The sequence below is a fragment of the Mycobacterium sp. 1245805.9 genome (assembly GCF_001672915.1).
Classification (GTDB): Bacteria; Actinomycetota; Actinomycetes; order Mycobacteriales; family Mycobacteriaceae; genus Mycobacterium.
Genome location: NZ_LZKR01000212.1, coordinates 1 through 57,671, shown reverse-complemented (window position 1 = coordinate 57,671; position 57,671 = coordinate 1). Strand labels below are relative to the sequence as shown.

Here is a 57,671-nt window from a genome sequence, read left to right as displayed (position 1 = left end):
GGCCAAAAACGTCGCGGCGGGAAGGGCGTTGACGATCTTGTCCCGCGCCCGGATGTGCGCGCCGACGGCCAGGGTGAAATACAGCGTCAGCATCGCCGTCGTCAGCCTCGCCAGGCCGGGGAACCGGAAGACCGAGAGCAGGCCGATCGCCGCGGCCGCCTTGACGACCGGCAACACGGGTCGAATCTCGTCCGGCACGCCGACGTCGTCGAGAACCTTCTTGATCGGGGCCACCTGGACCCCGCAGGCCACCGCGTCGACTGCATGGAACACGGCAAGCGCCGCATAGGTTTTCGGCGAAGTCAGCGCACTCATACGCCCAAGCCTATTGGGTCAGCCGCGGCGGCGCCCCGGGCTCGCCGTCCACCGGCGCGCGGGCGATCGCCTCGGCCTTGGCCACCGCCTGGGCGATCGCCGGGTCGGTCTCGGTGGAGAACCAATCGGCGACCTCGGCGTCGTCGTCGGCGCTGTGCCTGGGCGCGTCCTCGACCGGGGACGGCTGGAAGCGGAACACGCCGTCCTCGCCGGGGGCGCCCAGGAGTTTGGTGAAGCCCTGCAACGCCGAGCTGAAATCGCTGGGCACCACCCACACCTTGTTGGCGTCACCGCGCGCCATCTCCGGCAGCGTCTGCAGGTACTGGTAGGCCAGCATCTCCGGGGTGGGCCTGCCGGCCTTGATCGCGGCGAACGTCTTCTCGATGGCCTTGGCCTGCCCCTGCGCCTGCAGGTAGGCGGCGGCGCGCTCACCCTGGGCGCGCAGCATCCGCGACTGCCGGTCGGCCTCGGCGGCCAGGATCGCGGCCTGCTTGGCGCCCTCGGCGGCCAGAATCTGCGCCTGCTTTTGGCCCTCGGCCTCCTTGATCGCCGACTCGCGCATGCCCTCGGCGGTGAGGATCATCGCCCGCTTCTCCCGGTCGGCCTTCATCTGCTTTTCCATCGAGGCCTGGATGGACGGCGGCGGGGCGATGCTGCGCAGCTCGACCCGGGCGACCCGCAGGCCCCAGCGGCCGGTGGCCTCGTCGAGCACGCCGCGCAGCTGGCCGTTGATCATGTCGCGGGAGGTCAGCGTCTGCTCGAGGGTCATGCCGCCGACCACATTGCGCAGGGTGGTCGTGGTGAGCTGCTCGACGCCGACGATGTAGTTGCTGATCTCGTAGACCGCGGCCTGAGGCACCGTGACCTGGAAGTAGACCACGGTGTCGATGTTCAGCGTCAGGTTGTCCTCGGTGATCACCGGCTGCGGCGGGAACGACACCACCCGCTCGCGCAGGTCCACCCGGGCGCGCACGCGGTCGATGAACGGCACCAGCAACGTCAGCTGCCCGCTGACCGTGCGGCTGTATCGGCCCAGGCGTTCGATCACCGCGGCCTCGGCCTGCGGAATCAGCGCAACGGACTTCGCCACCACAATGATCCCGAAGGCGATGATCGCGAGGGCCACCACCAACAAAGCGATCCCAGCCATCGTGCTTCCTCCTAGTTGTCCGCCAGCGACTACATGTCCTTGAACACCACCGCGGTGGCGCCGTTGATCTGCATGACCGTCACCCGTTCGCCGGGTTCGTAGACATCGTTGTCGTTCAGTGGCCGCGCCGTCCATACCTGGCCGTCCAGCTTCACCTGGCCCTCGTCGCGGGCGACGCGGTCGAGGACCAGCGCGCTCTTGCCCTCCAGCGCCTTGATGCCGGTCGGCAGCCCCTTGGTGGGTGTGATCCGGCGCCGCAGCGCCGGCCGCACCACAACCAGCAGCAGCACGGAGACGACCACGAATACCGCCGCGTTGGCCCAGAGCGGCAGGCCCAGTAGCCAGGTGCTGCCCCCGGCCGCCAACGCACCCCCGGAAAGCATCAGCAGGGACATGTCGCCGGTCAGCGCCTCCGCACCGGCAAGCACCAGCGCGAATATGAGCCAAATCACCGCGGCGGGCATGCGGTCAGAATACGCGTAATCCGCCTTTGCCGGACCAAACAACTACACTCCGAGATCATGTGGTGTCCCAGTGTCTCGCTGTCCCTGTGGGCCAACGCCTGGCTCGCAGGCAAGGCCGCGCCCGACGATGTGTTGGACGCGTTATCCCTTTGGGCGCCAAAGCAATCGGTCACCGCGTATGATGCCGTCGCCGCGGGTCACACCGGACTGCCGTGGCCCGATGTCCACGACGCCGGAACGGTCACGCTGCTGCAGACGCTGCGCGCGGCGGTTGGCCGGCCGTCCGTGCCGGCGTCCGCAGGGTTGCCGGCTCGGTTGCGCGGGACCATCACCGTGGTTCTGCCGGTGCCGGGCGACGTGCGTGGGCTGGCCCCGGGGACGCAGTTCGAGAGCGATGCGCTGGCCGCCGGCGAGGCCGTGATCATCGCCAACCCCGACGACCCGACCACCGCCGTCGGGCTGGTCCCCGAGTTCAGCTACGGCGATCTGGACGCGGCCGACGACGACGCGGACCTGCCCGAATTGTGCGCGCTGTCGTGGACGGTGTACTCGCTGCCCGGCGCGCCCCCACTGCACCACTATGAGCTCGGCGACGCGGAATACGCGCTGCGATCCGCGGTGCGCTCGGCCGCGGATGCGCTCGGCGCCATCGGATTGGGCGCCGCATCCGACGTCGACGATCCGCGCGGGCTCGTCGAGCAGCTGCTGGAATCGGCACGGCAGCACCGCATTCCCGACCATGCGCCGTCGCGAGCGCTGCGGGTGCTGGAGAACGCCGCGCACGTCGACGCCATCATCGCCGTCAGCGCCGGCTTGAGCCGGTCCGATTCCCCCGCCGACCGCATCGCCGCGGGGATCACGCAGTCGTCGTCGCAGGCGCAGATCGCCACCGACGCGCTGCGCCCGCTGACCACCGTGGTGCGTTCGGCGCGGATGGCCGCCGTCGACGCGATCCTGCATTCGGCCTGGGGCGACGCCGTCTGATGGCGGCGACCCGCTTCGCCCAGCTACGCTGCGCTCGCGATCGCCGCTAATCCTGTTGGCGCGCCACACAATGTGGCGGGCGGCACGCCGCGCCGTTGACGCTGGCGAGGCAGCCGGGCACCGGATCCGTTCCGGTCACCCGGGTCGGCGCCCGACCGTTGCGGAGCTCGTCGACCAGGTCGGCGGCCAGGCGGGCGAATCGCCTGTCGGCGTTGGGAGTTGCGGCGCGGGCGAAGGCCATCCCCGCGGCCTCGGCCTGCGCCCGCAACTCGTGGTCGAGGTCCCACACCACCTCGATGTGGTCGGCGACGAATCCGATGGGGCAGACGATGACGGCTTTGGTGCCACGTAACGTCGTCAGATGGTCCTCGACGCTGGGCTCCAACCACGGGACCTGGGGCGGGCCCGAGCGCGACTGCCAGGCCAGGTCGTAGTCGGAGTAGCCGGCGGCGGCCGTGACGAGCCTTGTGGCATAGTCGACTTGGCGGCTGTACAGCCGCGGGCCGAAGCGCTGGTCGGCGGCCACCGGGACCGAATGAGCGGTGAACACCAGCCGGGCGCCCTGCGGCACCGTCCGGGCCGCGGCGATGACGGCGTCGGCGAACATCTCGACGAAAAGCGGATGGTCGAAATACGGCCGCAGCTTTACCAATTCGGGCGAGCCCGGTCCGGCCACCCGGCGGGCCCGGGCGATGTCCTCGACATACTGCGTGCAGCTGGAATATCCGCTCCACGCCGACGTGGTGAACACCGCGGCACGACGAACACCGTTGTCCCGCATGGTCGCGACGGTGTCCTCGACGTAGGGCTCCCAGTTGCGGTTGCCGAAATACACCGGCAGGTCCAGTTCGGCGCGCAGCTCGGCGATCAGGGCGCGGTTGATGCCGTTGATCGGCGACACCCCGCCGAAATGCAGGTAGTGCTCGGCGACGTCGTCGAGGCGCTCGGGTGGCACGTTGTGGCCCCGGGTGACGTTCTCCAGGAACGGCCGCACCTGCTCTGGCCCTTCGGGCCCGCCGAAGGACAGCAGCAGGACCGCGTCGAACTCCATTGCGCCCTAAAGCAACTGGGTGCTGGCGCCGCCGTCGGCGTAGATGATGGTCCCGGTCGTGGCGGGCAGCCACTCCGAGAGCAGCGCGCACACCGTCTTGGCGACGGGTGTGGGGTCCTTCATGTTCCAGCCGATCGGCGCGCGCTGATCCCAGCCCTCCTCGAGCAGCTGCATCTGGGCGCCGGCCTCCTCACCGAGCGCGCCGCCGACGATCGCGCTCATCGCCAGCGTCCGGATCGGCCCGGCCGCAACGAGATTCGACCGCACACCGTAAGGCCCGGCCTCACGCGCCACGAACCGGTTCACCGATTCCAGCGCGCTCTTGGCCACCGTCATCCAGTTGTAGGCCGGCATCGCGCGCGAGGGGTCGAAGTCCATGCCGACGATCGAGCCGCCGGGGTTCATGATCGGCAGCAGCGCCTTGGCCAGCGAGGCGTACGAAAAGGCGGAAATGTGAATGCCTTTCGACACGTCCTCGTACGGAGCGTCGAAGAACGGGTTGACGCCCATCCCGGTCTGCGGCATGAAGCCGATCGAGTGCACCACGCCGTCGAGCTTGTTGCCCTCGCCGATCTCGGCAGTCACCCGCTCGGCCAGGCTGTCCAGGTGCTCCTGGTTCTGCACGTCGAGTTCGATCAGCGGCGCCTTCTCCGGCAGCCGGTCGGCGATGCGCTGGATCAGGCGCAACCGGTCGAATCCGGTCAGCACCAACTGCGCCCCCGCTTCCTGGGCCACCTTGGCGATGTGAAACGCGATCGACGAGTCGGTGATGATCCCCGTGACCAGAATCCGTTTGCCTTCGAGCAGTCCTGCCATTTTCCGTCCTAGTGTCGGGGCCTCAGTGGCCCATGCCCATGCCGCCGTCGACCGGGATGACCGCGCCGGCGATGTAGCTTGCGTCCTCCGACGCCAGGAAGCTGACCGCCCCGGCGACCTCGGCGGCCGTGCCGACCCGCTTGGCCGGGATGAAGTCCAGTGCCCCCGCCTGAATCCGCTCGTCCAGCGAGCGGGTCATCTCGGTGTCGATGTAGCCGGGGGCGACCACGTTGGCGGTCACCCCGGCCTTGGACAGCTCGCGCGAGATCGAGCGCGCCATGCCGATGAGGCCGGCCTTGGCGGCCGCATAGTTGGACTGGTTACCGATGCCCCACATGCCGGACACCGACCCGATGTAGATGATCCGGCCGAACCGCTTTTTCTGCATGCTGCGCGCCGCGCGCTGGGTCACCCGGAACGCCCCGGTGAGGTTGGCGTTGATGACCTCTTCGAAGCGCTCCTCGGTCATCCGGATCAGGAAGGCGTCTTTGGAGATGCCGGCATTGGACACCAGCACCTCGACCGGGCCCTGGTGCTCCTCGACCTCTTTGAACGCGCGGTCGACGGCCCCGTTGTCGGTGACGTCGCACACCACGCCGAACAGCCCGTCAGGCGCCCCGGATCCGCGGTGCGTGACGGCGACCTTATGCCCGTCGGCCGCGAGCCGCTGCGCGATCGCCAGGCCGATGCCCCGGTTTCCGCCCGTCACCAGGACAGAGCGGGCCACGAATGCGGGTCTGCCGTAGTCGGTGGCACTTTCGGTGTTCTCGGTGGCTGTGTCAGTCACCCCGTCAACCTATCGTCTCACCGTATTGGGCCCGAAATCGGCTGGCCGGGCTTCCCGAACGTGAAGCCACTGCGAATTTCGGCGCGATTTTTCGCAGTGGCTTCACGTTCGGCGAAAATCGAGGCGAGGCTTGCGCGTAAGAAAGGTCAGCTAGTTCGGCAGGCGCCGGTTGATCAGCAGCGCGGCCAGCCCCGCGAGCGCCAGCACCAGCGCACCCAGCCGCAGCCAGCCGGCGCTGGCGTCGCCCTTGATCGTCTCGTAGCCGATCTGCTGTTGCAGCGACGCGTAGACGGCTTTCAGTTCGGCCAGGCTCGCGGCGTTGTACCAATTCCCACCGGAGAGCTCGGCGACCTTCTTCATGGTGGAGTCGTCGACGGGGACGGGCTGGCGCTGGTCGTTGATCTCGACGAAGCCGTAGGGCGTGCCGAACGAGATCGTCGAGATCGGCACACCCTGGTCCTTGGCGGTGCGCGCGGCGGTGAAGGCGCCCTTGGGGTTGTCCGGGTTGGTCGGCATCGTCTCCTTGCCGTCGGAGAACAACACGATGCGCGCGGGCGGGGGCGTGTCGCCGCCGCCGATCACCGCGCCGACCGTGGCGATCGCCTGCAACGCGGTGAAGATGCCCTCCCCGGTGGCGGTGCGGTCGGCGAACTGCAACTTGTCCAGCGCGTTCTTGGTCGCCTCGCGGTTGGTCGTCGGGGACACCAGCACGGTCGCCGTACCGGCGTACTCGATCAGGCCCAGGTTGATGCCCGGGGTCAGCTCGTCGGCGAACGCCTTGGCGGCCTCCTGCGCGGCCGCCATGCGATTGGGCGGGACGTCGGTGGCGCGCATCGACTGCGACACGTCGATCACCAGCATCACCACGGCGCGGTTGCGCGGGATCCGGACGTCGTTGGTCGGCCCCGCCATCGCGATCGTGAACAGCACCAGCGACAACACCAACAGGATCGCCGGCACGTGCCGCCACCGCGAAGGGCGTTGGGGTGCAACGCTTTCCAGCAGCTCCATGTTGGCGAACCGCAGCATCCGCCGCTGCCGCGCCAGCTGCAGCACGATGTACAGCGCGGCCAGCCCGACGGCGGCGAACAGGAACAGGAGAAACCATGCGTGTGCGAAGCCCGACAGCGTCATCGGGCCCAGCAGCGGCAATGTCACTGCCGGCCCGCCAGTGCCCCGCGGCGGCGGGACTCGACGAAGCGGACGATGTCGGCGATCCAGTCCCGGTCGGTGCGCAGCGTCAGCACCGGGGCCCCGCAGCTGCGGATGGTGCGGGACACCTCCGCGCGGTGCGCCGCGGCCGCCTTCGAGAAGTCGTCACGCAGCTGGGCGTCGATGGTGAATTCCCGGGTGACACCGGTTTCCGCGTCCTGCAACACGACGTCGCCGATGTCGGGCAGCTCGACGTCACGCGGGTCGAGCACCTCGATCGCCAGCACCTCGTGGCGGGCCGCGATCGCCCGCAGCGGGCGCATCCAGTTGATGGGGCCCAGGAAGTCGCTGATGATGACGGCCATCCCGCGCCGGCGTTCGGGGCGGCGCAACGCGTCGATCGCGGTCGCCAGGTCGCCGCGCACGCCGACCGGCGCCTTGGGCGTGGTGGCGATGGTGCGCAACAGCGTCTGCTCGTGCTGGCGCCCGGATCGGGCCGGGACCCGGGTGATGGTCGCGCCGGTGGCGATGATCGCGCCGAGCCGGTTGCCGCCGCCACTGTTGAGGAACGTGATCGCCGCCGCGGCGGCCACCGCCAGGTCGCGCTTCTCGCACACCGTGGTGCCGAAGTCCAGGCTGGCCGACATGTCGACGACCATCCAGGTCTCCAGCTCGCGGTCGGCGATCATCTGCCGGACATGCGGGTGCATGGTCCGCGCGGTGACGGCCCAGTCCATGCGCCGGACGTCGTCGCCGGGCTGGTACTCGCGCGACTCGCCCGGCTCGGTGCCCGGCCCCGGGATCAGGCCGAGGTGGTCGCCGTGCAGGACGCCGTCGAGCTTGCGCTTGACCGTGAGCTCGAGCTGGCGCAGCGCCGCCGACAGCTTCGGGTCGTCGATCTGCCCGCGCTCAAATGATGGCGGATGGCGCACCGCCGGCTTCTGGGCGTCGGTCACCGACCGCTGGCCGCCACGGTCTGCATCACCGGCGGAACCGAATGACCTTGCTGCGGAACGGCATTCACCTGCGGCAGGGCCACCGTCTGCAGGATACGGTTGATGACGATCTCCGGCGAGATCTCGTCGGCGAGCGCGTCATAGGTGAGGATCAACCGGTGCCGCAGCACGTCGGGGATGACCTCGACGACGTCCTGCGGGATCACGTAGTCGCGGCCCCGCACCAGCGCCAGCGAGCGGGCGCCGGCGATGATGCCCAGCGAGGCGCGCGGTGACGCGCCGAACGAGACCCACGTCTTGACGTCGTTCATGCCGAGTTGCTCGGGGTTGCGGGTGGCGGTGACGACGCGCACCACGTAGTCGACCAGCGCGTGGTGGACGAAGACGTTGGACGCGATGTCCTGCAGCCGCAGCAGGTCGCCGGTGTTGAGGATCTGCTTGGGCACCGGCGGCTTGACGCCCATCCGGTAGATGATCTCCCGCTCCTCCTCCGGCGACGGGTAGCCGACGTTGATCTTGAACAGGAAGCGGTCCCGCTGGGCCTCGGGCAGTGGGTAGACACCCTCGTGCTCGATCGGGTTCTGGGTGGCCATCACCAGGAACGGGTTGGGCAGCGGGAAGGTCTTGCCGCCGATCGACACGTGGCGTTCCTGCATGACCTCCAGCAGCGCCGACTGCACCTTCGCCGGCGCGCGGTTGATCTCGTCGGCGAGCAGGAAGTTGACCACCACCGGGCCGAGCTCGGTGTCGAACTCCTCCTTGCCCTGCCGGTAGATGCGGGTACCGATGATGTCGGTGGGCACCAGGTCGGGCGTGAACTGGATGCGCGCGAACGTGCCGCCGACCACCCGCGCGAAGGTCTCCACGGCCAGCGTCTTGGCCACGCCGGGGACACCCTCGAGCAGGACGTGCCCCTTGGACAACAGGCCGACCAGCATCCGCTCCACCAGCTGGTCCTGGCCGACGATGATGCGTTTGACCTCGAAGATGGCCCGCTCCAGCGTGTGGACCTCCGCGGCCAGCCCATTGCCGCCGCCCGGGGGCGCCTCGTGGGCCGGAGGGCCGGACGGACCACCCTGGCCCGGGTAATTGCTGGCGCCGGGGGGCGGCCCACCTGCTGATGTCATCAAGAACCCTCCACGTTCAAACGGACACGACTGCCGGGCAGCGACGTGCCCTGGACCAACTATTCCAGGCCAGCCGGTTTCCGTCGACGCCGCGCCAGGCCGGCCCCGCGATCAGTACTCGATGATCCTAGTCAGGAACGGCGTCATGCCGGGCTTGCGCACCGGGCTGACGGTGACCTTGCCGGCGAGGCTCGACGCCTCGAGCATCTGCCCGTTGCCCAGGTACATGGTGACGTGCTGGCCGCCGTTCGGGCCGTAGAAGATGAGGTCGCCGCGCCTGGCCTGGTCCGGGGGAATGTGGCGGCCGGCGTTGTACTGGTCACCGGAAAACCGCGGAATCAGCACCCCGACGCCGGCGAAGCCGTAGCGCATCAGCCCCGAACAGTCGAAGCCGTTGATGTTGGCCCCGTCGCCGACGCCCTTGCTGGGCCCGTCCAGTGAGCCACCGCCCCACGAATACGGAACGCCCATCTGCGAGCCCATCCGCTTGATCACGTACTCGACGGCCTGCCGGCCGTAGACGCGCGGGATCTTGCCGCCGGGGTTGGTGGGGGTGGCCGCGGTGGGCGCCGGGTCGCCGCCGAGGTTGATCCCGAGCCCGCCGAGGAATTGCTTGCCCAGGTCCATCGTGGTCTGCGCGGCCTGGGCGGTGGCCTGCAGCGAGGCATTGGCGACGGCGAGCGGGTCGCCCGGCGCACCGGCGCTGATGGTGGCCGGCAGGGTGGGGTCCCATTGTCCGGGATCGGCGGTGGCAGGCGCGGCCACAGACAACATCAGCCCGGCCACCACCGTGGTGATCCAGGCGAAGTTGATCAGGCGAAACCTATTGCGGCGCATAGCTCCCCGTTCAGTCACCATTCGATGTAGCGGACCACATAGGGCGTCATCCCGCTGGTGCGCACGGGCGCGACGCGAACCTTCAATCCGATGTCGGGAGCCTCGAGCATCTGGCCGTCGCCGAGGTAGATCGTCACGTGCTGGCTGCCGCCGGGTCCGTAGAAGATGACGTCACCGCGGCGCATCTGCGCCGACGGGATCTTGCGGCCCAGGTTGTACTGCGAACCCGAGTAGTGCGGCAGCTTGATGCCCACGCCGGCGAACGAGTACAGGACCAGGCCCGAACAGTCGAAGCCGGTGATCCCGGCGCCGGAGTCGATGCCCTTGCTGGGCCCGGCCGCGTTGCCGCCTCCCCACGAATAGGGCACGCCGATCTGAGACATGCCGCGGCGGATCACGTACTCGGTGGCCTGCCGCCCGTACACCCGGGGGATGCGGCCCGCGGTGCCGCCGGGTGACGCGTTGGTGATGCCGGTGTCGTCGGGCTTGAGGATGCCCAGCTGCTGCAGGAAGCTGCGGCCCATGCCGGCGGTGACCTGCGTCGACGTGGCCGAGATGCCCAGCACCTGGTTGATGACGGCGATCGGGTCGCCGGGGACGTTCGCGCTGGGCACCATGGGCAGCGTCGGGTCCCACAGGCCATCCCACCGGCGGCCGCCGGAATGCGGGGCACCGGCCGGCGCACCGGGGTCCCACCGGTCGCCCGAGGCCGCGACGCCGGATGAGCCATGCCCCGCCGCCCACTCGCGCTGGGCCGCTTCGAGTTTCGCCTGTGCCTGATCGCGCTCGGCGGCCAGGCGGGTGGCCAGCTCACGTTGGTCGTTGAACTTGCGCTTGGAATCGGTCAGCGCGGCCACCGCGGCGTCCTGGCTGGCCTTCGCGTCGGCGGCGGCCTTGTCGGCCTTCTGCTTGGCCAGCCGCGCGGCCGACTCCTTGTTCACCTGCTCGGTCCGGGCCCGCTGCAGCTTGTCCATCACCGCCTGCGAGCTCGCAGTCAGCGTCTCGGCGGCGCTTTGCGTCGCGATCATGTCCTCGGGGCTGGTCGCCGTCAGGTAGCTGCCCGACGGTCCGTTCATGTAGGTGGCCGCCGCGAAGGTGTTGAACCGATGCTGGGCCGCGGCGATCGCCGCGTTGGCGTCCTTGACCGCTTGCTGGCTGGCCTCCACGTCGTGCCCGGCGGCGGTCGCGTTGTCCCGCGCGGTCTCCACGTCGACCAGTGCCTTGTTGACGCTTTCCTGCTCGGTCTGGATTTCGGCCGTCAGGTCTTGCATCCGCTGGTTGGCCTTGGCGACGTTCGCGATCAACGCGGCCATGCTGTCCGCGGCGGGGTCGGCGTCGGCCAGGCCCGGGGTGGACATCAGCATGGCCACGCTCAGCACCGACGGAACGACCGGCCGGAGCAGCCTGGTAGCCGGTCGCGCAGAGGGCCCCCAGCGCGTACGTCTCATTCGACAGGTCTCCTACGGCTCAACGCGGACGGGCGGCGCCAGGCACGGCCTTCTTCGAAAACGCCACAAACAACACGAGCACCATTTGCACCGTACGTCACATATGACGCCGTGGAAACGCTAGTCACAAACTGCACTCTGGACGTGCGTTTAATGTGACCGAACGGTGACCTGCGGTGTTTGCCGCGCAGCGCCGGGGGCGACGGCCCGAGCAGGCGGCCGGCGCCGGATGCGCGGGTCAGGCGCCGTGACTAGGCGATGCCGGGCGCTTCCGCCGTCGTGTCCGGCGCGCCGGCCGGCGTTGCTGCGCGCTTGGCGCGCAACTGCAGAAATCGGGTGCCCACGGCCGCCGTGAGCACCGCGATCAGCAGGAAGATGGTCAGGCCCGTCCAGGGGAACTCGGGCGTGTTCAGCTCGTGCAGGAAGTGCTGCGCCGAGACGACCGGGTTGCCGGTCTTGGCGTTGTCCTCGCCGGCCTCGAGCGTGACGCGCGGGAATTGCGTGCTGTAGGTGCCGACGTAGCTGGGGCTGAGCGTCAGCACGGTCGCGTCGTGATAGTCGGCGCCGACGACGGTGGAGATGTCGCGCAGCGGGGTGTCGTTCGGCGGGTTGTGGTCGAGCAGCACGATCTTGAGGTTGATGCCGTCGGCGTGGGCCTGGTTGACGATGTCGAGCAGGCCGGGCATGGCCGCGGGTGATGCGCTGACGCCGGTGGCGGCGACCTGAGCCTTGATCGCGGTCATGTCGACGTCCACCGGAATGTACAGCGGCAGAAACGGGTGCCCGGTCATGCCGACACTGTAATGGGGCTTTAAACCCGCGCCGCGCGCGACAAGACTGGGTCTAGGGAACCCGCCGTAATACAGGACAAGCGTACTGTTAAAGTGGTACCGCACCGCCGACACGGCCCGTCGTCGGAAGAACTTAATCATTGGGAGTTGAAGTGACTGATTCTGTGAACTCGTTCGGAGCCCGCGACACCCTCAAGGTCGGCGACAAGAGTTACCAGATCTACCGCCTAGACGCCGTCCCCAATACCGAGAAACTCCCCTACAGCCTCAAGGTCCTGGCCGAGAACCTGCTGCGCAACGAGGACGGCAGCAACATCACCAAGGACCACATCGAGGCCATCGCGAACTGGGATCCCAAGGCGGAACCCAGCATTGAGATCCAGTACACGCCGGCCCGCGTGGTGATGCAGGACTTCACCGGCGTGCCGTGCATCGTCGACCTGGCCACCATGCGCGAGGCCGTCGGCGACCTCGGCGGCGACCCGGCCAAGGTCAACCCGCTCGCCCCCGCCGACCTGGTGATCGATCACTCGGTGATCGCCGACCTGTTCGGCACCGCCGACGCGTTCGAGCGCAACGTCGAGATCGAGTACGAGCGCAACGGCGAGCGCTACCAGTTCCTGCGTTGGGGGCAAGGGGCTTTCGACGACTTCAAGGTGGTCCCGCCGGGCACCGGCATCGTGCACCAGGTCAACATCGAATACCTGGCCAGCGTGGTGATGGACCGCGACGGGGTGGCGTACCCCGACACCTGCGTGGGCACCGACTCGCACACCACCATGGTCAACGGGCTCGGCGTGCTCGGCTGGGGCGTGGGCGGCATCGAGGCCGAGGCCGCGATGCTGGGCCAGCCGGTGTCGATGCTCATCCCCCGCGTCGTCGGCTTCAAGCTGACCGGCGAGATCCAGGCCGGAGTGACGGCCACCGACGTCGTGCTGACGGTGACCGAGATGCTGCGCAAGCACGGCGTGGTGGGCAAGTTCGTCGAGTTCTACGGCGAAGGCGTGGCCGAGGTGCCGCTGGCCAATCGCGCCACCCTGGGCAACATGAGCCCCGAATTCGGTTCCACCGCAGCCATTTTCCCGATCGACGAGGAGACCATCTCCTACCTGCGCTTCACCGGCCGCACCGACGAGCAGCTGGCGCTGGTCGAGGCCTATGCCAAGGAACAGGGCATGTGGCACGACCCCAAGCACGAGCCGGCGTTCTCCGAATACCTCGAACTGGACCTGTCCGACGTGGTGCCCTCGATCGCCGGGCCCAAGCGCCCGCAGGACCGGATCGCGTTGTCGGACGCGAAATCCACGTTCCGCGAACAGATTCCCAACTACGTCGGCGACGACCCCGAGAAGACGGACTACTCGAAGCTGGACGAGGTGGTCGACGAGACGTTCCCGGCCAGCGACCCCGGCGCTCTGGACAACGGTCACGCCGACGACCACAAGCCGGTGGAGTCGGCCGCGAAGCACGCCAAGGGCCGGGTGAGCAACCCGGTCACGGTCAAGTCCGACGAATTGGGCGAGTTCGTGCTCGACCACGGCGCGGTGGTGATCGCCGCCGTCACGTCGTGCACCAACACCTCCAACCCGGAGGTGATGCTGGGCGCGGCGCTCTTGGCGCGCAACGCCGTCGAGAAGGGACTGGCCGCCAAGCCTTGGGTGAAGACCACGATGGCGCCCGGCTCGCAGGTGGTCCACGACTACTACGACAAGGCCGGCCTGTGGCCGTACCTGGAGAAGCTCGGCTTCTACCTGGTCGGCTACGGCTGCACCACCTGCATCGGCAACTCCGGCCCGCTGCCCGACGAGATCTCGAAGGCCATCAACGACAACGACCTTTCGGTGGCGGCGGTGCTGTCGGGCAACCGGAACTTCGAGGGGCGCATCAACCCAGACGTGAAGATGAACTACCTGGCGTCGCCGCCGCTGGTCGTCGCCTACGCACTGGCCGGGACCATGGACTTCGATTTCGATAGCGAGCCCCTCGGCAAGGACAAAGACGGCAACGACGTCTACCTGAAGGACATCTGGCCGTCGCAGAAGGACGTCTCGGACACCATCGCCTCGGCGATCAGCCAGGAGATGTTCACCAAGAACTACGCCGACGTGTTCAAGGGCGACGAGCGCTGGCGCAACCTGCCGACCCCCAGCGGCAATACCTTTGAGTGGGACCCGGATTCGACGTACGTGCGCAAGCCCCCGTACTTCGAGGGCATGTCGGCCGAACCGGAGCCGGTCTCCGACATCTCCGGGGCCCGGGTGCTGGCCCTGCTGGGCGATTCGGTGACCACCGACCACATCTCCCCCGCCGGCAGCATCAAGCCGGGCACCCCCGCCGCCCAGTACCTCGACGAGCACGGCGTGGATCGCAAGGACTACAACTCCTTCGGCTCGCGGCGCGGCAACCACGAGGTGATGATTCGCGGCACCTTCGCGAACATCCGGCTGCGCAACCAGTTGCTCGACGATGTGGCCGGCGGCTACACCCGCGACTTCACCCAGGACGGCGGCCCGCAGGCGTTCATCTACGACGCGGCGCAAAACTATGCGGCACAAGACATTCCGCTGGTGGTGTTGGGCGGCAAGGAATACGGGTCGGGCTCGTCGCGCGACTGGGCGGCCAAGGGCACGCTGCTGCTGGGCGTGCGGGCGGTGATCGCCGAGTCGTTCGAGCGCATCCACCGGTCCAACCTGATCGGCATGGGCGTCATCCCGCTGCAGTTCCCGGAGGGCAAGACCGCCGGAGACTTGGGGCTGGACGGCACCGAGGTCTTCGACATCACCGGCATCGAGGCGCTCAACGACGGCAAGACCCCGAAGACGGTGAAGGTCAAGGCCACCAAAGACGGTGGCGTCCCGATCGAGTTCGACGCGGTGGTGCGCATCGACACCCCCGGCGAGGCCGACTACTACCGCAACGGCGGCATCCTGCAGTACGTGCTGCGCAACATGCTCAAGTCGTAGCCGTCGCCGCCTGTGCCAAAAGTCAGCGAGGACCATCTGGCGGCCCGCCGCCGCCAGATCCTCGACGGTGCCCGCCACTGCTTCGCCGAATACGGCTACGACAAGGCCACGGTGCGCCGGCTGGAGCAGGCGATCGGGATGTCGCGCGGCGCGATCTTCCATCACTTCCGGGACAAGGACGCGTTGTTCTTCGCGCTGGCGCACGAGGACGCCGAGCGGATGGCCGACGTGGCCTCCCGCGAGGGCCTGATCCAGGTGATGCGCGACATGCTCGCCGCGCCCGACCAATTCGACTGGCTCGCGACCCGGCTGGAGATCGCGCGCAAGTTGCGCAACGATCCGGTGTTCAGCCAGGGCTGGGCGGATCGCTCCGCGGAACTGGCGGCGGCGACCACCGATCGGCTGCGCCGCCAGAAGGCGGCGCACCGGGTGCGTGACGACGTTCCCGGCGACGTGCTGCAGTGCTACCTAGAGCTGGTGCTCGACGGCCTGGTGGCCCGACTGGCGTCCGGCGAGGATCCGCGCCGGCTGTCCGCGGTCCTCGATCTGGTGGAAAACTCGGTGCGGCGCAAGGACTCTGGGGCGCGAGCGTAACGCCACTGCGAATGAGGGGACGTAACTTCGCAGTGACGCTACGCCCGCGGGGACTGGCTCCGGGCCGAAGTGTGGTTGGGGCCGCCGCGTCCGCGCAGGGTGGTGCCGGACTCCAGCAGCATGCTGTGAACCGACCCGTACGACCTGCCGGTGGTGGCCACCAGGTTGCGGATGCTGGCGCCGCGCTCGTACGCGTTGCGGAGTTCGTGCAACATCTGCTCGCGCGTCTTCTTCGGCTTCCGCACTGCGGTCTTCAAGGTCCCCTCCATGCTCTGGGTTCGATCCCCAAGCACATAGAGTAGAAAGCCATCGTCGGCCGCGGGCCGATTTGGCGAAATCACGCCAGTTCGATGAGATCCCGGTAGTCGTCGGACCAGTAGTCCTCGGTGCCGTCGGGCAACAGCACGACGCGTTGCGGGTCGAGGGCCTCGGCCGCGCCCGGGTCGTGGGTCACCAGCACCACCGCACCCAGGTAGCTGCGCAGCGCGTCGAGCACCTGTTCGCGCGATGCGGGATCGAGGTTGTTGGTGGGTTCGTCGAGCAGCAGCACGTTGGCCGTGGACGCCACCAAGCCGGCCAGCGCGAGCCGCGTCTTCTCGCCGCCCGAGAGCGTCCCCGCCGGCTGGTCGAGCTGCGGACCGCTGAACATGAACGCGCCCAGCAGACCGCGCAGCTCCTGCTCGCCCGACTCGGGCGCGGCGTGCCGGATGTTCTCCCAGACGGTCGCGTCGTTGTCGAGCGTGTCGTGCTCCTGCGCGAAATAGCCGATCCGCAAACCGTGTCCGGGCTCGAGGGCCCCGCTGTCGGGGGTCTCGACGCCGGCCAGCAGGCGCAGCAGCGTGGTCTTGCCCGCGCCGTTGAGGCCGAGCACGACCACCCGCGAGCCGCGGTCGATCGCCAGGTCGACACCGCTGAACACCTCGAGCGACCCGTACGACTTGGACAGCCCCTTGGCGACCAGCGGGGTGCGCCCGCACGCGGCCGGGGTGGGGAATTTGATCCGGGCCACCTTGTCGGCGACCCGTTCCTCGTCGAGCGCGGCCATCATCCGGTCGGCACGGCGCAACATGTTCTGCGCCGCAACGGCTTTGGTGGCCTTGGCGCCCAGCTTGGCGGCCTGGGTGCGCAGCGCCGCGGCCTTGCGCTCGGCGTTGGCGCGCTCCCGGCGCCGACGCTGCTCGTCCGTCGCGCGGGCGTCCAGGTACTTCTGCCAGCCCATGTTGTAGACGTCGACCTCGCCGCGCACCGCGTCAAGGAACCACACCCGGTTGACGACGTCGGCGAGCAGCTCGACGTTGTGGCTGATGAGCACGAGCCCGCCGGTGTGGGCCCGCAGGAAATCGCGCAGCCAGCCAAGCGAATCCGCGTCGAGGTGGTTGGTCGGCTCGTCGAGCAGCAGGGTTGTGGACGAGCCCGCCCCGCTGTCGGAGGCGGCGAACAGGATGCGCGCCAGCTCCACGCGGCGGCGCTGCCCGCCGGACAGCGTGCGCAACTTTTGCGTCAGCACCCGTTCCGGCAGGCCGAGACTCGCGCAGATGCGGCCGGCTTCGCTCTCGGCACCGTAGCCGCCCAACGCCACGAACCGCTCCTCCAGCTGCCCGTAGCGTCGGATCGCGCGGTCCCGCGCGTCGTCGTCGGCGACCTCGGCCATCAGCGCCTGCTGCTTCTCGAGGTCGGTGAGCAGGACGTCCAACCCGCGCGCCGACAGCACTCGGTCACGGGCCAGCACATCGAGGTCGCCCTCTTTGGGATCCTGTGGGAGATAACCGATTTCGCCGATCTGGGCCACCGATCCCGCATAGGGCTGGCTCTCCCCCGCCAGGATGCGCAGGGTCGTCGTCTTGCCCGCCCCGTTGCGGCCCACCAACCCGATGCGGTCGCCGGGCTGCACGCGCAGGTCCGGGCCGTCGGGTGAGAGCAAGATGCGCGCACCAGCGCGGACCTCGAGGTCCGTGGCCGTGATCACATCAGCTCCCTTGTGTGATGGTTATTTTTCGTCGGTGAAAACCGGCGGCCGCTTCTCCGCGCGCGCGGCAACCGCTTCCTCGAAGTTGGCGGTGAGCAGGCGGACGAAGAGCTGTCCTAGGCCTTCGGCTTGCATGTGTCCCTCCAGGCTACCGGCGTCGAGTCCACTCCACAGCGTGCGCTTGGTCAACTCGATTCCCGGGCGCGAGAACGCCGCTATCCGCGCGGCGATCGCGTAGCAGGTGTCCAGCAGCTGGGCGTCGGGCACCTGACAGGACACCAGGCCGATGCGCTCGGCCTCCTCGGCGCTGACGTCGCGGCCGGTCAGCATGATCTCGAACGCGCGCGACGCCCCGATGGCCCTGGGCAACAGGTAGGACAGGCCCAGTTCGCTGGCGGTCAGGCCGTTGTTGATGCCCGCGGCCCGGAAGTAGGCACTGGTGGAGGCCACCCGGATGTCGGCCGCCAGGGCCAGGCACAGCCCGCCGCCGATGGCGGGGCCGTTGACCGCCGCGATCACCGGCTGGTGTAGCCGGCGCAACCCCAGGATCACGTCGTCGAGCAGCTCCATCGAGCGCAGCGCGTACGTCGGGCGGGTCAGCCCGGCGACGTGCGGCACGGTGCCCGCGGACTTGTGGTCGGCGCCCGAGGAGAACCCTCGGCCCGCCCCCGTCAACACCACGACGCGCACGGAATTGTCGTAGGTGACCTTCTCGAGGGCCTCTTTGAGCGGCACCATGACGTCGAACGCCATGGAGTTCATCCGTTCGGGCCGATTGAGGGTTATCAGCGCGACTCCGGGCCGCGGTTGCTCTACCAGTACCAGGCTCACCCGTGAAAGGTAACGGACGCGCTCTGGCTCAGACGTGGCCCATACCGCTGGTCATCAGGAAAACACCCAGCACCGCCACGACCACTCCGAGGACCGCCCGTCTGCGGGCCTGCACCCAGTCGTGCACGCGCGACATCATCGCGCCGGTCCGGGCGGGCGCCGCCAAATGGCAGATCAGCGGTACCTCGGCGAACGCCAGGCCCACCAGCGTGTACGCCGCGGCGGCGCTGACCTGGGTGCCCAGGGCGGCCCCGGAGGCCAGGATGACGGTGAGCGCGGCCAGGTAGCGGAAATCGGTCGTCAGCCCCACCCCGACGAGGAAGGTGATCCACGGCGGGCCGGCCTGCAGCGCCTGCACGGCGCGCGCCGACAAACGCGAGAACGCCGTCGGTTCGGCCTGATCAAGGGGGGCGCCGACGGGCACCGCCACCGGTCGACGCACCGAAACACCGACCGCGATGGCCGCCGCGATCACCAGCGCGAGCACGCCCATCGCGACCTGAATCTGCCCCGCGGTGGAGCTCGAGGTGGCGACCTCCAGCCGATCCATGACCCCGAGCACGACGTCGTGCAGCCCGACGAGCGCGCCCAGGGCCAGGGCCACGCCGACCGCCACCCCACCCAGCCACAGGGCAAAAAGATGAAGCACCGGCCGTCGCCGCGAAAACAGCAGCAGGGCGACGCCGATTCGTCCCGGGTCCACCCCCGCGACCAGCGCCAACGCCAGCACCGTGCCCCACATGGGCGCGACTCTACCGCGCAGGGGCGGGGTCGCGTTCGTACTTCCGGGCTATTGAGCTGCGGCCGCGCGGGTCACGATTCGGCACGCGACCGTACGTTAAATGTCGTTGAAACGCCGCACGGCGCTTGGTTTGGTCTGCTATCTTTACCCACCATTGGGCGCGTGTCAGCTACGGCCCGTGAGGCGTCTTGCGCGGGCAACCACAGCAGGGGCACTGGCGCGCAAATGTGCTGTCCCGCAACAGGATCCGACCAATGGAGGCAGGAACGCCGTTCGGCAAAGCAATGGTAGAGCTATGAATCCGCTGTGTCCAGGCGATGAAGCAGACTAGGGAGGGAATGTGTTCATCCCAGGGGAAGATGCGTTCGGGGCCGTCCACGATTGGTTGCCGGACCCGGGGGCGGTCGTGTGCTGGCATCCTTCGCCGGCCTCGCTAGCCAAGGTCCGGCAAGCTCCGATAAGCGCCGTCCCGGCCAGCCACCAACAAGCTCGCCACCTGCGCAATTTCGTTGACCACGCGGGCCGCGGGGTGGACATGTCGCGGTTGTGCATCGGCAGCTGGGACATGCAAGGCCGCTGCGACATCCGGGTCCTGACGTACGTCATCAACGCGCATCTTCGGCGGCACGACACCTATCACAGCTGGTTCGAATTTGCCGACGGCGACCGCATTCTGCGCCACACCGTTCGCAATCCCGCCGATATTCAATGTGTTCCGGTCAAACACGGCGAGATGACGCCGGAGGAGTTTCGCGACCACATCGTGGCGACGCCGAGCCCGCTGGATTGGGATTGCTTCCGCTTTGCCGTAATCCAGCGCGAGGATCATTTCACCTTCTGCTTCAGCATCGACCATCTCTACATCGACGCCCAGTTCCTCGGTGCGATACGCATGGAGCTGTACCTGATGTACACGTCGCTGCTGGCCGGCGGGGCGCCGCCGGCGCTGCCGGCCCCGGGCAGCTACGAAAACTATTGTGTCCAGCAGCACGAGTACACCTCGGCCCTGACGCTGGACTCCCCGCAGGTGCAGGCCTGGGTGGACTTCTTCGAACAGAACGACGGCACCCTGCCGGAATGCCCGGTGTCACTCGGCGACGGATCGGGGGCCTGCGACCTGATGTTCGTCCAGCTGATGGACGAACGACAGACGGCCGATTTCGAAGCCGCCTGCATAGCCGCGGGCGGCCGTTTCAGCGGCGGCGTCTTCGCCTCCGCCGCCCTGGCGCAATACGAATTGACCGGCGCCGAAACGTATTACGGGCTGGTGGCGTGCGATACCCGCAGCTCGCGGGAGGAGTTCCTGACGGTCGGTTGGTTCACCGGCTTTGTGCCGATCACCATTCCCGTCGGCTCCTCATCGTTCGGTGCCGCCGTGCGGGCCGCCCAGCAGTCGTTCGATTCGGGCAAGGCCCTGGCGAACGTGCCGTTTTCTCGCGTGCTGGAACTGGCGCCGTGGCTGCGGATGCCGCAAGGGCGCGTTCCGTTGCTGTTCCACCTCGACGCCAGCAGCCCTCCCCTGTCCACCATCGTGAAGTCCGAGTGGGGCGGTTCCAACATCAAGATCCATCACGACGGCGGGGTCCCGGCCCGATTCGACTTGCGCATCAACCGGTATGAAAAGGAAACGCACGCGATGGTGTTTTTCCCCGACAACCCGGTCGCCCGCGAGTCGGTTACTCGTTACCTCGAGACGCTGAAGTCGATTTACCTGCGCGTCGCCGAAGGCCGCGCCGGGGCGCCGATGTGGGAAGTCGCCGCGCTGCAGCGGCAACTGGTTTAGGCCTGGTCTGCCTGGGCGGCCTCGGCCGCCTCGATGTCGAAGGCCTTGATTTGCTGGACGAGGTCCTCGAGGGCGCCCGCCGGCAGCGCGCCAGCCTGGTTGAACAGCAGCTTGCCCTTCTTGAAGGCCATCAGCGTCGGGATGGACCGGATCTGGGCGGCCGCCGCGAGCTGCTGCTCGGCCTCGGTGTCGACCTTGGCATAGACGATGTCGGGATGCTTCTCCGAGGATGCCTGGAACGTCGGGGCGAACTGGCGGCATGGGCCGCACCAGGAGGCCCAGAAGTCGACCAGCACGATGTCGTTGCCCTCGATGGTCTCGTTGAACTGCTCAGCAGTGAGATCGCGTGTTGTCACAGTCCACTTAACGTCGGTAACTGACGCAATGTTCCCGCGGCTCTCCCCGATTGGCTTTCTGCCGCCCGCAATACGACCCGAATCGTGCGCGTCAGCAATCAAATTCACCGCGGCGACAGCCGACAATTTCGTACTCCACAGCCGCCGAAATCACGATAAGATTCTGCCGTCGCTGACGCTTCACCGGGAGGTGCGGGATGTCATTTCTGGTCGCGGATACGGAATTGGTGTCGGGAGCAGCCGGCAATCTCGCGCGCATCGGATCGGCAATCAACGAGGTCAATTCCGCGGCGGCGGCCCAGACGACCTCGGTGACCGCCGCGGCGGCCGATGAGGTGTCCGCCGCGATCGCAGCGGTGTTCGAAGCGCACGGCCAGGGCTATCAGGCGCTGAGCGCCCAGGTCGCGGCGTTTCACGACCAATTCGTGCAAAACCTGCTTGGCGGCGCGCAGGCGTACGCCGCCGCGGAAGCCGCCAACACCAACCCCCTGAAGCCGCTGTTCGACGCGATCAACGCGCCCAGCCGGGCGCTACTGGGCCGCCCCCTGATCGGCAACGGCAACAACGGCGCCACACCCGGCGCGAACGGCGAGGCCGGCGGAATCTTGTTCGGCAACGGCGGGCGGGGCGCGAATGGCAACGCCGGCCAGGCCGGCGGCCGCGGCGGCGACGCGGGCCTGTTCGGTTTCGGCGGGGCCGGCGGTGTGGGCGGGCTGGGAGCGAACGGCGGCGCCGGTGGCACCGGCGGGCTGTTCTTCGGCGGCGGCGGCGCCGGGGGCGCCAGCGGCGGCGGCGGTGGCTCCGGCGGCCTCGGCGGCTCCGCGTTGCTGCTAGGGGCCGGCGGCGCCGGCGGTACCAGCCCCGACGGCATGGGGAACGGCGGCGCCGGCGGCAACGGCGGCCTGCTCTTCGGCAACGGCGGCGGTGGCGGCGGCACCTCCCTCGGCGTCGCCGGCAACGGCGGGCGGGCCTTCCTGCTCGGCGACGGCGGCACCGGCGGATTCGCATCCAATGCCGGCCAGGCCGGAGCCGGCGGCAGCGGCGGGTTTTTCGTCGGCAACGGCGGTGACGGTGGCGCCGCCCCGATGGGCGGCATCGCCGGGACCGGTGGCCAGGCCGGGCTGATCGGCAACGGCGGGGCCGGGGGCAACGCCAATATCAACGGCGGCAACGGCGGCAACGCCATTTTGATCGGCAACGGCGGGGCCGGCGGTCACCCCAACGGCACCGGCGGCCAGCGCGGGCTGCTGTTCGGCGTAAACGGCGCGCACGGGTAGCGGCCCTACTTACGGTTGCGTACGTTTTCCCACGTCCGACAGACTTAGCGCTGACCGATCGGGCGGGAGGGAATCGCGTTGGGGCACTACATCGCTAACGTCCGCGATCTCGAGTTCAACCTGTTCGAGGTCCTCGAAATCGGCGGAGTCCTCGGCGCCGGGGGCTACAGCGACCTCGACGAGGACACCGTCCGCACCATCCTGGCCGAGGCCGCCCGCCTGGCGGAGGGTCCCGTCGCGGAATCCTTCGCCGCCGCCGACCGCAACCCGCCGGTGTTCGACCCGGCCACGCACTCGATCAGCGTGCCGGACGAGTTGGCCAAGACGGTGCGGGCGCTCAAGGAGGCCGGCTGGTGGCGGCTGGGCCTGGCGGAGGAGATCGGCGGCATGCCGGCACCACGCGCGCTGGCCTGGGCGGTCAACGAAATGATCCTCTGCGCCAACCCGTCGGCGAACTTCTTCAACTTCGGCCCGTTCATGGCCCAGGCGCTCTACGAGGAGGGCAACGAGCAGCAACGGCAGTGGGCGGCCGTCGGCGTGGAGCGCGGTTGGCAGGCCACCATGGTGCTCACCGAGCCCGACGCCGGATCCGACGTCGGGGCGGGCCGCGCCAAGGCCATCCAGCAGCCCGACGGCACCTGGCACATCGAGGGCGTCAAGCGGTTCATTTCCGGCGGCGATGTGGGCGAGACGGCCGAGAACATCTTCCACCTCGTGCTGGCCCGGCCGGAGGGCGCCGGCCCGGGCACCAAGGGGTTGAGCCTGTTCTATGTGCCCAAGTTTCTGTTCGACCCCGAAACATTCGAACTCGGTTCCCGCAACGGCGTTTTCGCCACCGGGCTGGAACACAAGATGGGTATCAAGTCCTCACCCACCTGCGAATTGACCTTCGGCGACGGCGACGTGCCCGCCGTCGGCTACCTGGTCGGCGACGTGCACAACGGGATCGCGCAGATGTTCACCGTGATCGAGCAGGCCCGCATGACGATCGGGGTGAAGGCCGCCGGCACCCTGTCCACGGGCTACCTGAACGCGCTGGCGTTCGCCAAGGAGCGCGTACAGGGCGCCGACCTCACCCAGATGACCGACAAGACCGCGCCGCGGGTCACGATCATGCACCACCCCGACGTGCGGCGCAGCCTGATGACCCAGAAGGCGTACGCCGAGGGGCTGCGGGCGCTCTACATGTATGCCGCCGCGCATCAGGATCCCGATGTGGCGCAACGAGTTTCGGGTGCCGACGCCGACATGGCGCACCGCATCGACGACCTGCTGCTGCCGATCGTCAAGGGGGTGAGCTCCGAGCGGGCCTACGAGATCCTGACCGAGTCGCTGCAGACGCTGGGGGGCTCGGGCTTCCTGGTCGACTACCCGCTCGAGCAGTACATCCGCGACTCCAAGATCGATTCGCTCTACGAGGGCACCACCGCCATCCAGGCGCTCGATTTCTTCTTCCGCAAGATCGTTCGCGACCACGGCCAAGCCCTGCAGTTTGTGGTGGCGCAGATCAGCCGCACCATCGATGCCTGCGACGGCGAACTGAAGCCGCTGGCCGACCTGTTGCAGACCGCGCTGGACGAGGTCACCGCGATGACTGGCGCGCTGACCGGCTACCTGATGTCGGCCACGCAGCACCCGACCGAGATCTACAAGGTGGGGCTGGGGTCGGTGCGCTACCTGCTCGCGGTCGGCGACCTGCTCATCGGCTGGCGATTGTTGGTGCAGGCCGGCATCGCCCACGCCGCGCTGGCTGCGGCGCCCTCCGCAAGCGACCAGAGCTTCTATCGGGGCAAGGTCGCGACGGCGAAGTTCTTCGCCAAGAACATGTTGCCGAGGCTGACCGCGCAGCGCAGGGTCCTCGAGTCCATCGACGACGACATCATGCGGGTCTCCGAAGACGCGTTCTGAAAACGCCTCGTTACACAGCTACGGCACAGCTCGAGCGGGTACATCTTTTCGTGGTCCAACTCACGAACGGGGGAAACGTTGATATCCGCAAGCCGTCCCACTCCTCGACTCGCCCGCCTCGCCGTCCTCGCCGTCACGGGGGCCGCCGCGCTGTCCGTCGCCGCCTGCGGCTCGTCGAACCAATCGGCTCCGACGTCGACGTCCACCTCCACGTCGACCGTGACTTCGACCGCCACCTCGCAGGCACCGCCGCAAGCCGAGGCCAAGGTGAGCGGCCTGATCGCGTCGGTGGCGGGCAACTCGATCCGGGTCACGAAAGACGACAACAGCAGCGCCGCCGTCAACTTCACGTCGACGACCAAGATCACTGAGGTCGCGCCGGCCACGCTGAGCGATGTCACCCAGGGCAGCTGCGTCACGGTGCGGCCCACCCAGGAGATCCAAACCGGGCAGCCGGCCACCGCGGCGTCGGTCCGGGTCAGCCCCTCCGTCAACGGCACCTGTCCCCCAGCCAAGGGGTCCGGTCAGGCTTCGACCACCACGCCACCGCCCGGGTCACCGTCGCCCGCGCCGCCCAAGCCAAAGCCGTTGCTGGGCTCGGTCGCGTCGGTGACCGGTAACACCATCACCGTCGCGGGCACCGACGCCAGCGGGAACAGCACCCAGACGCCCGTGACCGTCGACGACCAGACCAAGTACTCCAAGCTGGCGACCGCCACTCCCGACGCCGTTGCGCAGGGCAAGTGCGTCACCGCCCGCGGCAGCCTGGACAACGGCGGCACGCTGCAGGCGACGAGCATCAACGTGCGGGCCGCCGTCGACGGGAAGTGCCCGGGCAAGCCGCGCGGGTGATTCCGGTTACTTGACGCGGAGTCCCTTTCGCGCTTCGAGCTCCGCTTCGCTGACCCATTCGCGCAACGGTTGCCCGGGCGCGCACAGCATTGTGAGGACAAAGGTGCAAGGAATGTCGGTGCGGTTGTTGGCGTCCCGATAGTGGATCACGTCGCCGCCGGGACCCCAGAATGCGTCTCCGGCCCGGAGGACGCGTGGCGCTTCGCCCTCGAGCTCGAACAACATCTCACCGCTGATCATGTAGCCGAACCCGGGGCCCCCCGGGAGGCGATGTGGCGGGTATCCAGGGGCACCCGGTGGATGGTTGATGAGAACGGTCAGCACATCGGCATCGTCAGGAATCGACGGTGACCGTACCTCCTGGAGCACGTCTATCGTCGACTCGAGTTCGGAGTCGCTCGCATCGACCACGATTCGCGCTCCCGGTCAATTTCCCTGTGGGCGGCGGCCGGAGCGTGCGTCGATCCAGTCGGAGTATCGGGTAGTGAAGATGGTGGCGTTCTCGTTGGGTGCGAGGGTGTGATCGTCGATCACCGCACCGAAGTATGGCGCCTGGGCGTCGGTTACGACCCGACGTTGATCACCGTTGACGGCGAGGCCCACGCGGACAAAGTCGTCCATTCCCATTGCTTCGGGCCCGGCGATCTCCGTTATTCCATTGGTTGGAAGTCCGACTGCCGCGTGGGCCACGGCAGTGGCGACGTCGTCGGCCGCGATAGGACGGAACATCGCGTGTGGCAATCGGACAATATCTCCGTCTGTCGCGGAATCGGCCAAGACAACAGCAAATTCGTAGAATGGGGTTGCGCGCACAATCGAGTATTGCTGGCCCGACTCCTGAATCAGCTTCTCCTGAGCTGCTTTCGCGGTGTTGTAGCCGCTATCCGGCATGCTCTGGGAACCCACTACGGACAACGCGACATGGTGTTTGACTCCCGCTTCCCGTTCAGCCGACAGAAGATTCGCCGTCGTCGTCGTGAAGAAGTGCATCACAGGTTCGTCGTCGAACAATGGTGAATCGGCGACGTCGACCACGACATCCGCACCCGCGACGGCGTTGGCGAGGCCTTCGCCGGTGAGGGAGTCGACACCCGATCGGCGTGAGGCAGTGATCACGTCGTGTCCCTGCGCGCTGAGCTTGGCCGCTACTTTCGAGCCGATCAGCCCACGACCGCCAATGACTACGATCTTCATGATGAACCTTTCAGAGTTGCAGCCCTGTGAGTACCGTTCCCCATCAAAGAGGTTCACCGGGAAACTTCAGGCCGAAGCGATTGCATAGCTCGGGGACGCTGTCGACGTCCATCTCCAGTTCGTATCGCGCACAGAGCGAATCGAGGACCTCTGGCGATATCGTGTCGATACCTCCGAGATCAGCAAGCTCGTCGAAGAACTGCTCAAATCCTGCGGGGGAAATGATCTCGAGGATGCGGGCGGGCTCATCGCCCGCGTTCCAGAACGTGTGCCATTGGCCTCGTGGCTTGAAGATGAAGTCACCAGGTCCCCCCTCGAGCACCTCATCGCCAAGCAAAGCGCCCACGCGTCCCTCGATGATCCAGCTGTACTCATCTTCGTTGTGGTGGCGATGAAGCGGTGCGGCCAACGCTCGGGGGGACATCGGGTGTTCGAGGACGGAGAAGCGGCCCTCCGCCTGAGCCTTGTCGAGGATGTGGCGGACGCCGACCGTCCCGTTGAACACAGACTTGCCTTCGGTGCGTCCGACAGACTTCGCTGGCGGGCCGCCCGGCCTGAAGATCTCGATTGTCACTGCATCTCCCCTTTCGGGTTTCTCTCGTTTAGAAGTTCCACGTCCACCGCACCGGGTTAATTGCGGCCTGCCATGACGCCGCCGTCGACGTTCAGAATTGCGCCGGTGACCCAACTGGCCTGATCGGACAGCAGATAAGTCACGGCGTTCGCCACGTCGGCGGGTGTGCCAACTCGTCCCAAGGGGTGAAACGGCGCGAAAGTGTCTAGGGTGGCGTCGATCTCGTCCTTCGGCACCCACCGCTCGAGAGCCGGAGTCTTCACGGCCGCCGGCGCCACCGCGTTGACGCGGATCTTGTGCCCGGCAAGCTCGATCGCCAGGTTGTGGGTCAGCGCATGCAGTCCCGCCTTTTGCATCGAATGCCCGCATGATGGGGTCACACCGATCGCCTGGTGTGCCCACATGCTGCCGATGTTGACGATGGACCCGCCCTCACCGCGGGCGATCATGCCCTCAACGACGGTCTGCGTCAGGAAAAACAGGGCATAGTTGAGCTCCATGTACGAGTCGTAATCCTGCGCGTCGTACGCGAGAAACGCCTTCGGGATGAAGAATCCGGCCGCATTCACCAACAGTGTGGCATCGCTGTGATCCTCGGAAAGCACGCGCCGCACATCGGCGACCGCACCGCGATCCGTCAACTCGGCGGCGATCCCCCAGGCGTGGCCACGCCGGCTCAGCTCGGAGACGGTCTCGTCGACGCGGTCTTTCGACAGGCCGACGATCACCGCGCTCCCGCCGTGATCGACGATGTCGATCGCGACCTGCCGACCCATGCCGGCACTGCCGCCGATAACAATGACCTTCTTGCCCTCAAAATGCATGTGCGGGTTGCCTTCCTGGTCTGCGCTGACGGCTCCGGCTGGACACCCGGATCTGCTCGTACCGAGACTGCGCCCCCGCGGGGTGAGCTGTCATCACCCCAATGACCTACTCACCCGGGTGACTACCGGGGGTCAGAGCGAGGCCGCGAGGGCCCACAGATCTTCGGCCACCGCGGCCTCCGACCAGGCCAACGCGGTCAGCACCACATCGGTCGCACCCGCGTTCAGGTAGCTCTGAAGCTGCCGCCTGACCGATTCCGCCGAACCCACCGCGGCAAGGTCTGCAGCGCCGGCGACACCTTCCCGCGCGATCACCTTCCGATACGACGGAATGGACTCGTAGAAGCGCAACTTCTCGGCCGCGAAATTCTTTGCGGCATCAACGTCGTCGGACACGAGTGCCGGGACCTGGGCGATGATCCTGGGCTTCGGACGTCCAGCGTCGGCCGCCGATCTCGTGATGGCCGGTTCGATGAATTGTGCGATCGTCCGCGGACCGGCAAGGTACGGCATGGTGCCGTCGGCCAGCTCGCCGGTGACCTGCAACGCCTTTGGGCCCATCGCGGCCACGTACACCGGGACGGGCGTGCCGCCGGCGACCCGCACCGGCCATCCGGGGTGTGCGCTGATCTCGTTGCCGCTGAAGCACACCGCCCCGGTATCGAAGATGGATCTCAGCACCGTCAGGTGCTCGCGAAGCCGCGTGACCGTGTTCGGCCACGACGTTCCGAAGGCCTGGCGCTCCGGCTCGTGCGCGCCCAGTCCGAGCCCGAGACTGAAGTTGCCGTGCGACGCGGCCTGCGCCGTCTGCGCTAGAGGCGCGACGATCAGCGGGTGACGCGGGTTGATCGGCACCACCGCCGTGCCGACGCCGAGCCCGGGTACGGCCGCGCCGATCAAAGCAGCGAGCGCGATCGCATCGTAATCGAATTGCTGGCCCAGCCAGACCTGGCAAACGCCGAGTGAAAACGCTGTGCGCGCCTGCGTCACCATGCCATCGACGACGTTGGTTGCCTTCGGGTTGGCAAATAATACGATTCCGGTCGGCATGCAGGTTAAGCGCCCGGAGCGATCGCACAGGCCGCGACACAGACCCAGCCGCCATCACGCTTCTGATACGTGTCGGTGTACAGAGCTTCTTGCTCCGCTCCGTCAGCGAGCATGGTGTACGTCGCGCGGGCGTGGATCAGCGCAACGTCACTGAGGATTCGGATATTGACGTCGTGCACAGCGAGATCCTTGAAGGGACGCGGCTTAGCGATGTATTCGAGGAACTCTTCGCGGTTCCGGGTGACTCCCGGGGTCTGCACGATGAAGTCCTCAGCGAGGAACTCGCTGAAGCGCTTGACATCGTTGAACTGGTCGGAGTGGACGTAGTCATTGTTGAGCCGCTCGAGGATCACCAGATCTTCCGCGGACTGCTTGGTGTCGTTCATCTAACTTGTCCCTTCTGAAAGCCGTTCGTACCGCCCGGATCTTGTCGCCTCGAGATTGCAGCCACGTGGCATGAGCTGTCATCACCCAAACCGCACATTCACCCGGGTGAGTAACTCCCCCGACAATCAGTGCCACGACGGGTCATCGGCTGGGCGATACAGGGCGTTCTGTCGCGCGGCGGGGCGAGGGTGAACAATTACTGCGGAGCGGACGGTTCGGTCGCGGTCGACGGGCTGCTGGCCAGGCAGGGTTGCGCACCGGGCCGGTCGCGGCACAACGCCGCGATCTCGCAGGGCACACGCTGGCGCCCTGCAGGCGGATTGGTTATCAACAGTGCGGCGCATAACGCACCCAGGGCGAACAGGGTGGCGCTCACTTCCAAGGCGTGGGCGAATCCGGGGGCGCTCGCCGCGCCAACGCTGAGCAGGCCGATGGATCCGGTAGAGATCAGCGCGGCCAGTCGCGAAACGGCGTTGTTGATAGCCGACGCCAGGCCGCTGTGTTCGGTCGGCACCGAGGCCAGTGTCACCGTCGTCAACGGTGTGATAGTCGCCACCAGCCCAAGCGCCAACACGGTCATCCCCGGGACCAGGTCCGTGAGCGCGTGGAATCCGTTGGCTTTCGGGTGGATCAGCAGCAGCCCAACTGCCGCCAAGGCGGGGCCGACGATCAGGAATGTACGTGACCCCACCCGCGCCGCAACGCGGCCGACGTGACGGGCCAACACAAACGACGTTGCCGGGATCGGCAGTGTGGCCAGTCCGGCCTCGGTGGCTGAGTACCCTCCGATTTCTTGGGTGTAGAGGGCGACGGCCAGCGATCCTAGCGTCAACCCGCCGTAGACCAATGCAGTGACGACGTTGCCGGCCGCGAAGCTGTGAAAGCTGAACAGCGGCAACGGAAGCATCGGGTGCCTGCTGCGCTGCTGCCAGGACACGAAGCCAACCAGCGCGGCGATCCCGATCACCGCCGGTGTGATGACCATTGGGTCGGTCCAGCCGTCGCGTTGCGCTTCGATTAATACATACACACTCGCCGCCAGCCCTACCGTCGATAGGCCCACCCCGACGATATCCACACGCGTGCCTTCGACCCGCCCCGACATGGGGCACAGCCAGAACGTCAGCGCATACCCGACCGCCATGGGGATCGCCGACAACACGAAAATCCAGCGCCAGCCGAGGAAGTCGACGCACATTCCGCCCAATAGCGGACCCAACGCGAAGGCGGTTCCCGTCCACCCGGTCCACACGCCGATCGCCGCGGACCGGTGTGCTTTGTCGAACACCGTGTTGATCAGCGCCAGGGACCCCGGTACCAGGAATGCCGCACCCAGGCCCTGGATCAGGCGCGCCGTGATCAGCATCGCCGGTGAGGTGGCGACCGCCGCCAGCACCGAGCCCGAACCAAAAGCCAACAGCCCGAATCGCATCACGGGAACGCGGCCGAACAGATCCGAGATGGACCCGCCGGGCAGAATCACTGCCACCATCGCCAGCAGGTAGCCGTCGATGATCCATTGCTGCAGCGCCAGGCCGCCGCCGAGGTCGCGCTCGGTGGCCGGCAAAGCCAGGTTGATCACCGTGGAGTCGAGGAACGCGACCATCGACACCATGACCGCGACCACCATCGCACGTCTGGTCGGTGCCGCGTCGCGCAGCCTCACCGCTGGGTGCGTTCGGTGCGGGACGACGACGGAACACCAAATCCGTTGCGTGCCCTTGTCATCGGCGTTTTCTGAGAGCCTTCAACTGCACCAACACGTCGATGTCGCGGCTGGTGATCGCTTTGTGCCCGTCATCGGGATCCAGCGATTCGGTTCGCCTTGAACTATTGTCGGGGCAGGGGTTTTCGTACTCGCCGTCCATGGCTGTCCTCCTTAAAAATCACGCCGACATGGGTGACCGGCTGGCAGGGCGGCTCACCACCGGTCGAAGTGCAGCACGTCGTCCAGCGGGATCCGTTTGGCACGGCGGAACGTCGCGCCGGTGTAGTAGGCGGTGGGGACGGTCGTGGCGTGATAGACGTTGTCGGGCAGGCCCAGGATGGTCCGCATCTCGTCGTCGGCCATTATGGTCACCCCGGTCCAGGTGGTCCCCAAGCCCCGAGAACGCGCGGCGAGCATGTAGTTCCACGTGGCGGGCATGATCGAACTCCAATACTGGTTGGCGTTTTCGGCCGTCAACCTGCCGTCGCCGTCGATGACCTCCACGCACGGGATCACCAAGACCGGGACCTCGCCGAAGTGCTCGGCGAGATAGGCCGCACTGTCAGACACCTTGCGCTGCTCACGATTGCGCACGGGATCGTCCTTGAACCGATCGGCGACCGCGAAAGGGGACGCGACGATCGAGTCCCAAGTGCGGCGGTACACATCGGCGATCGCGCGACGCTGCTCGGCGTCGGTGACCACGACGAAGCTCCAATTCTGCACGTTGGCCGACGTCGGTGCCTGCACCGCGATCTCCAGGCATTCCCGAATCAGGCCGATAGGAACAGGTTTGGTCAAATCGAGACGTTTGCGCACCGAGCGGGTCGTGGTCAGCAGTTCGTCCGTGGACAACTCGACGACGGGGTAAGGGCTCACTATCTCGGGATCCTTTCGTCCGCGCTCATCGGAAGCTCAAATCGCTCAAGGGAGCAGGATGGCGGTGACTTCAACTTCCACGCGGATGCTGGGCCACACCAGTCCGTCGATGATGCTGAACATGGCGGCGGGTTGGTGGCCGATGACGTCTCTGCTCACCGCCAAGTAGGCGGACGCATTGTCACGGCTGGTGATCCATTGCCGCATGTAGACAATGTCCGTGAGCTTGGCGCCGGCCTTGGCGAGTGCCTTTTCGACGTTGGCCCAGCACTGCCGGGCCTCGTCGGTGAAGTCCTCAGGCACGCTGCCGTCTTCGCGCAGGCCAGGCGTGCCGGAGACGAAAATCTGTGTGCCGCCGCCACCGGATACGGCAATGGCGTCAGCGTATTTGCCGATGTGAGCGGCCACTCCGGTGTAAATCGGGGTAATCGTGGTCATCTCAAGGCTCCTCGGTCGGTGTTCGTTTTCTGGTGTGTGATGACAACTCCGCTGGGCTCGTGGCCTGCGACGACGTGTGCGAGGGCGGCTGCGGCCTGATCCAGACCACAGGACCGCGGCATCGGCATGCTCAATCGACGGGAGGCGAGTAGCGCGGTGAGGCGCTCGAGTTGAGCCCCGTCGGAACGGACGTAAACCGCGGTCACGCTGATGCCGCGGGTGGACGCAGGTAGATCGGGGGTGATGGTGGCCAGCCGGCCGCCGTCGGCAACCGCGGTAATCGCCGCAGCGGCACCCCCGGGGGCCGCGTTGGCGACGGCGTCGATGGAGTCCTTCGCCAGCTCCCTCGCGTGTTGTGGCCACAGCGGATCGCGATAATCGATCACCGCGCGGGCGCCATGCTCGCGGACTCTCTCGGTGCTGCGCGGGCCGGCAGTGGCGAGCACGTCGACCCCGCGCATGGCGGCCAGCTGGACAATGAGCCCGCCGGTGATCCCGCCCGCGCCATGAACCAGCAATACTTCTCCACCGCGCAGGGCCAACGCCTCGCCGACCACCTGCTCGGCGGTCAACGCCGGCACCGGGAAAATCGCTGCGGTCTCCCAGGCAATCTCGCGCGGTTTGTGAGCGAGCGATTCGACGGGCGCGATCAGAAGCGGCGCCCACGTGCCTTGGCCGCGCAGCGGAACAGGGTGGCACAGCACCTCGTCGCCAACACCGAATCCGCTCGGGCGGCTACCAATGGCCTTGATTACTCCGGCAGCCTCGACGCCGAGGGCAAGCGGTGGCCTCCTGCCAACGTCCCACCCTCCATAACGAATAATGTTGTCCCAGTTGCCAATCCCGGCACCACGAACATCAATCAGGACCTCGTCGTCCACCAACGGGCGCGGGTCCAATACTTCGAACGTCTCTACTTGGCCACCAAGCGTGCGGACCCCCGCCACAAGCATGGTCACAGTGAGACAACCGGCCGTTCGTAGGTCATCGGGGTTCCTCTCAAGATCAAGGTTCAAACGGGTTGATCCGCTTAAGCGCTCTTCTGTGCTGATTGCGCCCGGTCTTTCAGCAACGCGGCAAGTTCGGACTCCTGGGCGAGTAGCGGATCCCAGACCTGATTGACCGTCGGATGTGGCGCGACGGCATGGCGTAGCAGACTGACTGGGACCTTCGCGACGATGGCCAGGGTGGCTGCTTGAACCAGTTCCGAGAACTGCGGGCCGACGAATGTCGCTCCGAGCAGTGTGTTGGTCTCGTCGTTGATGACCAGTTTCGCCCATCCATCGAACCCATCCCGGTAGAGGGCGAGGAATGACACCGCGCCGGGGTAATGGGCAGTTCGCGTCCGCACCGCGAACCCTTCTGCTTTGGCCTGACTTTCGGTGCGGCCCACCCAGGCCACTTGAGGATCAGTGTGGATAACCTGCGCGAGGCTGCCGGTATCTCGGGCAACCAGCTCGTTCTCGGAGAGTTCTCGCCCCGCCGCCCGGGCCGTGATGATGTCAGCCACGACACGGCCGTGGTAGGTGGATATATGAGACAGCCGAGCGCGCCCGGTGGTATCTCCCAGAGCGTAGAGCCAGTCGCCTGTGACGCCGACCGCCTGGAGATGGTCGTCCACAGAAACGATCCCGCCGGCCGGCAGGCCAATGGTTTCCAGGCCGATGTTGTCGGTGTTGTTGCGCCGTCCGGTGGCCAGGACGACCTCGTCCACCTCGATGGTCTGGCGCCGAAAAGTTGCGGTCACCGGCCCGCCCGACCTGGGGCGGGCTACCGCCGACAACTCTGCCTCAAAGTGAATCTTGACGCCTTTGCTTCGCAGTGACTGCGTGACTACTTCGCGAGCTTCGGGTTCACAGTTGGAGAGCAGGGTGTTCTCCCGCACCAAAAGTGTTACCGCTGAGCCCAAACCGCTCAGGATGGTCGCAAACTCGACAGCGACGGGGCCGCCGCCCACCACCAGCGCGCTGGGTGGCACTTGCGTCATGCTCGTCAAGTCCCGATTGGTCCACGGGCGTGCTTGCGCCAGCCCAGGTATCTCCGGCACGTTCGGACGGGTTCCGGTGGCCAGCACGACCGCGTGGCGTGCGGTCAAGACGGTTTCGGTGGTATCCCCCAGGGCATAGGCCACGCGCACTGTTCGTTGGCCGGTCAACCGGCCGAAGCCATGAAACACCGCTACCCCGGCTTGCTGCAACGATGCCGTGCGGTCTTGGTCCGAAAGGTGTTCGATGAGCTCGTCGCGCTTCGCGAAGACGGCCGAAACGTCTAATTTCTGCCCCGAAACGGCCTCCCGCACACCAGGAACTGCCCTCGCGAGGTTGAGTACCTCGATGGGGCGTAGCAGCGTTTTGCTCGGGTTGCAGCCCCAGTAATGACACTCCCCGCCGACCAGACGATCCTCCACGAGCGCCACCGAAAGGCCCACCGCCGCAAGCTTCCGCACGGCGGCCACACCACCCACCCCGCCACCTAAAACGATGACGTCGAAGTCTTTGCTTGCTTTCATTTACCTCTCACCAACGTCTTTCGCTGTCGACGCGACGGTCACCGGCTGGCATCGTCATCCGTGGTAAGCGGCTCGTCTCCGGTATCGAGCAGGAAGACCGCCAGTAGTTCGGCGGGTTCGGTGGCGCTCGCATTTTCACTGATCGTGTGGTGCGCTCCGGGGACCTCCTTCCACGTCTCACCGGCGTGATAGACGCGCGCAGGCTCACCTTCGACTTGACTGCGGATCGCTCCGGATATCACGTACGCCATGATGAACGCCGATTTGGCGTGGTGGTGAGCTCCGCTTCTAGCTCCCGGCGGATAACTCACCGTCACTGCCTCAAGCGATTTGCCCGGAACATTGGTGGGCTGATTGAACACTGGGCGGACTACCGGCTTTTGACCGGAATCCTCTTGCGTCGGCTCGGCGTGGGCCCCGGGCGTGAGCATCACCGCGGCTGTCAGTGCGGCGAGTGGTATTTTCAGAACCATTTTCGGCTGCCTTTCCCTTTTCAGTCTTTGGCTACGCGCAGGATCGTCTTGCCGGGGATGCGCTTGCCGGGAGCGAACGCGGTGGCAGCTTCCGCGAGTGGCAGCACAGCGCCGATCACCGGTTTGATGCGCCCATCGCGTACCCGCGCTGCGAGGCCGGCGAGCTGGGTCCGGTCGGCTTCGACCAGGAAGAAAATGGCCCGTCCGTCGCGCGGCTGGGTCTTTGGCGGCTCGGCAACGGTGACCAGCGTTCCACCGGCCCGGACCAGAGCGGCGGATCGGGCGAGGATGTCGCCGCCGATCACATCGAACACCACGTCGACTTCGCCTGCATCCTCGAGCTTTTCAGTCTCCAAGTCGAGGAAGCTGTCGGCGCCGAGTTGCAACGCCCGGTCTCGGTCCGACGTCCGGCCGGTACCGATGACCCGGGCACCAACCTCCCGAGCGAGCTGTACCGCGATCGACCCGACCCCACCTGCGGCGCCGTGGATCAGCACCGTTTGCCCGGCGGCGAGGCGGCCGTGGTCGAACAGGCCTTGCCAGGCAGCCAATCCCGAGATCGGCAGCGCCGCCGCGGTGGTGTGGTCGATGTCCATCGGCAGCGGTGCGAGATTGCGGGCTTCCATGGCGGTGTACTCCGCCAGCGAGCCGTTGCGGGCCCAGTCGGCGAGCCCGAACACGCGCTGGCCGACGGTCAAAAGCGTGGTGCCATAACCCAACTCAACCACGACGCCCGACAGCTCGTGGCCGGGCACGCTCGGTGTCCGGTCATGACCCGCCCGGTCGATCCAAGTGTGCGGCCAGTCAAGCTCCCCGGGTGTGAAACCCGCGGCGTGTACTCGCACGATAACGTCGTTGTCGGCAGCCTGCGGGTAGGGCAGGTCCGTCAGCGACAGGCCAGCGACGCCGGCGTCGCGATCCGAAACGGTGATGGCTTGCATTACAGGTCCTTTCTGATGCGGATATTTGCTGTCGGGTCGGCCGCGGATTGCGGTTGTACGCTGACGAGCTCAAGTCCTAGGTCACGGACCCGGTCGAGGAGACCGTAAAGCTGTGACTGGTCACAGATTTCACCCGTGAACACGCTTTCGGTCGAACCGGCCTCGAGGCGCATCCCTTCTAATGCGGACCCGAGGCGCTCCGTCAGGCGGCCTCGAATGCAGATCTGGTAAATCGTCGACTGCATTTCAGCCTCCGCTCGCCAACTTCCGAACAGCATTTACCGACGCGGGGTGAATCGTCATCACCCGGCGAACCAATTCACCCGGGTGAGCGCGAAGGCATCATCGATTCGTCATCCGGTCGCGTCGCGGATGTAGCGGCCGATCTGGCGCAGTGAGCGGGTCGCTTCGGGAATCACCGGCGCGCCGAGTTGGAACACGTGGATTTGGCCCGGCCATATCTGCACTTCGACCGGCACACCGGCCGCGGCCAGCCGCTGGGCCGCCAGCTGGGCGTCGTGAAGTAACACCTCGCCGCCGGACACATGGATCAGAGTGGGTGGTAGGCCGGGTCGGATGTTATCGAGTGGCTCGTAGAACGCGTCAGGGCGCCGGTTGGCGCCGCGGGGAGCCCCGGCACGGGCGATCAATTCGTGCAAGGCGTCGAACGCTCTGGGCGGAAACATCGCATCCGAGCCGAGATTGGGATTGGTCGTTTTGGGGCGGGTCGACAGTTGCAGGAGCGGTGACATCGCCACCAACGCGGCGGGCTGCTCGCCGCAGTCGACCAGGCGTTGGGCCAGCGCTAGCGCCAGATAGCCGCCGGCGGAATCGCCGGCCAGCACGATCTGGTCGGGCTGATAGCCCTGTCGGCGCAACCACGAGTACCCGTCGTAGCAGTCGTCGATCGCGTCGCTGACCGAATGCTTGGGAATCTTGCGGTAGTTGGGCACGAGTACGGGGCTGTCGGCGAAACGCGACAGCATGGTCACCAGTCGGCCGTGCGAGTGAGCGCCGCAGGTGAGGAACGCTCCGCCGTGCAGATACAGCACAACCCGGCGGGTACCGTCGGCTGGTAGCACCCCTGCGGCACGGACGAGCTGCGCGGTGCAATGCGCCAGGTCGATACCTGCGCGCACCGTACCCGGTGCCGGCGGGATGGCCCGTGCGGCGAATTCCACTGCGCCCCACGGCCAGGGCACCGATGGCAGGTAGCAGCCCACCCTCAACGCAGGCCTGATCGTCAGCCGGGCACCGATCGAGGCGATGCGCCCGGCGATGCTCGGACCGTCCGGAGTAACGTCAACGACCGCGCCCGCGCGGACCGGATATCGCGGTGGACCCGATATGGTGGCGAATGAACTCATATCATCACTTCCATGCCGCCGTCCTTAATTGCCCCGCGCTCCAACCACATTCACGCCGCGTCGGCGTGCGAAGCGCCCCACGAAAGAACGTGAGGACGGTGTAATCACCGGAAACCACTGCCACAAATAGCGGGCCACACGCTGTCGGTTCATGATGCCGGGCCCGCGGGCACAATCATGCGCACGGAGAAGACGCTGCGCAGGTATCCAGTGGGACGCCCGCAGGTGGAGCACAGCGGGCGGGTGCCGCATCGGGACGCCATCTCCCGTTTGTCGCCCACATAGGCCGCCATAGCCCGACGCAAAGTAGCCAGGCAGGGTGGGCAGAGCGTCTCGACGATATCGCCGTCTGGGTTCAGCCCCATCTGGTCGCATCCGTCGATGGCGTGTATCTCGGCGACCGCTGTCGCGGGCGCACCGCAAGTGTTGCCGGTCGACACCCGCTGGGCGCTGCAGACCGGCCGCAGCGCATGAAGTTGCTCCTCCATCCCCGGGACGGGGTCGATCGCGGGATCTCCTTTCCGGTGCGTCCACCGCCGGGCACCGAGGGCGTCACGCATTCGATGCAGCAGCCGTTGTGTTCGCGCGTCGCCGTAGCCGTATTCAGCAGGCAATCGTTGAGATTGGCGGGGTTTCATCTGATTCTCCAATTCGTGGCGATGGCTTCCCGCGGTGATAAACAGGGCCAAGTCGCCGAACGCGGATCCCAATGACGTGGCGAGCTTTACGTGCCGGGCCAACCATCTGATAAGCCAGCATTTATCGATGTGGGATGACTAGTCATCGCCCGGCAAACTTATTCACCCGGGCGGTTAGGGAGGCTCATGGCGACTAGGAAAAAGAACCGTCCGGAAAGCGTCAACTGACGTCGCTCATTCGTCGCGCGGATAGATCAACAGCGAATCGCATGATGACCTGGGCGGTCCTATCCCCCGGATATCACGCCCGGTTGCGGCTCCGCGGTTCGTCCGTCTATCACCCGGGCGACTCGCGAGATGGGCGACGACAGTTCACCCCTCCATACGGCATGCTCACCGGATCCACACCGACCAAGCGTGTTCAGTGGTCTCGCTGAAGTGGCGGACCTGACTGCGCGAGTGGGCCTTAGAGATACCGAATGGAGATGGCGCCGATGGGGATTTCTGAGTTCGATGACGTGCAGGCCCATCTGCTCGAACCAGAAGAAAGCCTGGACTCAGAAGAGACCGGCATCGATCTGGACGAAGGCTACTCGCCACCGGAAAGCCCGCGCGAATTGCGGGCGTGGGGGCTGACCGCGCGGGAAGCGCGAACCCACGAAAGCCTGGCGCGCCGATTGGCCCGCGAGCTGCCCGACGTTACCGATCAGTGGGACGGCGACGGGATCGGCGACAGCGCCGACGGCGATGGCGAGCCTATCGATCGTCAGGTTGGGGACATGCGTGCCGGTCGGCTCGTCGCCGTCGGAGTAGACCCCGCGGATCCAAGTAGCGATTACCGCGCCATCGACGTGGGAATCGACGGCGGCGCTGCATCGGCTGAGGAAGCCGCTATCCACATAATCGTCGAGGAGGACGCCACCGACCATGAGGGTCGCACGCGTTCGTAGAACCCAGACCATTTGGGTGACATGCCTAGTGGGCCCCACGACATTGCGAACGGGTGGAACGGTTGTGCATCGTAAGTGGGGCAAACGCTCATCCGGATGAATTGCGTCGGCGGGTGATGACCACTCACCCCCTGGCAGTAGATGCTGGCACCAGATTGGCGCGCGGAGCAGTTCCTTGGCCGAGGTCGGCAACCTCGAATCGGCATTTGTCGGGCCGCAAACGACCGCGTATCTACAGCGACAGAAAGAAGATCATGCGATGACCGGCAACGCTGCAGCCGAACAGCTGACTCCCGCAAGCGGTGGCCACCCTTGCGATGTGTCAGACCTCTTCGCGATGGCGGGAGCATAACGTGGCTCGCGTGCGCGGGGAATGCACAAGGGCGCTTGATGTTTCGCCGCACACTCAATTCGAAGGCGCCATCATACCGCTGCTTGAGCCTCTCTATCGACAGGCCCTTCGGATGACCTTGAACCGACTGGACGCCGAGGATCTGGTGCAAGAAACCGTGCTTAATGCTTATGCCGGTCTCCGGGCATTCGAGCCAGGAACGAACCTCAACGCATGGCTGCGGCGGATCATGATCAACACGTATATCAGTGGCTACCGGAGGCAAAAGCGCCGTCCCGCAGAACGTCCCACTGCTGAGTTCACCGACCGACAGATAATGGCCAGTGCCCCCCGCGCTTCGGGCGGCCTCCGGTCGGCCGAAGACCACGCGCTCCAAGCGCTGCTCGACCCGCATCTGCAGGCGGCAATGATGGCCCTACCTGAGGAGTTTCGCACCGCCGTGTATTTCGCCGACATCGAGGGATACTCCTACAAGGAAATCGCAGCGATGACGGACACCCGGCAAGGAACGGTAGGTTCGAGGATCAACCGCGGACGAAAACAATTGCGCGAATTATTATTCGACTCGCAAGTCGGCCGGCCAGGACAGCAGCCGAGGCGCCGAACGGAGCCACCAACGGTGCGTAAGAGTCAACGGAGACTGGTTCAGCAGCGTTGATCCGGAAGCCGACGGCTGACCCCGCTAGGCGAGTGGCCGCGTCCCTCGCTCGGGAACATTCCGTGGCGGTTGCCGCTTATTCGCTGCGCGCACGAAGTGGGCCTCACTCCGCATGCGGTCGATCATGTGTGGATAGTGCAGCTCGAACGCGGGTCGCTCAGAACGGATGCGCGGCAATTCGGTGAAGTTATGCCGCGGGGGTGGGCTACTGGTGGCCCACTCGAGAGAATTACCATGCCCCCAGGGGTCGTCGACGGTCACCGGTTCGCCATAGCGCCAGCTACGAAACACGTTCCACACGAATGGCAGCATCGAAGCACCGAGGATGAACGCCCCGATCGTTGAGACGACATTGAGTGTGGTGAACCCGTCGGTGGGCAGGTAGTCGGCGTAGCGCCGCGGCATCCCCTTGTTGCCGAGCCAGTGTTGTACCAGAAACGTTGTGTGAAACCCGATCAGCGTCAGCCAGAAGTGCAACTTGCCCAGCCGCTCGTCGAGTAGCCTCCCGGTCATCTTGGGGAACCAGAAATACAGCCCGGCGTAAGTGGCGAACACGATGGTGCCGAACAGAACGTAATGGAAGTGGGCGACCACAAAGTACGTGTCGGTGACGTGAAAGTCGATCGGTGGGCTGGCCAGCAGCACGCCCGACATGCCGCCGAGCAGAAAGGTCACGAGGAAACCTGCTGCGAACAGCATCGGGGTCTCGAAGGTCAACTGCCCCTTCCACATTGTGCCGATCCAGTTGACGAACTTGATTCCGGTAGGAACGGCGATGAGGTAGGTGGCGAAGGAAAAAAACGGGAGCAGCACCGCACCGGTGGCATACAGGTGGTGCGCCCAGACCGCGATCGACAGCGCCCCGATGCTGATGGTGGCGTAAACCATGGTGGAGTAGCCGAACAGCGGTTTGCGGGCGAAAACCGGGATGACTTCGGTGATGATACCGAAGAAGGGCAGCGCGATGATGTAGACCTCGGGGTGGCCGAAGAACCAGAACATGTGCTGCCACAGCAGGACTCCGCCGTTGGCCGGGTCGAACGCGTGCGCGCCGAGATGGCGGTCGGCGGCCAACCCGAACAACGCCGCCGTCAGGAGCGGGAACGCCACCAGCACCATGATGCTGGTGACCAGGATGTTCCACGTGAAGACCGGCATCCGGAACATCGTCATGCCCGGGGCGCGCAGACACACCACAGTGGTGATCATGTTGACCCCACCCAGGATCGTGCCCAAGCCGCCGACGATAAGCCCCAGAATCCACAAGTCACCTCCCGGGCCGGGCGAGTGGATCGCGTCGGAAAGCGGGGTGTAGGCGGTCCAACCAAAGTCCGCCGGGCCGCCGGGGGCGATGAAGCCGGCCAGGGCAATGACCGCACCGAACACGAACAGCCAGAACGACAGCGCGTTGAGCCGAGGGAAGGCAACGTCCGGGGCGCCGATCTGCAGAGGCAGCACCAGGTTGGCGAACCCGAACACGATCGGGGTCGCATAGAACAGCAGCATGACCGTGCCGTGCATGGTGAACAGTTGGTTGTATTGCTCGTTGGACAGAAACTGCAGCCCAGGTGCGGCCAGTTCGGCACGGATCAGGAGTGCCATGAGCCCGCCGAGTAAAAAGAACGTAAAGCACGCGACGACATACATCATCCCGATCATCTTGTGATCGGTCGTCGTGATGAGCCGGTAGATGAGGCTACCCTTGGGGCGGACACGTTCCGGGAACGGCCGGCTCGCCCGAAGCCCTTGTAACAAGGCCGCCGAAGTGGACATTAGAGCGGTCTCCTAGATCTGGAGTGCCCGAGACCAGGATGCCGCGAACTTGGCCACCCCGTCGTGTTCCAGCACGTCGAACACGTCGGGCAGATCGATACCGACCGAGGTCAGCCGGTCGAACACTTCTTGCGCCTGCGCCGCCTTGCCGGCCATGGTTTCACCGGTGATGTCGCCGTGGTCGGCGACCGCCTCCAGTGTCGGCTCGGGAATGGTGCTGACGGTGTTGGGCGCCACGAGTTCGGCGACGTACATCGTGTCGGGATATGCGGGGTTCTTAACCCCGGTGGAAGCCCACAGCAGGCGTTGCTCGCGGGCACCGGCGGCGCGCAGTGCGGCGTAACGCGGTCCGGACTCGAACACCTGCTGGTACGCCGCATAGGCCAACCGTGCGTTGGCGATTCCCGCTTTCCCCCGCAGTGCGAGCGCCTCATCGGTGCCGATCGCCTCAAGCCGATTGTCGACTTCGGTGTCCAGGCGAGACACGAACAATGATGCCACCGAATGAATTTGAGTCAGATCAGCGCCAGCATGCTGCGCGGCCTCGATGCCGGCCAAGTAGGCGTCCATAACCGCTCGGTGCCGTGTGACGGAAAAGATCAGCGTCACGTTCACGGAGACACCTGCGGCCAGCGCCGCGGTGATCGCGGGCAGCCCTTCGGCGGTCGCCGGTATCTTCACCAGCACGTTGGGCCGGTCGACGATCTTGGCCAACTCGACGGCCTGCGCGACTGTCGCATCGGCGTCGTGGGCCAGTGACGGATCGACTTCGATGGACACCCGTCCGTCGACGCCGTCGGAGTTCTCCCATTGCGCGCGCAGCACATCGCAGGCCGCCCGGACGTCGTCGGTGATCGCCGTGCGGACCGCAGCGTCGATGTCCGCACCGCGGGCCGTCAGCTCGGCGATCTGGCCATCGTAGGCGCGCCCTTGAGAAAGTGCGCGCTCAAAGGTCGACGGGTTAGTGGTAACGCCGACAACGCTTCTCGTGTCGATCAGTTGCCGCAACTTGCCCGAACGGAGAAGGGGGCGGGACAAGTCATCCAGCCAGACCGAAACCCCCGCCGCCGATAGCGCTGCCAAATTCGCGTTCTGAGTCATCCAGTCGCCGCCGATCGCCGGCTACCGACTCGAACTAAGCCCCTCGCCGCGGCCCATGCGGCACCATATAGGACCAACGGCGCGTAGGCGCTCAACAGCACCTGCCGATCCGGTTGAGTCGCAGGTCCCTGGTCATGCATATTCCGCCGCAACTGCTCCACCGCCCGCACCCTCACCGCGGCTGGGTACCGTCCACTCGGGGCGGATGTAGTGGCAGGTGTAGCCGGATGGGTAGCGCTGCAAGTAGTTCTGGTGCTCGGGTTCGGCTTCCCAGAACTCGCCGGCCGGGTTGACCTCGGTAACGACCTTGCCCGGCCATCGCCCTGAATCGTCGATGTCGGCGATGGTGTCCAGTGCGATTTGCTTTTGCTCGTCGTCCAGATAGAAGATTGCGGACCGGTAGCTGGTCCCGACATCGTTGCCCTGACGATTCCTGGTGGTCGGATCGTGGATCTGGAAGAAGAATTCCAGCAGCGCCCGGTAATTGGTCTCGTCCGGGTCGTAGGTGATTTCGAGTGCCTCGGCGTGGCCCGGGTGATTGCGGTAGGTGGGACGCCGGTTGCTGCCGCCGGTGTAGCCGACACGAGTGGACACGACTCCGGGTTGCCGGCGGAACAGGTCCTCCATGCCCCAAAAGCACCCGCCGGCAAGAACTGCGGTGTTGTTCCGGTGCGTCATGGTTGCTGCTCGCCGACGCTCAGGCGTTGTTCGGAATCATCTTTCGTGAACAAGGGCAGATATTGGCCGTAGCCCTGGGCTTCCAGGTCATCGCGGTGAATGAATCGCAGGGATGCCGAGTTGATGCAGTAGCGCAACCCGCCGGCTTCCGCGGGGCCGTCGGGGAATACGTGCCCCAGATGGCTGTCCGCGCGGGCCGACCGCACCTCGACTCGATCCATGAAGTGGCTGCGATCGCGCCTCGCTACGAGGCTGTCCGCGCTGATGGGCTGGGTGAAGCTCGGCCATCCGGTTCCGCTGTCGAATTTGTTCACCGAGGCGAAAAGCGGTTCGCCCGAGACAATGTCGACGTAGATGCCCGGCTCGTGGTTATTGCAATACTCGCCGGTGAACGGGGGCTCCGTGCCGTTCTCCTGGGTGACGCGGTATTGCTCGGGGCTCAGCGCGTCGACCGCGGCGGGGTCCTTGCTGTATTGGTGTGACACCTGGTCTCCTTCGTTTGCCCGGATTTGTGTTGACGCGCTTGGCGTTTCGGTGTATCCGGCGTCACCGCTGACTTAGTTGCGGCCGGCCATGATGCCGCCGTCGACGTTGAGAATCGCGCCGGTGACCCAACTGGCCTCGTCAGACAGCAGATACGTCACCGCGTTGGCCACGTCGGCCGGGGTGCCGACTCGTCCGAGCGGATGAAGCGGCGCGAATGTGTCCAAGGTGGCGTCGATCTCGTCTTTGGGGATGAAGCCCTCGTAGAGCGGTGTCTTGACGACGGCGGGCGCCACCGCGTTGACGCGGATCTTGTGCCCGGCAAGCTCGATGGCCAGGTTGTGGGTCAGCGCATGCAGGCCCGCCTTTTGCATCGAATATCCCGACGACAGCGTCAGACCGATCGCCTGGTGTGCCCACATGCTGCCGATGTTGACGATGGACCTGCCCTCACCGCGGGCGATCATGCCCTCAACGACGGCTTGCGTCAGGAAAAACAGGGCATAGTTGAGCTCCATGTACGAGTCGTAATCCTGCGCGTCGTACGCGAGAAACGCCTTCGGGATGAAGAATCCGGCCGCATTCACCAACAGTGTGGCATCGCTGTGATCCTCGGAAAGCACGCGCCGCACATCGGCGACCGCACCGCGATCCGTCAACTCGGCGGTGATACCCCAAGCTTGACCACCGTCGCCGGTCAGCTCGGCCAGGGTGTCTTCGACCCGGTCTTTCGACCGGCCGACGATCACCGCGCTGCCGCCGTGGCGCACGACATCAACGGCGACCTGCCGACCCATGCCGGCACTGCCGCCGACGACGATGACCTTCTTGGATTCGAAGTGCATGGTGGGACCCTTCTCCTGATCACTCTCGACGGCTTCTGCCGGGCCGTCTTCAGCTTTGCCCGGCAAAACGAGTTGACGCCGTGGCGACGACATTCGCGCGACGTATATCGGCGTTGAACTGCCATCAGTCTGCAGTCGGGCGGGGTGTGCCGTCATCACCCCGGCGCCGTTTCACCCGGGTGAGTTCTGAAGCTGAGTCCTTTCGGGTGACGCCTACCCCCGGTCGTCACCATCGGCTGTCGATCCTTGTTTGTGGCCACGCGGCAGCAGCGGGGCATCACGGCCGAATTGCCCGCTACTACAACCTAGTTCAGGGTGAAGCACGTTCATTGACGCGAGCGTTCTGGCTAGATCGGTGACGGTGATGACGCCTCGGTGGTGTAGCCGGCGCTGATACGGGTATTACGAGTCACCAGCCAGTTTGGAGAGTTCGATTGAGCTACTGCGGTAGCGGCGGTGGACGCGTAACCGCGGTTCACGCTTACACTGACCTCCAACACTAGCGGTGGCGGGGACTGTGGATACCACAACTTGGAGCTCTTCGGCCCACCCACTTCACGTCGGTGGGCGGTGGCCCGCGTGAGCACCGCGAGGGCGTCGGGAAGGGTGCGCACACCGCCCATTCGTGGCCGACCGGGCGAACTGGAGGTGGTCGGCGCGCTGGTCTCGGCGGTCGCCCAGGGGCGCGGGGACATATTGGTCATCGAGGGGCCGCCCGGGATAGGGAAAAGTCGTCTGTTGACCGAGGTCTTGACGCTCGCCGGAAAGGCTGGTGTTCGGACACTATTCGGCGAGGCCTTCGAGTACCAGCAGACGGTGCCATTTTTCTCGTTGTTCATGGCGACCCTGCGCGCAGACCCGCCCGTCGGTGATGTGGATGCTTTGCGCCGCTTGGGCACGTCGGCCGATCTGAGCTACTGGGTGGTGCGCGATTTGCAGGCCGCCATACATGCGGCCGCGTCCCGAACACCCTTGGCGATCCTCCTCGAGGACATCCACTGGGCCGATAACGCCACCCTGCTTGCGCTGCGGTCGCTGGCGACGAGGACCGATGCCCCCGTGCTGTGGGTGCTTACTGCACGAACCGGCGCCGGCGGCCCGGCCGTCCGCGAGACTCTGACCGCTCTGGAACGCGAGGATGCCAGATTTCTGCGGTTGGCGGCTATAACGCCGGACGCGGTCGCCGACATTGTTCAAGACGCCGTGCGAGCCAACGCGGACGCTTCGCTCCTAGGTCTCGCCGACAAGGCGCACGGCAATCCCTTCCTGCTAACGGAGCTGCTGCGAGGACTGGACGAGGACGGCCGGCTCGATGTCAGCGGCGGCCGGGCGGTCGCCACGGGAGACACGTTGCCGCGACGGCTCAGCGACACGATGCAGCAACGACTCGACCAGCTCTGCCACGCCGCGAGGGAGGTCGTGCAGGTGGCTGCGGTGCTGCCTGACCAGTTCTCGGCCCGGCTGCTCGCCGCGATGCTGGAACGTCAACCGGCCGCCTTGGTATCGGCGATAGAAGAGGCAGTACGCGCCGACCTACTCGTCGAAGACGGTGAACTGATGAGGTTCCGTCATGATCTGCTACGTGAAGCGACGCGGCAATCTTTGCCCCAATCGCTGCGCCGAGCGATGGAGCGGCAATCGGCAACCATCATGCTGGACATGGGGGCGGCGCCCGAGGAGGTCGCGACCCAGCTCGCCCGCAGCGCCGAGGTGGGCGATCAGGCCGCGATCACGGCACTTCGCCAGGCCGCACAGTCGGTGGCCAATGGCGATCCCAGCGTTGCGGCGGATTTGAGCAAGCGCGCGTTAGAACTCCAGCCCCTCGAAAATCCAGGACGTGGGGCACTCGTGACAGAAACGATCGTGCTACTGAATCGGGCCACCCGCTTCGAGGAAGCGCAACAGTTGGCCACCACCAGCCTGTCTTCCGCGCTTTCCCCCGAGGAAGAGGCCAAGATTCGTCTCCGTCTCCCGACGGTAATCACGGACACGACAACGCGACACATCGAAGAGAACCGCCGCGCACTTCAGTTGCCCCACCTCAGCGACGCCACCCAGGCACGACATCGGGCGTGGCTGGCTTACAACCTGGCGATGGACGGCCAAGACGGACAGGACAGCGCGGCCGCTAACGAAGCGGCGGCCGCGGCTGCATCCAGCGGCGATCTCGAGTCAAAGATTCTGTCCGAAATCGCAGTTGCCTGTCTCGACTGCGCCAGCGGGTACCCGGACCGCGCGCTACACCGCGTCGAGGAACTTCAGGCACTGACCCCCGCGGGTGATCCGACCGCTCAACACCTCGCTGCAATCCACCTGTCAAACCTGCTTGCCATCGTCGGACGGACGGAAGATGCCGCGGTGCTGGTCGCGCGCCGCACAGAAAGATCGCGAAAGGAACGCGACGGCATGGCCCTGCACATCTGGGGCCTGACCGCCGGAGGGGTGGAGGTGGCCGCTGGCCGGTTGTCGGCTGCCCGGGCCGCGATCGAGTCGCTGCCAGCTCCGGATCGAACGGGATCGACGTATGTAGACGCGAGGCGCATGTTCATCCTGGCGGAGGTGGCGGCGCGCACCGACGACCGAACGCTGTTGCTAGAGACCATGAGTGGGGCGCGCGATGCCTACTCCAACGGTTCGCCTTCCGTACGTCGCGAGGCGGCGGGCCTGCTAGGGCTGGCGGCGTGGCAGCGCGACGACGTCCATGAGGCGGTGCGCTGGCTCGGCAGCGATATCTCGCTATTTGTGACACCGTTCTTGCCAACGGTTTTGGATCAGCTGACCTTGACCGCGCGGGTGGCGTCAGCCGCAGGTGATGCCGGCCTGCTAACGCGTCTAATGGACGACGTTGAGGTGCTCGAGCGTGAGCGGCCGGGGGTTCGGTTGTTCTCGACAGTCGCCCAGCACACCCGCGGGATCCTCGAGCGTGATGCCGAGGCGTTGGTGGCTGCCGCAGAGTCGCTTCGCTCGTCGTCACGGCCCCTTCTTTACGCCAGCGCCTCGGAGGACGCGGGCGGCGAGCTGAGTCGCACACAGCACAACGCCGAGGCGCTCGAGCTGCTGAACGCGGCATTCGACACCTACATCGAGTGCGAAGCGATTGCCGATGCCCGCCGGGTCGGCCGCACGCTACGCCGATCAGGCGTAGAACGGCGCATCACGTACCCGCGGGCAAGAACCGGCTGGGACAGCCTCACCGACTCCGAACTCAAGGTTGTCAACCTCATCGCCGAAGGCGCGACGAACCGGTCCGTCGCGCAGCAACTGCACCTCTCCCCCAACACCGTGAAGACGCATCTACACAATGCCTTCGCCAAACTCGGCATCACATCGCGCGCACAATTGGCGCAGCTCATCCGGGGCGCCGATTGATCGACAGCAAATCGGACGCGCGAGGTCGGCGGGCTAGAATGACGTCCACTTGAGCGGCAGTCCGGCAGATCGTGAACAGGACACCCGATGGGGGCTTCAACTGGCATTTTCGATGTCGATGGTCAGCGGCTGGTCACTCCGCCGATCCGGGGGCGCTCAGACGAGCTCAAACTGATCGGCACCCTGATCGCGGCGGTCGCTCAGGGGCGCGGGGGCGTCCTGGTCATCGAGGGTCCACCCGGCATCGGAAAAAGCCGGTTGCTGACCGAGGTGTTGGTGCTGGCCGACACGTCTGAGGTACGCACCCTGTTCGGGGAGGCGTTCGAGTATCAGCAAACGGTGCCGTTTTTCTCGTTGTTCATGGCCACCCTCAGCGCCGATCCCCCGGTAGGCGACGCCGAGGCGCTGCGCCAGCTAGGCGGCTCGGCCGATCTGCGCTATTGGGTGGTGCACGATTTAGCCGACGCCATTCACGCTGCCGCAGTACAGAGCCCGCTGGTCATTGTGCTCGAGGACATTCACTGGGCCGATAACGGCACCCTGTTGGCGCTGCGGTCGATGGCCACCGCGCGGCCGGACGCGGCGGTGTTATGGGTATTCACTGCCCGCACCGGGGCCGGCGGGCCGGCCGTGCAGGAGACCTTGTCGGTGCTGCAACGCGCGAATGCCACATTCTTGCGATTGGGGGCCATCACGCCCGATGCGGTCGCCGACATGGTCCAAGACGCCGTTCGCGCGAAAGCCGATGTGTCGCTGCTGAATCTGGCCGCCAAGGCGCACGGAAACCCCTTTTTGGTCAGCGAGCTTCTCGGAGGGCTGGGCGAGGAGGACCGACTGAACGTTCGCGGCGGGCGGGCAGTTGCTACCGGACACGGGCTGCCGCGGCGTCTGGCAGTCAGTATGCAGCAGCGACTGGACGTGCTTTCCGATACCGCTTCGGAGGTGGTACGGGTCGCCGCGGTGCTGCCGGACCGGTTTTCGGTCGAACTGTTGGCCGCGATGCTGGAACGGTCGCCGGCGTCGTTGCTGTCGGCGCTGGAGGAGGCGGTGCGCGCGGACCTCTTCGTCGAGGACGGCGAGCGGTTGAGGTTTCGGCACGACCTGCTGCGCGAGGCGACCCGGCAGTCGTTGCCACAGTCGTTGCGCCGGGCGATGGAGCGTCAGTCGGCGTCGGTCATGCTGGGGATGGGCGCGGCGCCGGCCGAGGTCGCCACCCAGTTGGCACGCAGCGCCGAACCGGGAGACCGTGAGGCGATCGACGCGCTGCGCCAAGCCGCGCACGCGGTCGGCCGCGGCGACGCGAGCGCGGCCGCGGACTTGAGCAAGCGCGCGTTGGAGCTGTTGCCCGCCGACGACGCCGAGCATGCATCCCTGGTCGGTGAGACGGTGGGATGGCTCAACCGGGCCAGCCGCTATGACGAGGCCGAAGCGTTGGCCGACGTGGCCCTCTCGGAGGCGGCCTCGCCCGAAGTCGAGGCCGAAATCCGTCTCCGGCTACCGGTGCACACGAAGCACACTGACCAGCGGCGCGTGGCGGAGAATCGGCGCGCGCTTGACTTGAGCGGCATCAGCGAGGTCACCCGCGCACGGCATCTGGCGTGGCTGGCGTACAACCTGATATTCGACGAGGGCGGCCAACGGCGCGCGGCCGCCGACGAAGCGGCCGCGGCCGCGGCCGTCACCGGTGATCTGGAGGCCAAGATCATGGCCGGCGTCACCCACGCTCTGCTCGATGCCGGCGAGGGGTACACGTCGCGCGCGCTACAACGTTTCGATGAGCTCTGGCCGCTCGCCCACACGAATGAAACGGCTTTGGCGCATGCGTATGCCGGAATGTACAACGCAAACCTGCTGGCGGTCGTCGGCCGGTTGGACGACGCCGCGGCCCGGGTCGCCGAGGGTATCGGGCAAGCCCGCCAGGAAGGCAACGCGATGGCCCTCGCCATGTGGGCCGTCTTCAGCGGGCTTGTCCACCTCGCCGCGGGCCGGCTGTCGGCCGCTCGTGACGCGACGGAGTCACTTCCGCCCCCACAGCCGACGGGGGCAACCGAGCACGACGTCCTTCGCACGGTGATTCTCGCCGAGGTGGCGGTGCACACCGATGACCGGAACTTGCTGCAGCAGATGGTCAATGATGCGCGCCAAGCGCACTCCGCTGGCTCCGCCGGCATACGCCGCGGCTCGGCGTACGTGCTCGCGCGGGCGGCGTGGCAGCGCGACGACATTCACGACGCGATGCGCTGGCTCGGCGACGTCATCCTCTTGGCGACGCCGCTGTTCCCCCATGCACTGGTTCGGCTGATCTTGGGTGCGCGGGTGGCCTCGGCCGCCGGCGATGCCGGCCTGCGCGCACGGGTCCTGCAGGCCACCGAGGTGCTTAAGCGTGAGCGGCCCGCGGTGCCGCTCTTCGCCGCGGTGGCCGGATATGCCCGCGGGATCCTCGAACACGATGTCCAGGCCTTGGTGGCTGCTGCGGAGTCACTTCGCGCATTCCCGCGTCCGCTGCTCGCCGCCAGCGCCGCCGAGGACGCCGGCGGCGAGCTGAGTCGCACACAGCGCAACGCCGAGGCGCTCGACCAGCTGAACGCGGCGTTCGACACCTACCTCGAGTGTGGGGCTACCGCCGATGCCCGCCGCGTCGGCCGCGCGCTGCGCAGGTTGGGCACGGAACGGCGCATCGCCACGCACCCCCGGGCAAAAACCGGCTGGGACAGCCTCACCGACTCCGAACTCAAGGTCGTCAACCTGATCGCCGAAGGGGCGACCAACCGCTCCGTCGCGCAGCAACTGAACCTGTCCCCCCACACCGTGAAGACCCACGCGCACAACGCATTTGCAAAACTTGGCATTACTTCCCGCGCCCAATTGGCGCAGCTCAAACGCGGCATGGATTGACCAGCCCGTCAAATATCGGGCCACTACGCATACACCGCCCCGGCCCTAATGATCATCCGCCGGGCGATGGTGACGGACGCGTCGCGCTGCCAACGTAGTGATTGAGCCCTGACATGGGCGGATCGAGAGAATGATGATGAGCACGTTGTTGGGCATGTTGATGATGTTGCCGGTGGTGTTCGGTGTCGGTGGGTACGTGTTGGTGTCCCGACGGCCATGATGAGTCGGCGGAGCCGATTCATCGATGCGGGAGAGGAGAAATACGGTGAGCGCCCAGAGCGTGAGCGCGGCTCACGAGAAAATCCTCGAGCCCTTAGCGGGACGCGGGTCCGCCAGCCCAAGCAGGAACCGCAGGCGCGCGCCGGAGGTAATCGCCGAAAACGCTTCTGATTCAATGGCCTCACCGCGATCGATGCGCAGAACGAGCCCGCCCGACCCCGCGGAGAAGGACAGGGAATCGGAGCGGCCGGCACCCACCCAGGAAGCGGTAGCGCCGAGTGTTGGCGTCCGGATGCTCGGTTCAATCGATTCGGAGAGTTCGGGGAGTTCGCACATGACCGGCTCGGATGGCCGCAGGGACAACGGCTTTGGAGAAGCCGCCGCACGAGCGGTCCTGCTCGGCACCAAGCTGCACATCCCTGCCATCGGCGCCCAACTCGTTCACCGGACCACCCTGCTTGACGCACTGTCGGCGGGGCGCCGCCGCAGGCTGACACTGCTGAGTGCGCCGGCGGGATGGGGCAAGACGACATTGCTGGCTCAGTGGGTCCTCGGTGCGGACGACGATCAGCGATTCGGCTGGCTGTCCCTCGATTCCTCCGACAACGACCCGGTGTGGTTCTGGATGTACGTAATCGCCGCGCTGCAGAAGATCAGTCCGGCGGTGGGGATACGCGCGGTCGAACTGCTGGCGATGGGCGCCGACCCGGTGCAGGTCGTGCTGCCGACCTTGCTGAATGATCTGGACACTGTCGACGGTCCGATGGCGCTCATCCTCGACGACTATCACCTGGTGGTCAGTCGAGCGGTCCATGAGCAGCTTGCATTCTTTATCAGCCGAATGCCGGCCGATCTCCACTTGGTACTGGCGACCCGATCGGATCCGATACTGCCGTTGGCTCGGCTGCGGGCCAGCGGCGAGCTCGCCGAGATGCGAACTGATGATTTACGTTTCGGGCCTAATGAGGCCGTCCACCTACTGAACGGTGTCCTCGGGCTGGACTTGGCCGACGAAGATATCCAACTGTTGCACCGACGCACCGAAGGCTGGGCTGCCGGCCTCTACCTTGCCGCCCTGTCCCTTGCCGGCCGTGTTGATGCGCCGGCGTTCATCAGAACATTCGCAGGCGACAACCGTCATATCGTCGACTACCTGATGGCCGAGGTGCTCGAGGGTCAGCCACCCGAATTGCGCAGCTTTTTGCTACGTACCTCGGTCCTGGGACGACTCAGCGGTCCGCTGTGCGACGCGATGTTGCAAACATCCGGTTCGGCCGCGACCTTGGAGAAGATCGAGCGCGAAAACCTGTTTGTGGTGCCGCTCGACATGGCGCGTCACTGGTATCGCTATCACCAGCTGTTCGGAGAATTGCTGCGCACCGAGCTGCGTCGCAGCGAGCCAGATCTCGTCCCCGAACTGCACCGACGAGCCGCAACGTGGTTCGAGAGCGAGGGCCTGATCGACGAGGCGGTCCGGCACCTGGTCGCCGGCGGTGACATCGCGCGCAGTGCTGATCTGATTGCCGCGGACTGGCTCGACGAGTTCAACGGAGGCGGCCTGTCGACCGTCGCCGGCATGCTTGATCTGCTTCCCGAGCAGACCGTTCTACAGGATCCGCGGCTGAGCGTGGCGCGCGCGTGGATCGCCCTAAGCGTTGGCCGACTCGATGACGCCGCAGGATGGATCGAGGCGGTCGAGACCGGATCAGCGGGTGACACCGCAGACGCCCGCGCCATCAGCGCTCAAGTCGTCGTCTTGCGCGCGGTTCACTCATTCAAGACGGCTCAAGTCACCGCGGCGCTCGAGACCGCTCGCCAGGCGATCACCCTCGATCTGCCCGAAGCGCCGCTGGGCCGGGCCACGGCGTACGGCATCTATGGATCCGCGCTGTACTTTTCGGGCAGCACCGCAGAGGCGCAAGCCGCCTTCCGGCGGGCCGCAGAGCTTGCCGAAACTGTCGGCGACCGTCGCGCCCGCAGCCACGCGCTGGGCCATCTGGCGCTGATTTCGGCCGAGGCTGACCAACTCGCCGACGCCGAACGCCAAGTCCGCCGGGCTTCGGGCAGCTCCCGGCCCCTGACGGACGCCGAACACCTTGTGGACGTGATGGTCTCGCTCGCCACGGCCGAAGTGCTCCGTATGTGCGGCGACGCGGCCGCAGCGGTGGCCGCCGCCGACATGGCCATCGCGTCGGCGCGTCAAGGTGGGGCAATCCTCGAGGTGGCGAAGACGTTGTCGGTCAGGGCGAAGCTCGCCGAGCAACTCGGCGACCATCGCGCCGCGAAGGCCATCGCCGAAGAGGTCGACGCCCTGGTGAGCGGTAGCGCGGACGCCGCCGTCGCCGCGGCGGTGATCGGTTCGACCAAGCGCAAGGCGGGCACCGCGGCGGCTTCGCGCAACGACGCGTACACCGTCGACGAGGAGCTGACCCCCAAGGAGCTCGAGGTCCTTCGCCTGCTCGCCACCCGGCTATCACGGCGTGAGATCGGTGAGCGGCTGTACGTTTCGCTCAATACCGTGAAGAGCCACCAGCGCGCCGTTTACCGCAAGCTCCGCGTGGAGCACCGCAGCGCGGCGGTGAGCCGAGCCCGAGAACTCGGCCTGTTGTAGTTCCCGTGCATCGGTCCTGCCCGAACGCCTGCCGCTGATCACCCGGGTGAACAGACCGTCGGGTGATGACGATTCACCCGACGAGGCGGCAGCCTGATATGAGAACAGCGCAGCGGTAGCAACCGCCAGGAAGACCGAGAACGGAACCACGACATGCCAACGGTGATACCGCCATGAGGCCCCGGACCCCGGTCGCCATCGATGTCATGATTGACCCGCCGTTTATCTCCGATGCGGACATGGCATGGTCGCTGATCGATGCGATCAAGCCGTGTCTGACCGACTACGAGCGCACGGTTGCTTTCGTCGAATTGGGCTGCGGAGACGGATATCTCGTGATCCAGCGCATCCTCACTGCCCTCGTGTCGACCCCGTCGGCGTTGCCGATGGCGATCCTCGCGAAGCTGAGCAGGTGGCTGAATGGCTACGCAGGCAGCCCAGAGGAGCCGCAACTGCGGATGATGCTCGCCCTGATTTGCCTGCGGCGGTGCGAGGCCAGGAGTCGGAATGATTGAGCATCGCCGCGTCGAGTGGGAAGCCGACACGCGGCGCATCCGGACAGCCCGGCTGGTGCTGCGACCATGGCAACTCGATGATGACCTCGACGCATACGCCATATACGGCGCGCCCGAAGTGGCGCGTTGGCTGTGTCCGGCCTTGCCCCCCATCGTCGGTCGGACCGAAATGCGACACGTCCTGGCGACGTGGCTCGGCGAACGCGACCCGACGGGGCTGCCGCTCGGTCGCTGGGCAATCACCGACAAAAGCTCCGGAGACGTGTTCGGGGGCGTGGCACTGCTTCCGTTGCCGCCGGGCGGCACTGATTTAGAGATCGGGTGGCAGCTGTGTCCGAAGGCCTGGGGCTACGGGTACGGCGCGGAAGCCGGTCACGCGGTTGCCCATCTTGCATTCGAAAACCTCGGTGTGAGCGAGGTTTTCGCAGTCGTCCGACCGGAGAATCGCCGCGGTGTGGCTACCGCCCGACGGGTGGGCATGGAATGGGTCGGCGAGACCGACAAGTACTACAACCTCACGCTACAGGTCTATCGCCTGAGCAAGGCGGACCTAGACCTACCGGAGCCGGCGTGTGCGCCGATGAACTCGACTGGAAGCACGCCTTAGTCCGCCCGTTGCCGCTATCGCGCTCTCACCCGGGTGGATTGCGCGCGGGGGTGAGGACAACTCACCCGCTGCGCAGAGACAGTGGTCGTCGAGCTGAGCCGCGACCGCAGCCGCCGCGAAACACAGATATGGAGACGGCATGTCACAGAGCGAGGCCACGACCATGACGAGCGCCGGCCGAGGGAAGCCTCGAACGACCGGTATCGCCCCACTCGTCGCACGGTATGGCCTGGTCATAGTCCTGGCCTGGTTCGGCGCCATGAAATTCACAAACTATGAATCCCAAGGTATTTCGCATTGGGTGGCGCATAGCCCCTTCTTGGGTTGGGTCTACGAAGCCATGTCTATCGACACCTTTGGTCTTGTCAACGGATCACTGGAATTGATTACTGCAGCGTTGCTGGCCGTCAAGCCCTGGTTCCCGAAAGCTTCCGTGGTGGGCGGCATCTTCGCCTGCCTGTTCTTCGTGACCACCCTGAGTTTCATGATCACGACCCCCGGCGTCGGCGAGGCGTCTGCCGGCGGCTTTCCCGTTTTGTCCGCAGACGGGGAATTCTTGATGAAGGACATCGCGCTCTTCGGCTTAGCGCTGTGGCTGCTGGCGGACGCCGTCGATGCGACCCGCGAAAGGACGGGCGTCACCGCATCAAACTGGAGCTCCCCCTGATGAAGTTGCATGCGGCAGAACGGGAGCCGTGTTGACCCCGCGGGCCGGCGAACACTACGACCTCCTCGTCCTCGGCGCCGGCTCGGGGGGATACGTGGCCGCCATCCGCGCCGCCCAGCTTGGCATGACCGTCGGGATAGTCGAGGAACGCTATTGGGGTGGGGTGTGCCTCAACACGGGCTGTGTTCCCTCAAAAGCATTGCTGCGCAATGCAGAAATCGCCTCCATCATCACCCATCAGTCCGCCACGTTCGGCATCTCCGGCGACGTCAGCCTCGACTACGCCCGTGCCTTCTCGCGCAGCCGCGAAGTCGCCGAGGCTCGGGTCCGCGGCGTGCACTTCCTGATGCGTAAGAACAACATCGCCGAGATCGACGGCCATGGCCGTTTCACGAGTCCCCACAGCGTCCACGTAGACCTGCGTGACGGGGGCACCACACTAGTGACCTTCGACCAGGCGGTAATCGCCACCGGATCGCGCGTGCGCGAGCTGCCGGGGGTTGCCCTCAGCGAGAACATCGTCACCTATGAACAGCAGATTCTCAGCGCCGACCCGCCCGAGTCGATCGTGATCATCGGCGGCGGCAGCATCGGCATGGAATTCGCCTACATCCTGCACAGTTACGGCGTGCACGTGGAGATCCTGGAATTCGCCGACCGTGTCCTTCCGGGCGAAGATGCCGATGTTTCGCGAGAACTTCAGCGGCACTACCGGCGTCGCGGGATCACGATTCACACATCCACCCGGGTGGACAAGGTCGTCGACCACGGCGACCACGTCGTCGTCAGCCACACCGGAGCTGACGGAACGTCCGCGACGGCGCAGGCCGCACGGGCCTTCATCTGCATCGGATTTCGTCCCAATGTCGAAGGAATCGGTCTCGACGCCGCTGGAGTGCGTCTCGACGCCGGTGGTGCTATCGACATCGACGACTACATGCGAACGTCGGCGCCGCATATCTATGCCGTCGGTGACGTCACCGCCAAAGTTCAACTGGCCCATGTCGCTTCCGCCCAAGGCGTGATCGCCGCGGAAACGATCGCCGGTGTCGAGACGATGCCGCTGCATTACCGGATGATGCCGCGCGTGACGTTCTGCCAGCCGCAAGTCGCCAGCTTCGGCTACACCGAAGAACAAGCCCGCGCGGCCGGCTACCGCTTGCGGATCGGAACATTTCCGATGCAGGCCAGCGCCAAGGCCCACGGACTAGGTGAACGCGGCGGTTTCATCAAGGTGGTTGCCGACGACACATATGGCGAGATCCTGGGTGCGCATTTGGTCGGCAGCGAAGTCAGCGAACTCCTCCCCGAGCTGACGCTGGCGCAGCTGTGGGACCTCACCGCCACCGAGCTGGCGCGAAACGTGCACACCCATCCCACACTGGGTGAAGGGCTGCAGGAGTGCTTTCACGCTCTGACCGGGAATGCCATCAATCTGTAACTGACGCCTACGCGCGGCCCGTGATCTCGGTTACGGACCGGTGAATTCTCGCCGCAAGCGGGTATCCCGGGGCCCGAACTTCTGTAATTCACGATCGGAGCCGCGTCGATGCCTGTCAGCACGGTCAAGCCTCGCGTGGCCCAGATCGCGCTGGTCGCAGTCGTCGCATTCATCGCGTTGAGCGTCGCCATGTGCCACTCGGGCGGCACGGCGAGCAACACCGGCACCACCGGGAAACCGACCGTGACCGCGATCCCGCGCAGCCCGGCGCCCGCCGCGGCGCCGCCGCCGGCTCCCGCGCCACCCCCCGTCCCCAAGGATTACGTCGAGGGCCTGGTCCAGTCGGTGTCCGACGGCACGATCCAGCGCCGGACG

General features: G+C 66.3%; 55 protein-coding genes and 1 pseudogene (1 of these 56 running past the window's edge). 17 read left to right on the top strand and 39 right to left on the bottom strand.

The features are described from left to right. The 3 genes in view from A9X00_RS27095 to A9X00_RS27085 are tightly spaced (at most 29 nt apart) and all read right to left on the bottom strand, a layout consistent with a single transcriptional unit that may run on beyond the window. A protein-coding gene (locus A9X00_RS27095) for a DoxX family protein (protein ID WP_067160761.1) crosses the window boundary here: on the bottom strand, nt 1-315 show its 5' portion. The gene continues 42 nt to the left of window position 1, outside the view; the window shows 315 of its 357 coding nt (coding positions 1-315); its start codon is at nt 313-315; its stop codon lies off the left edge, out of view. A gap of 10 nt (nt 316-325) precedes the next feature. Beyond that, nucleotides 326-1,465, bottom strand: a complete 1,140-nt coding sequence (locus tag A9X00_RS27090) for an SPFH domain-containing protein (RefSeq protein ID WP_067160758.1) — start codon at nt 1,463-1,465, stop codon at nt 326-328. Nucleotides 1,466-1,494: 29 nt separating this feature from the next. Next, nucleotides 1,495-1,929 carry an NfeD family protein gene (locus A9X00_RS27085; protein WP_067160755.1) on the bottom strand — a complete coding sequence of 145 codons (435 nt, stop codon included), beginning with the start codon at nt 1,927-1,929 and terminating at the stop codon, nt 1,495-1,497. 57 nt (nt 1,930-1,986) lie between these two features. On the opposite strand from A9X00_RS27085, the gene A9X00_RS27080 reads away from it, so the two are divergent. After that, entirely contained in the window at nt 1,987-2,913 is a 927-nt protein-coding gene (locus tag A9X00_RS27080) for a hypothetical protein (protein ID WP_067160752.1), read from the top strand. Nucleotides 2,914-2,959: 46 nt separating this feature from the next. On the opposite strand, the gene A9X00_RS27075 is transcribed toward A9X00_RS27080, so the two are convergent. The 9 genes from A9X00_RS27075 to A9X00_RS27035 all read right to left on the bottom strand — a co-directional run bounded on the left by A9X00_RS27075 (nt 2,960) and on the right by A9X00_RS27035 (nt 11,878). Continuing rightward, complete coding sequence (locus A9X00_RS27075; protein ID WP_067160749.1) at nt 2,960-3,964, bottom strand: ferrochelatase; 1,005 nt, start codon at nt 3,962-3,964, stop codon at nt 2,960-2,962. Between the two features lie 6 nt (nt 3,965-3,970). Then, complete coding sequence (gene inhA / locus A9X00_RS27070; protein WP_067160747.1) at nt 3,971-4,780, bottom strand: NADH-dependent enoyl-ACP reductase InhA; 810 nt, start codon at nt 4,778-4,780, stop codon at nt 3,971-3,973. 22 nt (nt 4,781-4,802) lie between these two features. Then, complete coding sequence (gene fabG / locus A9X00_RS27065; protein WP_067160744.1) at nt 4,803-5,567, bottom strand: 3-oxoacyl-ACP reductase FabG; 765 nt, start codon at nt 5,565-5,567, stop codon at nt 4,803-4,805. Nucleotides 5,568-5,717: 150 nt separating this feature from the next. Beyond that, nucleotides 5,718-6,725 (bottom strand): VWA domain-containing protein, encoded by a 1,008-nt coding sequence (locus A9X00_RS27060; protein WP_067160741.1) that lies wholly within the window; start codon nt 6,723-6,725, stop codon nt 5,718-5,720. After that, a complete protein-coding gene (locus A9X00_RS27055; protein WP_067160737.1) occupies nt 6,722-7,675 on the bottom strand; it encodes a DUF58 domain-containing protein in 954 nt (317 codons plus the stop codon). Before A9X00_RS27055 ends, A9X00_RS27060 begins: the two co-directional genes overlap by 4 nt. Next, a complete protein-coding gene (locus A9X00_RS27050; RefSeq protein ID WP_067160734.1) occupies nt 7,672-8,802 on the bottom strand; it encodes a MoxR family ATPase in 1,131 nt (376 codons plus the stop codon). Before A9X00_RS27050 ends, A9X00_RS27055 begins: the two co-directional genes overlap by 4 nt. A gap of 111 nt (nt 8,803-8,913) precedes the next feature. Then, the gene (gene ripB / locus A9X00_RS27045) at nt 8,914-9,639 is read right to left on the bottom strand and encodes an NlpC/P60 family peptidoglycan endopeptidase RipB (protein WP_067160731.1); all 726 of its coding nucleotides are present in this window, start codon (nt 9,637-9,639) and stop codon (nt 8,914-8,916) included. A 14-nt stretch (nt 9,640-9,653) separates the two neighbouring features. Further along, nucleotides 9,654-11,087: an NlpC/P60 family peptidoglycan endopeptidase RipA gene (ripA, locus tag A9X00_RS27040; protein WP_067160729.1), complete on the bottom strand. Its 1,434-nt coding sequence runs from the start codon at nt 11,085-11,087 to the stop codon at nt 9,654-9,656. A gap of 251 nt (nt 11,088-11,338) precedes the next feature. After that, entirely contained in the window at nt 11,339-11,878 is a 540-nt protein-coding gene (locus tag A9X00_RS27035) for a DUF6676 family protein (protein WP_067160726.1), read from the bottom strand. Between the two features lie 152 nt (nt 11,879-12,030). Between A9X00_RS27035 and acnA the strand changes: the two genes are divergently transcribed. Both acnA and A9X00_RS27025 read left to right on the top strand, forming a co-directional pair. Next, nucleotides 12,031-14,841, top strand: coding sequence for an aconitate hydratase AcnA (gene acnA, locus A9X00_RS27030; protein WP_067160723.1), 2,811 nt, complete (start codon nt 12,031-12,033; stop codon nt 14,839-14,841). A gap of 12 nt (nt 14,842-14,853) precedes the next feature. Then, on the top strand, nt 14,854-15,435 hold the full coding sequence (locus tag A9X00_RS27025) for a TetR/AcrR family transcriptional regulator (protein WP_067160720.1): 582 nt from the start codon (nt 14,854-14,856) through the stop codon (nt 15,433-15,435). Nucleotides 15,436-15,473: 38 nt separating this feature from the next. Here the strand turns inward: A9X00_RS27025 and A9X00_RS27020 are convergent, their stop codons facing one another. The 4 genes from A9X00_RS27020 to A9X00_RS27005 form a co-directional block, all read right to left on the bottom strand. Continuing rightward, nucleotides 15,474-15,680, bottom strand: a complete 207-nt coding sequence (locus tag A9X00_RS27020; RefSeq protein ID WP_067160793.1) for a helix-turn-helix domain-containing protein — start codon at nt 15,678-15,680, stop codon at nt 15,474-15,476. Nucleotides 15,681-15,772: 92 nt separating this feature from the next. Beyond that, complete coding sequence (locus tag A9X00_RS27015; RefSeq protein WP_067160717.1) at nt 15,773-17,401, bottom strand: ABC-F family ATP-binding cassette domain-containing protein; 1,629 nt, start codon at nt 17,399-17,401, stop codon at nt 15,773-15,775. 21 nt (nt 17,402-17,422) lie between these two features. Further along, entirely contained in the window at nt 17,423-18,232 is an 810-nt protein-coding gene (locus A9X00_RS27010; protein ID WP_067160715.1) for an enoyl-CoA hydratase, read from the bottom strand. Nucleotides 18,233-18,260: 28 nt separating this feature from the next. Then, nucleotides 18,261-18,974 (bottom strand): GAP family protein, encoded by a 714-nt coding sequence (locus A9X00_RS27005; protein ID WP_067160712.1) that lies wholly within the window; start codon nt 18,972-18,974, stop codon nt 18,261-18,263. Between the two features lie 340 nt (nt 18,975-19,314). On the opposite strand from A9X00_RS27005, the gene A9X00_RS27000 reads away from it, so the two are divergent. Further along, on the top strand, nt 19,315-20,757 hold the full coding sequence (locus A9X00_RS27000; protein ID WP_304441575.1) for a condensation domain-containing protein: 1,443 nt from the start codon (nt 19,315-19,317) through the stop codon (nt 20,755-20,757). Here the strand turns inward: A9X00_RS27000 and trxA are convergent. Continuing rightward, nucleotides 20,754-21,113 (bottom strand): thioredoxin, encoded by a 360-nt coding sequence (gene trxA / locus A9X00_RS26995; protein ID WP_067160706.1) that lies wholly within the window; start codon nt 21,111-21,113, stop codon nt 20,754-20,756. The two genes, A9X00_RS27000 and trxA, sit on opposite strands and share 4 nt — an antisense overlap. A gap of 197 nt (nt 21,114-21,310) precedes the next feature. Here trxA and A9X00_RS26990 point away from each other — a divergent pair, with 197 nt between their 5' ends. The 3 genes from A9X00_RS26990 (at nt 21,311) to A9X00_RS26980 (ending at nt 25,150) form a co-directional block, all read left to right on the top strand. After that, complete coding sequence (locus tag A9X00_RS26990) at nt 21,311-22,390, top strand: PE family protein (RefSeq protein ID WP_067160703.1); 1,080 nt, start codon at nt 21,311-21,313, stop codon at nt 22,388-22,390. Nucleotides 22,391-22,468: 78 nt separating this feature from the next. Continuing rightward, nucleotides 22,469-24,298 (top strand): acyl-CoA dehydrogenase, encoded by a 1,830-nt coding sequence (locus tag A9X00_RS26985; protein ID WP_067160700.1) that lies wholly within the window; start codon nt 22,469-22,471, stop codon nt 24,296-24,298. A 78-nt stretch (nt 24,299-24,376) separates the two neighbouring features. Next, nucleotides 24,377-25,150: a DUF5666 domain-containing protein gene (locus tag A9X00_RS26980; protein WP_232006957.1), complete on the top strand. Its 774-nt coding sequence runs from the start codon at nt 24,377-24,379 to the stop codon at nt 25,148-25,150. Nucleotides 25,151-25,156: 6 nt separating this feature from the next. Here A9X00_RS26980 and A9X00_RS26975 read toward each other — a convergent pair whose 3' ends face one another. From A9X00_RS26975 to A9X00_RS26900, 17 genes are all read right to left on the bottom strand, one after another. Next, nucleotides 25,157-25,564: a cupin domain-containing protein gene (locus A9X00_RS26975; protein ID WP_067160697.1), complete on the bottom strand. Its 408-nt coding sequence runs from the start codon at nt 25,562-25,564 to the stop codon at nt 25,157-25,159. Nucleotides 25,565-25,576: 12 nt separating this feature from the next. Next, nucleotides 25,577-26,344: an SDR family oxidoreductase gene (locus tag A9X00_RS26970; RefSeq protein WP_067160787.1), complete on the bottom strand. Its 768-nt coding sequence runs from the start codon at nt 26,342-26,344 to the stop codon at nt 25,577-25,579. Between the two features lie 43 nt (nt 26,345-26,387). Beyond that, on the bottom strand, nt 26,388-26,918 hold the full coding sequence (locus A9X00_RS26965; protein ID WP_232006956.1) for a cupin domain-containing protein: 531 nt from the start codon (nt 26,916-26,918) through the stop codon (nt 26,388-26,390). Between the two features lie 56 nt (nt 26,919-26,974). Continuing rightward, nucleotides 26,975-27,742 (bottom strand): SDR family NAD(P)-dependent oxidoreductase, encoded by a 768-nt coding sequence (locus A9X00_RS26960; RefSeq protein ID WP_067160692.1) that lies wholly within the window; start codon nt 27,740-27,742, stop codon nt 26,975-26,977. A gap of 132 nt (nt 27,743-27,874) precedes the next feature. After that, nucleotides 27,875-28,792, bottom strand: coding sequence for an LLM class F420-dependent oxidoreductase (locus tag A9X00_RS26955; protein ID WP_067160689.1), 918 nt, complete (start codon nt 28,790-28,792; stop codon nt 27,875-27,877). A 5-nt stretch (nt 28,793-28,797) separates the two neighbouring features. Next, nucleotides 28,798-29,178, bottom strand: a complete 381-nt coding sequence (locus A9X00_RS26950) for a nuclear transport factor 2 family protein (RefSeq protein WP_067160686.1) — start codon at nt 29,176-29,178, stop codon at nt 28,798-28,800. 197 nt (nt 29,179-29,375) lie between these two features. After that, nucleotides 29,376-30,845 carry an MFS transporter gene (locus A9X00_RS26945; RefSeq protein WP_232006955.1) on the bottom strand — a complete coding sequence of 490 codons (1,470 nt, stop codon included), beginning with the start codon at nt 30,843-30,845 and terminating at the stop codon, nt 29,376-29,378. 58 nt (nt 30,846-30,903) lie between these two features. Continuing rightward, on the bottom strand, nt 30,904-31,047 hold the full coding sequence (locus A9X00_RS31040) for a hypothetical protein (RefSeq protein WP_156772322.1): 144 nt from the start codon (nt 31,045-31,047) through the stop codon (nt 30,904-30,906). A 53-nt stretch (nt 31,048-31,100) separates the two neighbouring features. Continuing rightward, a complete protein-coding gene (locus A9X00_RS26940) occupies nt 31,101-31,766 on the bottom strand; it encodes a nitroreductase family protein (RefSeq protein WP_067160681.1) in 666 nt (221 codons plus the stop codon). A 45-nt stretch (nt 31,767-31,811) separates the two neighbouring features. Then, on the bottom strand, nt 31,812-32,204 hold the full coding sequence (locus A9X00_RS26935) for a Rid family hydrolase (RefSeq protein WP_067160678.1): 393 nt from the start codon (nt 32,202-32,204) through the stop codon (nt 31,812-31,814). Continuing rightward, a complete protein-coding gene (locus tag A9X00_RS26930) occupies nt 32,201-33,085 on the bottom strand; it encodes an NADP-dependent oxidoreductase (protein WP_232006954.1) in 885 nt (294 codons plus the stop codon). Before A9X00_RS26930 ends, A9X00_RS26935 begins: the two co-directional genes overlap by 4 nt. Nucleotides 33,086-33,234: 149 nt before the next feature. Continuing rightward, complete coding sequence (locus A9X00_RS26925; RefSeq protein ID WP_067160672.1) at nt 33,235-34,713, bottom strand: NAD(P)/FAD-dependent oxidoreductase; 1,479 nt, start codon at nt 34,711-34,713, stop codon at nt 33,235-33,237. 38 nt (nt 34,714-34,751) lie between these two features. Beyond that, the gene (locus A9X00_RS26920) at nt 34,752-35,186 is read right to left on the bottom strand and encodes a cupin domain-containing protein (RefSeq protein WP_067160666.1); all 435 of its coding nucleotides are present in this window, start codon (nt 35,184-35,186) and stop codon (nt 34,752-34,754) included. Nucleotides 35,187-35,206: 20 nt separating this feature from the next. Beyond that, nucleotides 35,207-36,127, bottom strand: coding sequence for an NADP-dependent oxidoreductase (locus tag A9X00_RS26915; RefSeq protein WP_067160662.1), 921 nt, complete (start codon nt 36,125-36,127; stop codon nt 35,207-35,209). Further along, the gene (locus A9X00_RS26910; protein WP_156772321.1) at nt 36,127-36,372 is read right to left on the bottom strand and encodes a hypothetical protein; all 246 of its coding nucleotides are present in this window, start codon (nt 36,370-36,372) and stop codon (nt 36,127-36,129) included. The genes A9X00_RS26915 and A9X00_RS26910 overlap by 1 nt, the downstream gene beginning before the upstream one ends. 108 nt (nt 36,373-36,480) lie before the next feature. Then, on the bottom strand, nt 36,481-37,494 hold the full coding sequence (locus A9X00_RS26905) for an alpha/beta hydrolase fold domain-containing protein (RefSeq protein ID WP_067160655.1): 1,014 nt from the start codon (nt 37,492-37,494) through the stop codon (nt 36,481-36,483). A 149-nt stretch (nt 37,495-37,643) separates the two neighbouring features. Further along, complete coding sequence (locus tag A9X00_RS26900; protein ID WP_232006953.1) at nt 37,644-38,234, bottom strand: phosphoenolpyruvate carboxylase; 591 nt, start codon at nt 38,232-38,234, stop codon at nt 37,644-37,646. Nucleotides 38,235-38,611: 377 nt separating this feature from the next. Between A9X00_RS26900 and A9X00_RS26895 the strand changes: the two genes are divergently transcribed. Together A9X00_RS26895 and A9X00_RS26890 are read left to right on the top strand one after the other, a co-directional pair. Further along, nucleotides 38,612-39,082 carry a DUF5709 domain-containing protein gene (locus A9X00_RS26895; protein WP_067160652.1) on the top strand — a complete coding sequence of 157 codons (471 nt, stop codon included), beginning with the start codon at nt 38,612-38,614 and terminating at the stop codon, nt 39,080-39,082. Nucleotides 39,083-39,435: 353 nt separating this feature from the next. After that, the gene (locus A9X00_RS26890; RefSeq protein ID WP_232006952.1) at nt 39,436-40,092 is read left to right on the top strand and encodes a sigma-70 family RNA polymerase sigma factor; all 657 of its coding nucleotides are present in this window, start codon (nt 39,436-39,438) and stop codon (nt 40,090-40,092) included. Between the two features lie 24 nt (nt 40,093-40,116). Here A9X00_RS26890 and ctaD read toward each other — a convergent pair whose 3' ends face one another. The 5 genes from ctaD to A9X00_RS26865 all read right to left on the bottom strand — a co-directional run bounded on the left by ctaD (nt 40,117) and on the right by A9X00_RS26865 (nt 44,972). Beyond that, nucleotides 40,117-41,865 carry a cytochrome c oxidase subunit I gene (gene ctaD / locus A9X00_RS26885; protein ID WP_067160644.1) on the bottom strand — a complete coding sequence of 583 codons (1,749 nt, stop codon included), beginning with the start codon at nt 41,863-41,865 and terminating at the stop codon, nt 40,117-40,119. A 12-nt stretch (nt 41,866-41,877) separates the two neighbouring features. Next, on the bottom strand, nt 41,878-42,966 hold the full coding sequence (gene tal / locus A9X00_RS26880) for a transaldolase (RefSeq protein WP_067160642.1): 1,089 nt from the start codon (nt 42,964-42,966) through the stop codon (nt 41,878-41,880). Between the two features lie 132 nt (nt 42,967-43,098). Continuing rightward, nucleotides 43,099-43,644: a peptide-methionine (S)-S-oxide reductase MsrA gene (msrA, locus tag A9X00_RS26875; RefSeq protein WP_067160640.1), complete on the bottom strand. Its 546-nt coding sequence runs from the start codon at nt 43,642-43,644 to the stop codon at nt 43,099-43,101. Further along, entirely contained in the window at nt 43,641-44,129 is a 489-nt protein-coding gene (msrB, locus tag A9X00_RS26870) for a peptide-methionine (R)-S-oxide reductase MsrB (protein WP_067160638.1), read from the bottom strand. Before msrB ends, msrA begins: the two co-directional genes overlap by 4 nt. A 72-nt stretch (nt 44,130-44,201) precedes the next feature. Then, complete coding sequence (locus A9X00_RS26865) at nt 44,202-44,972, bottom strand: SDR family NAD(P)-dependent oxidoreductase (protein ID WP_067160636.1); 771 nt, start codon at nt 44,970-44,972, stop codon at nt 44,202-44,204. Nucleotides 44,973-45,551: 579 nt separating this feature from the next. On the opposite strand from A9X00_RS26865, the gene A9X00_RS26860 reads away from it, so the two are divergent. The 8 genes and pseudogenes from A9X00_RS26860 to A9X00_RS26820 form a co-directional block, all read left to right on the top strand. Beyond that, nucleotides 45,552-48,341 carry an AAA family ATPase gene (locus tag A9X00_RS26860; protein WP_067160781.1) on the top strand — a complete coding sequence of 930 codons (2,790 nt, stop codon included), beginning with the start codon at nt 45,552-45,554 and terminating at the stop codon, nt 48,339-48,341. Nucleotides 48,342-48,428: 87 nt separating this feature from the next. Next, nucleotides 48,429-51,236, top strand: coding sequence for an AAA family ATPase (locus A9X00_RS26855; protein WP_067160634.1), 2,808 nt, complete (start codon nt 48,429-48,431; stop codon nt 51,234-51,236). A gap of 553 nt (nt 51,237-51,789) precedes the next feature. After that, complete coding sequence (locus A9X00_RS26845) at nt 51,790-54,066, top strand: LuxR C-terminal-related transcriptional regulator (protein ID WP_067160630.1); 2,277 nt, start codon at nt 51,790-51,792, stop codon at nt 54,064-54,066. A gap of 173 nt (nt 54,067-54,239) precedes the next feature. Continuing rightward, nucleotides 54,240-54,581, top strand: a complete 342-nt coding sequence (locus A9X00_RS26840) for a tryptophanase (RefSeq protein ID WP_232006951.1) — start codon at nt 54,240-54,242, stop codon at nt 54,579-54,581. After that, nucleotides 54,574-55,188, top strand: coding sequence for a GNAT family N-acetyltransferase (locus A9X00_RS26835; RefSeq protein WP_067160624.1), 615 nt, complete (start codon nt 54,574-54,576; stop codon nt 55,186-55,188). The genes A9X00_RS26840 and A9X00_RS26835 overlap by 8 nt, the downstream gene beginning before the upstream one ends. A gap of 139 nt (nt 55,189-55,327) precedes the next feature. After that, complete coding sequence (locus A9X00_RS26830) at nt 55,328-55,855, top strand: YkgB family protein (protein WP_067160622.1); 528 nt, start codon at nt 55,328-55,330, stop codon at nt 55,853-55,855. 31 nt (nt 55,856-55,886) lie between these two features. Then, nucleotides 55,887-57,296 carry a dihydrolipoyl dehydrogenase gene (lpdA, locus tag A9X00_RS26825; protein ID WP_067160779.1) on the top strand — a complete coding sequence of 470 codons (1,410 nt, stop codon included), beginning with the start codon at nt 55,887-55,889 and terminating at the stop codon, nt 57,294-57,296. A 108-nt stretch (nt 57,297-57,404) separates the two neighbouring features. After that, a pseudogene (locus A9X00_RS26820) lies at nt 57,405-57,671 on the top strand (hypothetical protein); the annotation flags it as partial.

What these genes read in the sequence shown, in the direction of transcription:
- A9X00_RS27090 (WP_067160758.1), bottom strand. Translation starts at nt 1,465, where the DNA reads ATGGCTGGGATCGCTTTGTTGGTGGTGGCCCTCGCGATCATCGCCTTC.
- A9X00_RS27085 (WP_067160755.1), bottom strand. Translation starts at nt 1,929, where the DNA reads ATGCCCGCCGCGGTGATTTGGCTCATATTCGCGCTGGTGCTTGCCGGT.
- A9X00_RS27080 (WP_067160752.1), top strand. Translation starts at nt 1,987, where the DNA reads ATGTGGTGTCCCAGTGTCTCGCTGTCCCTGTGGGCCAACGCCTGGCTC.
- A9X00_RS27075 (WP_067160749.1), bottom strand. Translation starts at nt 3,964, where the DNA reads ATGGAGTTCGACGCGGTCCTGCTGCTGTCCTTCGGCGGGCCCGAAGGG.
- inhA (WP_067160747.1), bottom strand. Translation starts at nt 4,780, where the DNA reads ATGGCAGGACTGCTCGAAGGCAAACGGATTCTGGTCACGGGGATCATC.
- A9X00_RS27050 (WP_067160734.1), bottom strand. Translation starts at nt 8,802, where the DNA reads ATGACATCAGCAGGTGGGCCGCCCCCCGGCGCCAGCAATTACCCGGGC.
- ripB (WP_067160731.1), bottom strand. Translation starts at nt 9,639, where the DNA reads ATGCGCCGCAATAGGTTTCGCCTGATCAACTTCGCCTGGATCACCACG.
- ripA (WP_067160729.1), bottom strand. Translation starts at nt 11,087, where the DNA reads ATGAGACGTACGCGCTGGGGGCCCTCTGCGCGACCGGCTACCAGGCTG.
- A9X00_RS27035 (WP_067160726.1), bottom strand. Translation starts at nt 11,878, where the DNA reads ATGACCGGGCACCCGTTTCTGCCGCTGTACATTCCGGTGGACGTCGAC.
- A9X00_RS27005 (WP_067160712.1), bottom strand. Translation starts at nt 18,974, where the DNA reads ATGTGGGGCACGGTGCTGGCGTTGGCGCTGGTCGCGGGGGTGGACCCG.
- A9X00_RS26990 (WP_067160703.1), top strand. Translation starts at nt 21,311, where the DNA reads ATGTCATTTCTGGTCGCGGATACGGAATTGGTGTCGGGAGCAGCCGGC.
- A9X00_RS26970 (WP_067160787.1), bottom strand. Translation starts at nt 26,344, where the DNA reads ATGAAGATCGTAGTCATTGGCGGTCGTGGGCTGATCGGCTCGAAAGTA.
- A9X00_RS26960 (WP_067160692.1), bottom strand. Translation starts at nt 27,742, where the DNA reads ATGCATTTTGAGGGCAAGAAGGTCATTGTTATCGGCGGCAGTGCCGGC.
- A9X00_RS26955 (WP_067160689.1), bottom strand. Translation starts at nt 28,792, where the DNA reads ATGCCGACCGGAATCGTATTATTTGCCAACCCGAAGGCAACCAACGTC.
- A9X00_RS26950 (WP_067160686.1), bottom strand. Translation starts at nt 29,178, where the DNA reads ATGAACGACACCAAGCAGTCCGCGGAAGATCTGGTGATCCTCGAGCGG.
- A9X00_RS31040 (WP_156772322.1), bottom strand. Translation starts at nt 31,047, where the DNA reads ATGGACGGCGAGTACGAAAACCCCTGCCCCGACAATAGTTCAAGGCGA.
- A9X00_RS26935 (WP_067160678.1), bottom strand. Translation starts at nt 32,204, where the DNA reads ATGACCACGATTACCCCGATTTACACCGGAGTGGCCGCTCACATCGGC.
- A9X00_RS26925 (WP_067160672.1), bottom strand. Translation starts at nt 34,713, where the DNA reads ATGAAAGCAAGCAAAGACTTCGACGTCATCGTTTTAGGTGGCGGGGTG.
- A9X00_RS26920 (WP_067160666.1), bottom strand. Translation starts at nt 35,186, where the DNA reads ATGGTTCTGAAAATACCACTCGCCGCACTGACAGCCGCGGTGATGCTC.
- A9X00_RS26915 (WP_067160662.1), bottom strand. Translation starts at nt 36,127, where the DNA reads ATGCAAGCCATCACCGTTTCGGATCGCGACGCCGGCGTCGCTGGCCTG.
- A9X00_RS26910 (WP_156772321.1), bottom strand. Translation starts at nt 36,372, where the DNA reads ATGCAGTCGACGATTTACCAGATCTGCATTCGAGGCCGCCTGACGGAG.
- A9X00_RS26905 (WP_067160655.1), bottom strand. Translation starts at nt 37,494, where the DNA reads ATGAGTTCATTCGCCACCATATCGGGTCCACCGCGATATCCGGTCCGC.
- A9X00_RS26895 (WP_067160652.1), top strand. Translation starts at nt 38,612, where the DNA reads ATGGAGATGGCGCCGATGGGGATTTCTGAGTTCGATGACGTGCAGGCC.
- ctaD (WP_067160644.1), bottom strand. Translation starts at nt 41,865, where the DNA reads ATGTCCACTTCGGCGGCCTTGTTACAAGGGCTTCGGGCGAGCCGGCCG.
- tal (WP_067160642.1), bottom strand. Translation starts at nt 42,966, where the DNA reads ATGACTCAGAACGCGAATTTGGCAGCGCTATCGGCGGCGGGGGTTTCG.
- msrA (WP_067160640.1), bottom strand. Translation starts at nt 43,644, where the DNA reads ATGACGCACCGGAACAACACCGCAGTTCTTGCCGGCGGGTGCTTTTGG.
- A9X00_RS26865 (WP_067160636.1), bottom strand. Translation starts at nt 44,972, where the DNA reads ATGCACTTCGAATCCAAGAAGGTCATCGTCGTCGGCGGCAGTGCCGGC.
- A9X00_RS26855 (WP_067160634.1), top strand. Translation starts at nt 48,429, where the DNA reads ATGGGGGCTTCAACTGGCATTTTCGATGTCGATGGTCAGCGGCTGGTC.
- A9X00_RS26845 (WP_067160630.1), top strand. Translation starts at nt 51,790, where the DNA reads ATGACCGGCTCGGATGGCCGCAGGGACAACGGCTTTGGAGAAGCCGCC.
- A9X00_RS26840 (WP_232006951.1), top strand. Translation starts at nt 54,240, where the DNA reads ATGAGGCCCCGGACCCCGGTCGCCATCGATGTCATGATTGACCCGCCG.
- A9X00_RS26835 (WP_067160624.1), top strand. Translation starts at nt 54,574, where the DNA reads ATGATTGAGCATCGCCGCGTCGAGTGGGAAGCCGACACGCGGCGCATC.
- A9X00_RS26830 (WP_067160622.1), top strand. Translation starts at nt 55,328, where the DNA reads ATGTCACAGAGCGAGGCCACGACCATGACGAGCGCCGGCCGAGGGAAG.